41 protein-coding genes and 1 pseudogene are annotated in these 52,903 nt (G+C 31.8%); 28 read left to right on the top strand and 14 right to left on the bottom strand.

The window, feature by feature from the left end; all coding sequences use genetic code 11:
- Positions 1-101: 101 nt before the first annotated feature.
- Complete coding sequence (locus tag KO500_RS13110) at positions 102-2,726, bottom strand: T9SS type A sorting domain-containing protein (RefSeq protein ID WP_252732505.1); 2,625 nt, start codon at positions 2,724-2,726, stop codon at positions 102-104.
- 245 nt (positions 2,727-2,971) lie between these two features.
- Here KO500_RS13110 and KO500_RS13105 point away from each other — a divergent pair, with 245 nt between their 5' ends.
- From KO500_RS13105 to KO500_RS13085, 5 genes are all read left to right on the top strand, one after another.
- Positions 2,972-4,744, top strand: coding sequence for an AMP-dependent synthetase/ligase (locus KO500_RS13105; RefSeq protein WP_215957007.1), 1,773 nt, complete (start codon positions 2,972-2,974; stop codon positions 4,742-4,744).
- 158 nt (positions 4,745-4,902) lie between these two features.
- A complete protein-coding gene (locus KO500_RS13100) occupies positions 4,903-5,343 on the top strand; it encodes a MarR family winged helix-turn-helix transcriptional regulator (RefSeq protein WP_215957006.1) in 441 nt (146 codons plus the stop codon).
- 25 nt (positions 5,344-5,368) lie between these two features.
- Complete coding sequence (locus KO500_RS13095; RefSeq protein ID WP_215957005.1) at positions 5,369-7,774, top strand: 3-hydroxyacyl-CoA dehydrogenase/enoyl-CoA hydratase family protein; 2,406 nt, start codon at positions 5,369-5,371, stop codon at positions 7,772-7,774.
- A 4-nt stretch (positions 7,775-7,778) separates the two neighbouring features.
- Complete coding sequence (locus KO500_RS13090; protein ID WP_215957004.1) at positions 7,779-8,969, top strand: acetyl-CoA C-acyltransferase; 1,191 nt, start codon at positions 7,779-7,781, stop codon at positions 8,967-8,969.
- A gap of 91 nt (positions 8,970-9,060) precedes the next feature.
- Positions 9,061-10,869 (top strand): acyl-CoA dehydrogenase family protein, encoded by a 1,809-nt coding sequence (locus KO500_RS13085; protein WP_215957003.1) that lies wholly within the window; start codon positions 9,061-9,063, stop codon positions 10,867-10,869.
- Positions 10,870-10,958: 89 nt separating this feature from the next.
- On the opposite strand, the gene KO500_RS13080 is transcribed toward KO500_RS13085, so the two are convergent.
- A complete protein-coding gene (locus KO500_RS13080; RefSeq protein WP_215957002.1) occupies positions 10,959-12,764 on the bottom strand; it encodes a glycoside hydrolase family 15 protein in 1,806 nt (601 codons plus the stop codon).
- Positions 12,765-12,868: 104 nt separating this feature from the next.
- Between KO500_RS13080 and KO500_RS13075 the strand changes: the two genes are divergently transcribed.
- The 3 genes from KO500_RS13075 to KO500_RS13065 all read left to right on the top strand — a co-directional run bounded on the left by KO500_RS13075 (position 12,869) and on the right by KO500_RS13065 (position 18,246).
- Positions 12,869-15,076, top strand: coding sequence for a bifunctional alpha,alpha-trehalose-phosphate synthase (UDP-forming)/trehalose-phosphatase (locus KO500_RS13075; RefSeq protein ID WP_215957001.1), 2,208 nt, complete (start codon positions 12,869-12,871; stop codon positions 15,074-15,076).
- 175 nt (positions 15,077-15,251) lie between these two features.
- Complete coding sequence (locus KO500_RS13070; protein ID WP_215957000.1) at positions 15,252-16,586, top strand: M28 family peptidase; 1,335 nt, start codon at positions 15,252-15,254, stop codon at positions 16,584-16,586.
- 16 nt (positions 16,587-16,602) lie between these two features.
- Entirely contained in the window at positions 16,603-18,246 is a 1,644-nt protein-coding gene (locus KO500_RS13065) for a M1 family metallopeptidase (protein ID WP_215956999.1), read from the top strand.
- An 89-nt stretch (positions 18,247-18,335) separates the two neighbouring features.
- Here the strand turns inward: KO500_RS13065 and KO500_RS13060 are convergent, their stop codons facing one another.
- Positions 18,336-19,487 (bottom strand): adenylyltransferase/cytidyltransferase family protein, encoded by a 1,152-nt coding sequence (locus KO500_RS13060; RefSeq protein ID WP_215956998.1) that lies wholly within the window; start codon positions 19,485-19,487, stop codon positions 18,336-18,338.
- A gap of 389 nt (positions 19,488-19,876) precedes the next feature.
- Here KO500_RS13060 and KO500_RS13055 point away from each other — a divergent pair, with 389 nt between their 5' ends.
- The 12 genes from KO500_RS13055 to KO500_RS13000 all read left to right on the top strand — a co-directional run bounded on the left by KO500_RS13055 (position 19,877) and on the right by KO500_RS13000 (position 33,811).
- Positions 19,877-20,926, top strand: a complete 1,050-nt coding sequence (locus tag KO500_RS13055; protein ID WP_215956997.1) for an ABC-three component system protein — start codon at positions 19,877-19,879, stop codon at positions 20,924-20,926.
- Positions 20,926-21,408, top strand: a complete 483-nt coding sequence (locus tag KO500_RS13050) for an ABC-three component system middle component 2 (protein WP_215956996.1) — start codon at positions 20,926-20,928, stop codon at positions 21,406-21,408. Before KO500_RS13055 ends, KO500_RS13050 begins: the two co-directional genes overlap by 1 nt.
- Positions 21,408-23,219, top strand: coding sequence for an AAA family ATPase (locus KO500_RS13045; RefSeq protein WP_215956995.1), 1,812 nt, complete (start codon positions 21,408-21,410; stop codon positions 23,217-23,219). Before KO500_RS13050 ends, KO500_RS13045 begins: the two co-directional genes overlap by 1 nt.
- Before the next feature lie 124 nt (positions 23,220-23,343).
- The gene (locus tag KO500_RS13040) at positions 23,344-23,931 is read left to right on the top strand and encodes an RDD family protein (RefSeq protein WP_215956994.1); all 588 of its coding nucleotides are present in this window, start codon (positions 23,344-23,346) and stop codon (positions 23,929-23,931) included.
- Positions 23,932-23,965: 34 nt separating this feature from the next.
- Positions 23,966-24,562, top strand: a complete 597-nt coding sequence (locus tag KO500_RS13035; protein WP_215956993.1) for a methyltransferase domain-containing protein — start codon at positions 23,966-23,968, stop codon at positions 24,560-24,562.
- A 102-nt stretch (positions 24,563-24,664) separates the two neighbouring features.
- The gene (locus KO500_RS13030) at positions 24,665-27,886 is read left to right on the top strand and encodes a WD40/YVTN/BNR-like repeat-containing protein (RefSeq protein ID WP_215956992.1); all 3,222 of its coding nucleotides are present in this window, start codon (positions 24,665-24,667) and stop codon (positions 27,884-27,886) included.
- A 68-nt stretch (positions 27,887-27,954) separates the two neighbouring features.
- Positions 27,955-28,632 carry a DUF2490 domain-containing protein gene (locus tag KO500_RS13025; protein WP_215956991.1) on the top strand — a complete coding sequence of 226 codons (678 nt, stop codon included), beginning with the start codon at positions 27,955-27,957 and terminating at the stop codon, positions 28,630-28,632.
- 78 nt (positions 28,633-28,710) lie between these two features.
- Positions 28,711-29,346, top strand: coding sequence for a YceI family protein (locus KO500_RS13020; protein WP_215956990.1), 636 nt, complete (start codon positions 28,711-28,713; stop codon positions 29,344-29,346).
- Between the two features lie 110 nt (positions 29,347-29,456).
- The gene (locus KO500_RS13015) at positions 29,457-30,053 is read left to right on the top strand and encodes a superoxide dismutase family protein (RefSeq protein ID WP_215956989.1); all 597 of its coding nucleotides are present in this window, start codon (positions 29,457-29,459) and stop codon (positions 30,051-30,053) included.
- A gap of 80 nt (positions 30,054-30,133) precedes the next feature.
- Positions 30,134-30,664, top strand: coding sequence for an RNA polymerase sigma factor (locus KO500_RS13010; RefSeq protein WP_215956988.1), 531 nt, complete (start codon positions 30,134-30,136; stop codon positions 30,662-30,664).
- Position 30,665: 1 nt separating this feature from the next.
- Positions 30,666-31,460, top strand: coding sequence for an anti-sigma factor (locus KO500_RS13005; protein ID WP_215956987.1), 795 nt, complete (start codon positions 30,666-30,668; stop codon positions 31,458-31,460).
- Between the two features lie 110 nt (positions 31,461-31,570).
- The gene (locus KO500_RS13000) at positions 31,571-33,811 is read left to right on the top strand and encodes an efflux RND transporter permease subunit (RefSeq protein WP_215956986.1); all 2,241 of its coding nucleotides are present in this window, start codon (positions 31,571-31,573) and stop codon (positions 33,809-33,811) included.
- An 8-nt stretch (positions 33,812-33,819) separates the two neighbouring features.
- On the opposite strand, the gene KO500_RS17505 is transcribed toward KO500_RS13000, so the two are convergent.
- The 4 genes and pseudogenes from KO500_RS17505 to KO500_RS17370 all read right to left on the bottom strand — a co-directional run bounded on the left by KO500_RS17505 (position 33,820) and on the right by KO500_RS17370 (position 39,196).
- Positions 33,820-33,945, bottom strand: coding sequence for a hypothetical protein (locus KO500_RS17505; protein ID WP_289847676.1), 126 nt, complete (start codon positions 33,943-33,945; stop codon positions 33,820-33,822).
- A 213-nt stretch (positions 33,946-34,158) separates the two neighbouring features.
- Positions 34,159-36,387, bottom strand: coding sequence for a TonB-dependent receptor (locus KO500_RS12995; protein WP_215957076.1), 2,229 nt, complete (start codon positions 36,385-36,387; stop codon positions 34,159-34,161).
- A gap of 36 nt (positions 36,388-36,423) precedes the next feature.
- Positions 36,424-37,701: a tetratricopeptide repeat protein gene (locus KO500_RS12990; protein ID WP_215956985.1), complete on the bottom strand. Its 1,278-nt coding sequence runs from the start codon at positions 37,699-37,701 to the stop codon at positions 36,424-36,426.
- 94 nt (positions 37,702-37,795) lie between these two features.
- A pseudogene (locus tag KO500_RS17370) lies at positions 37,796-39,196 on the bottom strand (DUF4331 family protein).
- 176 nt (positions 39,197-39,372) lie between these two features.
- Here KO500_RS17370 and KO500_RS12975 point away from each other — a divergent pair.
- Complete coding sequence (locus tag KO500_RS12975; protein WP_215956982.1) at positions 39,373-40,557, top strand: LETM1-related biofilm-associated protein; 1,185 nt, start codon at positions 39,373-39,375, stop codon at positions 40,555-40,557.
- A gap of 94 nt (positions 40,558-40,651) precedes the next feature.
- On the opposite strand, the gene KO500_RS12970 is transcribed toward KO500_RS12975, so the two are convergent.
- The 5 genes from KO500_RS12970 to KO500_RS12950 all read right to left on the bottom strand — a co-directional run bounded on the left by KO500_RS12970 (position 40,652) and on the right by KO500_RS12950 (position 43,841).
- On the bottom strand, positions 40,652-41,407 hold the full coding sequence (locus KO500_RS12970; RefSeq protein WP_215956981.1) for a LytR/AlgR family response regulator transcription factor: 756 nt from the start codon (positions 41,405-41,407) through the stop codon (positions 40,652-40,654).
- A gap of 20 nt (positions 41,408-41,427) precedes the next feature.
- A complete protein-coding gene (locus KO500_RS12965) occupies positions 41,428-41,751 on the bottom strand; it encodes a 2TM domain-containing protein (protein WP_215956980.1) in 324 nt (107 codons plus the stop codon).
- Positions 41,738-42,088, bottom strand: a complete 351-nt coding sequence (locus KO500_RS12960; protein WP_215956979.1) for a 2TM domain-containing protein — start codon at positions 42,086-42,088, stop codon at positions 41,738-41,740. Before KO500_RS12960 ends, KO500_RS12965 begins: the two co-directional genes overlap by 14 nt.
- Before the next feature lie 19 nt (positions 42,089-42,107).
- The gene (locus KO500_RS12955; RefSeq protein WP_215956978.1) at positions 42,108-42,410 is read right to left on the bottom strand and encodes a 2TM domain-containing protein; all 303 of its coding nucleotides are present in this window, start codon (positions 42,408-42,410) and stop codon (positions 42,108-42,110) included.
- Between the two features lie 99 nt (positions 42,411-42,509).
- Positions 42,510-43,841: a 2TM domain-containing protein gene (locus KO500_RS12950; RefSeq protein WP_215956977.1), complete on the bottom strand. Its 1,332-nt coding sequence runs from the start codon at positions 43,839-43,841 to the stop codon at positions 42,510-42,512.
- Between the two features lie 323 nt (positions 43,842-44,164).
- Here KO500_RS12950 and KO500_RS12945 point away from each other — a divergent pair, with 323 nt between their 5' ends.
- Positions 44,165-45,742: a histidine kinase dimerization/phosphoacceptor domain -containing protein gene (locus tag KO500_RS12945; RefSeq protein WP_215956976.1), complete on the top strand. Its 1,578-nt coding sequence runs from the start codon at positions 44,165-44,167 to the stop codon at positions 45,740-45,742.
- A gap of 2 nt (positions 45,743-45,744) precedes the next feature.
- On the top strand, positions 45,745-46,152 hold the full coding sequence (locus KO500_RS12940; protein WP_215956975.1) for a response regulator: 408 nt from the start codon (positions 45,745-45,747) through the stop codon (positions 46,150-46,152).
- Here KO500_RS12940 and KO500_RS12935 read toward each other — a convergent pair.
- Positions 46,147-46,608 carry an Lrp/AsnC family transcriptional regulator gene (locus KO500_RS12935; protein WP_215956974.1) on the bottom strand — a complete coding sequence of 154 codons (462 nt, stop codon included), beginning with the start codon at positions 46,606-46,608 and terminating at the stop codon, positions 46,147-46,149. The two genes, KO500_RS12940 and KO500_RS12935, sit on opposite strands and share 6 nt — an antisense overlap.
- Before the next feature lie 363 nt (positions 46,609-46,971).
- Here KO500_RS12935 and KO500_RS12930 point away from each other — a divergent pair, with 363 nt between their 5' ends.
- The 5 genes from KO500_RS12930 (at position 46,972) to KO500_RS12910 (ending at position 52,008) form a co-directional block, all read left to right on the top strand.
- Positions 46,972-48,525, top strand: coding sequence for an NAD(P)/FAD-dependent oxidoreductase (locus tag KO500_RS12930; RefSeq protein ID WP_215956973.1), 1,554 nt, complete (start codon positions 46,972-46,974; stop codon positions 48,523-48,525).
- Between the two features lie 120 nt (positions 48,526-48,645).
- A complete protein-coding gene (locus KO500_RS12925) occupies positions 48,646-49,761 on the top strand; it encodes a tyrosine-type recombinase/integrase (RefSeq protein ID WP_215956972.1) in 1,116 nt (371 codons plus the stop codon).
- A 166-nt stretch (positions 49,762-49,927) separates the two neighbouring features.
- Complete coding sequence (locus tag KO500_RS12920) at positions 49,928-50,440, top strand: YfbU family protein (RefSeq protein WP_289847675.1); 513 nt, start codon at positions 49,928-49,930, stop codon at positions 50,438-50,440.
- 2 nt (positions 50,441-50,442) lie between these two features.
- Entirely contained in the window at positions 50,443-50,937 is a 495-nt protein-coding gene (locus KO500_RS12915; RefSeq protein ID WP_215956970.1) for a hypothetical protein, read from the top strand.
- Between the two features lie 156 nt (positions 50,938-51,093).
- Complete coding sequence (locus tag KO500_RS12910) at positions 51,094-52,008, top strand: ATP-grasp domain-containing protein (protein WP_215956969.1); 915 nt, start codon at positions 51,094-51,096, stop codon at positions 52,006-52,008.
- 49 nt (positions 52,009-52,057) lie between these two features.
- Here the strand turns inward: KO500_RS12910 and KO500_RS12905 are convergent.
- Positions 52,058-52,903 (bottom strand): transposase (locus tag KO500_RS12905; RefSeq protein ID WP_252732502.1); only part of this gene is annotated, 846 nt, incomplete at its 5' end.

Genomic DNA, 52,903 nt, shown 5'->3' with positions numbered 1-52,903 from the left:
CTGTTTGCTTTTTTATAATTAAGTTCAATTACTCAAAAAAGGTAAAGGCCATAAGTATCTCCCCAAATGACCTTCCCTAATCTAACAATTAATAAATCAATCTACTTCACTATAATTTTTCCACTCCATGTTTGATTACTACTTGCTAATTTGTAAAAATAAATTCCTGAATTAAGACTCTGTCTCTGAATTGTGATTTCATTATCACCTTCAACACATTCACCTGTAATTCTATGAGCACCTTGTACAGTGCCGTTTAAACTAAATATATCAAAAGTATAACTACTTGCTTCTGTCGCTGTAAAATACAATACAGTTTCAGTAGTTAAAGGGTTTGGAGATACCAAAGCTTTTGTTTTTACTTTCTCTTCAACAATTATTTCTTCATCAACTATTGCTTCTTCTCTATTATTAAAATCAATATCTGCAATTGTCATTTCTTTTTCTTCTTCAGCTCCATTTGTAGCATGCATGTTAAATAGAACTACTTTCAAACTTGTAAAGTCAGTGGCAACTGAACTATCGTCTACAAAATCAGAAGCTTTTAAGGTATATTCTTCTTCTGTTTCAGTTAATGTTACTGTAGTTGAATAGAAAGAACCATCACCTTTAAGTAACTTAACTTCTAAATCACCTGTACCTTCTGCTTTGAAGCTTAAGTTTTCGTAAGCTGATAAATCAACTGCTTGAAAACGTGGCGTCATTGCTCTGTAAGCTCCAACATAGTCTGAAGTTGTTGCTTTTATATGAACATTACGCTCAACTCTATAACCGCTATACTCATAGTTATCATCATTTTGTAATACTTCATATGTTTCTACTGTCGTATTACCAGCCGCATCATCTAATCCCCAAGGTGCATCAGCAACAAATAAATCATCTGGAGTATCTCCTCTTTCATTCTGTATTCTGAATCCAAAATCAAATATTGCTCCCGTATCAACAGACAATGATTCTATTTTGCCTTCTAAACCAGTGGTTAAGCTAAGTTGATTTGTTCCACTTGTTTCTGTAGACTTCATTCCACCTTCCATAGAAACTGAAGTACTATAATTATTGTTAACAATATTCAAGTTTATTTTTCCACTTTCGTAACTAGCACTACGCACAAATACTGGTGGCGGTGTTGATGAAATATAGTTAGATATTGCAGCGTTTGCTTCTAATAAATTTAAAATTTCTTCACCAAGACTTAATAAATCGTCAATAGAATTAGACCAGATTTGAAAGTTGTAATATCCTGTATTTGTTTGGTAAGCATCAATATTCCAGTGTGATTCTACAACAAACTCATCACCATCATTTACACGGGCAGAAAATGTTAATGCAAATTCTTTGCTTCCGTCTGCCTGTTTTATAATCGATTTTATAAAATCTTTTTCTCTAATTTGGATAGTTGAAACTGATAATAATTCTGCCCCTAAAAAACGGTCACAAATAAATTTACTGTGCTCATAAACATTATCATCGGTTTTAATCACCATTAATGCACTAATAGTTTCTGTATCATCTAAATAATCTACAGAATAAATATCTGATGCATTTGTTAATGCTAATAAATCTGCAGGAGAAGATTCTATTGTTGATGTTTCACCTATAATACCTAAAGGGACTAAAGTACTTAAAGGAACATTTTTACTTGTATAAGCACCTTTACGCATATAAGTAGAACCTTTCTTAACTGCTTTTGCTGTTAATTTATCAAACTTATAGTTAGTACTAGCTCTATTAAAATTACGCTTATTTATTAATGATGATAAACGATCATTACTCTCTAAACCACCATCATTACCACCTGAAGTTTCAGTAATTACTGGGCATAATGCGATACCTGAACAAGCAGGATCATCACAATCAATTAATCCGTCACCATCATCATCAACACCGTTAATACAATCTTCCTGTGGTACTGGAGCAGTCGGACAACGGGCACCGTCGTTACTTGCACTTGATGGTCCGAAAGCAAAAATGTTTGATACGATACCACTTATATCAATAGTTTGAACACTATTTATTTTATAAACAGAACCCGTTTGGTTTGCTGATACGTAAAAGTTACCATCAACGTCAAAATAAACTGCACCGTATGTATAATTTAATCCCGCTAAAATCGGTACTATTCCTAAACTCTCTACAACACCTGTTTCAGCCGTAATACGATATAAAATATTAGTCGTCTTTTCAACTGTATATAATTTACCATCTACAGCATTAAAAGCCCAATCATGTATATTTATACTTTTCGTAAGTGTTTTTGTTCCAGTATATTCTAAATGAGAATTAGATTCCGGATTTAAATCTACTGAGTAGTACTTAGTACCACCTGATCTAAAATAATAAATACCATCTGTATTAATATCACCAACATACTTATTACCGCCATCTGGTAAATCTGGAATATTATAAATATCTGGTGTAAAATCTTTACCTATTCTAACAATTGATCTTGATGGAGTTGATAAATAACCCCATATATAACCATCTGCTGAATTATACGCCGCAGCATTGATACTACCTGGAGTGACATCCTCAGCAACTAAATATGAACCACCTGACGCCAAATCCAATGCATAAATATCATTGTATTGAAATAAATAGGCATTATAGTCACACTCAAAAGGTTCAGACTGCGCTTGAATAGCAGTTAGATTTAAAATAAAAGTTGTAGTCAAAAAGGATTTAAATAATGCTGATTGCATTTTTTTAAAGGTGTACTGTTTTTTCATCGATTTGGGAATTGATAATTAATTACAAAACAAATTTAAGTTAAAATAACAAGGTTTTTCTTACAATATAGTTCAATAACAATTATAACTCGTTAGTTTGCAGTTTATTGTCGATGAATGAAAAAAAGCAAAAAAACTATTTTTACAACATAAAATAAAATTCTCAAAAAACAGTTAATATTTTTATCAATATAATTATTTAATTCAGTTTTTTTGTTAATTTGCATAATAATACATAATTACATATGCCGAATATTACACGTCTTTTTGATTTCCCTTATTATCAATTAGAAAAATACAATCTAAAGAAGTCATTTGCTACAAAATATAATGACACTTGGGTAGAAACTTCTACTCAAGAATATATAGACCACGCTAATGCTATTAGTAGAGCTTTGTTACGTTTGGGTGTAAAACCAAATGATAAAATTGCAATTATCTCTACGAACAATAGAACAGAATGGAATATTATGGATATTGGTGTGCTACAGTTAGGCGCACAAAACGTTCCTATTTACCCAAATATATCTGAAGAAGATTATGCATATGTATTAAATCATTCTGAGTCAATCTACTGTTTTGTATCTGACGAAGAAGTTTTAGAAAAAGTTAGAGCTATACAAAGCCAGGTGCCAACTTTAAAAGAAGTATATTGTTTTGATAAAATTGAGGATTGTAAAAATTGGTCTGAACTTTTAACTCTTGGTGAAGACACTTCAAACCAAGATGAAGTTGAAAAAACAAAAAGCAATGTAAAGACTGATGATTTAGCAACCTTAATATATACATCTGGTACAACTGGGAGACCAAAAGGTGTAATGTTATCTCATAAAAACTTAGTTAGTAATGCTTTAGAGAGTTTTCACAGAATACCTATTGAACTTGGAAACTCGGTTGCCTTAAGTTTTTTACCAGTATGCCATGTTTACGAACGCATGCTTATATATTTATATCAATATTGTGGCGCAAGTGTGTATTACGCTCCTATAGATAAAATTAGTGAATACGCTCAAGAAGTTTCACCTGATGTAATGACGGCTGTACCTCGTTTACTTGAAAAAGTGTATGATAAAATTATTGCTAAAGGAATTGAATTAACAGGCATAAAAAAGAAATTATTTTTTTGGGCTCTTGATGTTGGTTTAGGATATGAACCATATGGTCAAAATGGTTGGTGGTATGAACAAAAATTAGCATTAGCTCGAAAACTTATATTTAGCAAGTGGAAAGATGCTTTAGGTGGCAAACTTTCTGTTATGGCTTCTGGTAGTGCCGCATTACAGCCAAGATTAGCTAGAGTTTTTAACGCTGCAGGGTTTGGCGTAATGGAAGGTTATGGCCTTACTGAAACTTCTCCTGTAATTTCTGTGAATGATATGCGTAATCACGGCTTCAAAATTGGCACTGTAGGTAAATTATTAGCAAATACCGAAGTTAAAATTGCTGAAGACGGAGAAATTTTAGTCAAAGGTCCACAGGTGATGTTAGGCTATTATAAAGATGAAGCAAAAACAACCGAAGTTATAAAAGATGGTTATTTCCATACGGGTGATATTGGTGAGATTGACAGTGAAGGTTTCTTAAAAATAACTGACCGTAAAAAAGAGATGTTCAAAACTTCTGGCGGAAAATATGTAGCTCCTCAATTATTAGAAAATAGATTTAAACAATCTCGTTTTATTGAACAAATAATGGTAATTGGTGAAGGTGAAAAAATGCCTGCTGCATTTATACAACCAGATTTTGATTTTTTAAAAAACTGGGCAAAACGTAAAAATATCGATAATATAACTAATGAAGAACTCATTAAAAATGAACAAGTAATTAATCGATTTCAAGAAGAGGTTGATTTAGCTAATGAAAGTTTTGCAAAATGGGAAAAGGTGAAACAATTTAGATTAACTGCTGATATTTGGAGTACGGAAAACGGACACCTTACTCCTACTATGAAATTAAAACGAAAAATTGTTAAAGAAAAATATATTGAGCTTTATAATGATATTTATAAGCAACAGTAATACTTATTAAAAAAGTTTACAAAAGCATTAAATATTACTTTTCTATATAATTGAACTCTAATTATTATGAAATTTAAAATATTTAATGCTTTTTTTACATTATTTTATTATGCATGCATAATAAAATTTATTATATTTGAGTTCATATACATATTAGTATGAAGGAACTTACAATAGATTATGCGTTGAGAGCAACATGGCAAGCGGTTGCCAGAATGTATAATGAAGAGGCAAAAAACTTTGAAACAACCATGGCTATTGGGTTTACACTTTTAAGTATAGATCCTAAAACAGGTACACCTTCAACTGCTCTTGGTCCAAAAATGGGTATGGAAGCCACTAGCCTATCAAGAATACTTAAAAGTATAGAAGAGAAAGGTTTAATTATTAGAAAACCAAACCCTAAAGATGGTCGTGGCGTGCTAATATATTTAACACAATACGGTCTCGAAAAAAGAAACGATTCTAAAAAAGTGGTTTTTCGTTTTAATGATGTAATTAAACAGCATGTAAGTGAAGAACATTTAAATGGCTTTTTTGAAGTAATGGATACCATTAATAAACTCGTAACAGACAAAAAAATATATACAAAAGATTAAAAACTAATTAATAGTGATGAAATCGATGAATAAGCACATAAAAAAAGTAGCAGTTATCGGCTCAGGGATAATGGGAAGTGGCATCGCATGTCATTTTGCTAATATTGGAGTTGAAGTTTTATTATTAGACATTGTTCCTAGAGAACTTAATGATAAAGAAAAAGCCAAAGGCTTGACACTTAACGATAAAATTGTTCGAAATAGATTGGTTAATGATTCACTTATGGCTTCATTAAAATCTAAACCCTCACCTATATACCATCAAGAATTTGCTGATCGCATTACGACTGGTAACTTAGAGGATGATATTGCTAAAGTAGCAAAAGTAGATTGGATTATTGAGGTTGTTGTTGAACGTTTAAACATCAAAAAAATGGTGTTTGAAAATCTTGAAAAGCATAGAACTCCTGGTACTTTAATCACTTCAAACACTTCTGGTATCCCTATCCATTTTATGAGTGAAGGCCGTAGTGAAGATTTCCAGAAGCATTTCTGTGGAACACACTTTTTTAACCCTGCACGTTACTTAAAATTATTTGAGATAATTCCGGGTCCTAAAACTTCACCTGAAGTATTAGAGTTTTTAAATAGCTACGGAGAACAATTCTTGGGTAAAACATCTGTTGTTGCTAAAGATACTCCTGCATTTATAGGTAATAGAATTGGTATTTTCAGCATCCAAAGTCTTTTTCATATGGTAAAAGAGTTAGGAATGACTGTTGAAGAGGTTGATAAGTTAACTGGTCCTGTAATTGGCCGACCAAAATCTGCAACTTTTAGAACAGTTGATGTGGTTGGCTTAGATACTTTAGTACACGTTGCAAACGGTATTGAACAAAACTGCAAAGAAGATGAAAAATTAGAGTTGTTTAAGCTACCTGCATTCATCAATACAATGATGGAAAACAAATGGTTGGGTAGTAAAACTGGACAAGGATTTTATAAAAAAACAAAAGATGCTAAAGGCAAAACTGAAATTTTGACTTTAGATTTAGATACGATGGATTATCGTTCTAAAAAAAGCGCAAAATTTGCTACACTAGAATTAACCAAAACGATTGATAAGGTTGTTGATCGTTTTAAAGTTTTAGTAAATGGTAAAGACAAAGCAGGAGAATTTTATAGAAAGAGTTTTGCTGCACTATTCGCTTATGTTTCACACCGTATTCCTGAAATAACGGATGATCTTTATAAAATTGATGATGCCATGAAAGCTGGTTTTGGTTGGGAACAAGGTCCTTTTCAAATCTGGGATGCTATAGGTGTAGAAAAAGGTTTAGAAATAATGAAAGCTGAAGGAGAAACACCTGCAGCATGGGTAAATGAAATGATTGCTAGTGGTACAAAATCATTTTATGCTGTAAAAGATGGCGCTACATATTTTTATGATATTCCTAAAAAAGCAATAGAAAAAATACCTGGACAAGATTCATTCATCATTTTAGATAACATTAGAAAGTCAAAAGAAGTTTTCAAAAACAGCGGTGTTGTTGTTGAAGATTTAGGTGATGGAATCTTAAATGTAGAATTCCAATCTAAAATGAACACTATCGGCGGTGATGTTTTAGCTGGATTAAACAAAGCTATTGATTTAGCTGAAAAAGATTTTCAAGGTTTAGTCGTTGGTAATCAAGCTCCAAATTTCTCAGTAGGTGCAAATATTGGTATGATATTTATGATGGCTGTTGAGCAAGAATACGATGAGCTTAATATGGCTATTAAAATGTTTCAAGATACCATGATGCGTATGCGTTATTCTGCAATACCAACAGTATCTGCTCCGCATGGTATGACTTTAGGTGGTGGTTGTGAACTTTCATTACATGCCGATAAAGTAGTTGCCGCAGCAGAAACATATATTGGTCTAGTAGAATTTGGTGTTGGTGTTATTCCTGGCGGTGGGGGCTCTAAAGAGTTTGCATTAAGAGCTCAAGATTTATTCCATAAAAATGATGTGGAGTTAAATGTGCTTCAAGAATACTTCTTAACAATTGGTATGGCCAAAGTATCAACATCAGCTTATGAAGCTTATGATTTAGGCATTTTACAAAAAGGAAAAGATATTGTCGTTGTAAATAAAGATAGGCAAATTGCAACTGCTAAAGCACATGCAAAATTAATGGCCGAAGCAGGTTACACACAACCTGTAAAACGTAAAGACATTAAAGTTTTAGGTAAACAAGCTTTAGGTATGTTTTTAGTAGGTACTGATGCTATGGAAGATAGTAATTACATTAGCGAACATGATAAGAAAATTGCAAATAAATTAGCTTATGTGATGGCTGGTGGTGATTTATCTGAGCCAACCAAAGTATCAGAACAATACTTATTAGATTTAGAACGTGAAGCCTTTTTATCACTTTGTACTGAGCGTAAAACCTTAGAAAGAATTCAACACATGTTAAAAACAGGGAAGCCTTTAAGAAACTAAAAAAATGAAAACAGCATATATAGTAAAAGCATATAGAACAGCAGTTGGAAAAGCACCAAAAGGGGTTTTCCGATTCAAAAGAACTGATGAGTTAGCCGCTGAAACCATTCAGCACATGATGAAAGAGCTTCCTCAATTTGATAAAAAAAGAATTGATGATGTTATTGTAGGTAATGCAATGCCAGAAGGTTCTCAAGGTTTAAACATGGCACGTTTAATTTCATTAATGGGCTTAGATGTTGTTGATGTACCTGGTGTAACTGTAAATCGTTTTTGTTCTTCAGGAATAGAAACTATTGGTATTGCCACTGCTAAAATACAAGCCGGTATGGCCGATTGTATTATTGCTGGTGGAGCCGAAAGTATGAGCTCAGTTCCTATGACAGGTAACAAACCTGAATTAAATTATGATTTAGTAAAATCTGGTCATGAAGATTATTACTGGGGAATGGGTAATACAGCTGAAGCAGTGGCAAAGCAATTTAAAGTATCTCGTGAAGACCAAGATGAGTTTGCTTACAATTCTCACATGAAAGCCTTAAAAGCGCAAGCGGAAGACCGTTTTCAAGATCAAATTGTTCCTATTGATGTTGAACAAGTATATGTAGATGAAAACGGTAAAAAAGCATCTAAAAAGTATACTGTAAATAAAGATGAAGGGCCTAGAAAAGGTACTAATAAAGAAGCTTTAGCAAAATTAAGAGCCGTTTTTGCCGCTGGTGGAAGTGTAACTGCCGGTAACTCCTCACAAATGAGTGACGGCGCTGCCTTTGTAATGGTTATGAGTGAAGATATGGTTAAGGAATTAAACATAGAACCAATCGCTCGTTTAGTAAATTATGCTGCTGCTGGTGTTGAGCCACGTATAATGGGTATTGGCCCAGTAAAAGCTATTCCTAAAGCATTAAAACAAGCTGGTTTAAAACAAGAAGATATTGAATTAATTGAATTAAATGAAGCTTTTGCTTCGCAATCATTGGCCGTAATGCGTGAATTGAATTTTAATCAAGACATCGTAAACGTTAATGGAGGCGCTATAGCACTTGGTCATCCATTGGGTTGTACCGGAGCAAAACTTTCTGTTCAATTATTTGATGAGATGCGTAAGAGAGACATGCAAGGTAAATATGGTATGGTTACCATGTGCGTTGGTACAGGACAGGGTGCCGCTGGAATTTTTGAGTTTTTAAAGTAAAACTCATTTCAAAATTTAAAACTAAGTATAACTAAAAAACATAGCCTCAGTAGAATTCTCCTCTTTAGGAGAGTTAAAGAGGATAATTATTATGGAAACATCAGAAACTAAAGAATTACTAAGAGGAGGACAGTTCCTTGTTAAAGAAACAAACTGTGAAGATGTATTTACACTTGAAGATTTATCTGAAGAGCAGAAAATGATGCGTGAAAGTACCAAAGAATTTGTTGATCGCGAACTTTGGGCACATTGGGAACGTTTTGAGAAAAAAGATTACGCTTATACTGAAGAAACTATGCGTAAAGCTGGTGAACTTGGTTTATTAAGTGTAGCGGTACCAGAATCATACGGTGGTATGGGAATGGGATTTGTTTCCACAATGCTAGTTTGTGATTATATTTCTGGAGCCACAGGTTCTTTTAGTACTGCTTTTGGTGCGCATACAGGTATTGGTACAATGCCAATTACACTTTATGGTACTGAGGAACAAAAACAAAAATACGTTCCTAAATTAGCTTCTGGTGAATGGTTTGGAGCTTATTGTTTAACAGAACCAGGTGCTGGTTCAGATGCTAATTCTGGTAAAACTAAAGCTGTTTTATCTGATGACGGGAAACATTACACTATTTCTGGTCAAAAAATGTGGATTTCAAATGCAGGTTTCTGTAGTGTTTTTATAGTTTTTGCTCGTATTGAAGATGACAAAAACATTACAGGTTTTATTGTAGAAAATGACCCAAGCAACGGAATTACATTAGGTGACGAAGAAAAGAAATTAGGTATCCACTCCTCTTCTACTCGACAAGTATTTTTTAATGAAACTAAAGTACCTGTAGAAAATATGCTTTCTACTCGTGGCAACGGATTTAAAATTGCAATGAATGCTTTAAACGTTGGACGTATTAAATTAGCTGCTGCTTGTTTAGATGCACAACGTAGGGTTATTGGTGAAGCTACAAACTATGCTAATGAGCGCATTCAATTTAAAACACCAATTATGAATTTTGGTGCTATAAAAGCTAAAATTGCTGATATGGCTACCAATGTTTATGCTGATGAATCTGCTGCATATAGAGCTGCTAAAAATATTGAAGATAGAATTGCTCTACGTGAAGCTGCAGGAAATACACACCAAGAAGCTGAACTTAAAGGTGTTGAAGAGTATGCAATAGAATGTTCTATACTTAAGGTTGCAGTTTCTGAAGATTGCCAACAAACAACTGATGAAGGTATTCAAATATTTGGTGGTATGGGCTTTAGCGCTGATACTCCAATGGAATCTGCTTGGAGAGATTCAAGAATTGCACGTATTTACGAAGGTACAAATGAGATTAACCGTATGTTAGCCGTTGGCATGCTTGTTAAAAAAGCAATGAAAGGGCATGTTGATCTTTTAGGTCCTGCAACTGCTGTAGGTGAAGAATTAATGGGGATACCATCTTTTGAAACACCTGATTTTTCTGAGTTATTTGCTGAAGAAAAAGATTTAGTTAAAAAGTTGAAAAAAGTCTTTTTAATGGTTGCAGGTTCTGCAGTTCAAAAATACGGACCTGAATTAGAAAAGCATCAACAATTAATGATGGCCGCTTCTGATATTTTAATTGAAATATATATGGCAGAGTCAACTATTTTGAGAACTGAGAAAAATGCTAAACGTTCTGGTGAAGCAACACAAGAAACTCAAATAGCAATGGCTAAATTGTATTTATATAATGCTACTGAAACCGTTATTAGAAAAGGTAAAGAAGCTATTATTTCTTTTGCTGAAGGAGATGAACAAAGAATGATGTTAATGGGGCTTAAACGCTTTACAAAATATACAAACAACCCTAATGTAGTAGCTTTACGCACACAAATTGCTGATAAAGTAGCTGCTGATAACGGGTACACCTTTGACTAATTCTAATTAAAATTAATATTTTAATTCAAGAATGAAAAACCGCTCCAATTGGAGCGGTTTTTTTATAAATACTATATTTAAAATTCTTTTTAAGCTCGCATCGAAGTTAAAACATCTTCATCTGCATCTTTTTTAGAAAAGTTAATAGCACATTCAATTAATGCTAAATGTGAATATGCTTGCGGAAAGTTTCCTAAGAGACGTTTGGTTTTAAAGTCGATATCTTCACTAAACAACCCTAAATGATTACTATAACTTAATAATTGTTCAAATTGCTTTAAAGCTTTTTCCTCTTCACCAATTTTAAATAAACTATTGATAAACCAGAACGTACAGATTGTGAATGAAGACGATGGCTCTCCAAAATCATCTACATTTTTATAACGATACATTAAACCATCATTACATAAATCTCTTTCAACCGCTAAAACTGTGCTTACAAATTTTGGATCTTTAGCATCAATAAAACCATAAGATTCCATTAATAAAACTGAAGCATCCATATGTGGTGAACCATAAGATTGTGTAAATGCTTGCTTATCTTCGTTCCAAGCATTATCCATAATATCTTTTCTAATTTCTTCTTCTAAAGGCTTCCAAAGGTCTATTTTATGTTGTTTATTCAACATTTCAGCAACTTTTATAGCTCTATCAATTGCAGTCCAACATAATACCTTAGAAAAAGTAAAGTGTTTGTCTTCCGAACGGAATTCCCAGATACCCTTATCTGCTTCTTTCCAGTGCTTTTCAACAATCCAAACAATACCCTTTGTAATTCCCCAAAGTTCCTCACCGTTTTCCATGTCAATGCTAAACTTAGCAATTAGCTCATAAATAACATCCATTAGAATACCATAAATATCATTCTGAACTTGTTCATAAGCTGCATTACCCACTCTAACTGGTTTTGAACCCTTATAACCACTTAAATGCTCAAGTGTTTCTTCGGTAAGTTTTTTCTCTTTATTAATGCCATACATGATTTGTAATTTCTCATCCTTATCAGGTATCAAATCAATAATGAATTGCAAGTAGCGTTTTGCTACATTTTTATGGCCAAGTTCAGAAACAACTTTAATAACCATTGATGCATCACGTATCCAACAGAAACGGTAATCCCAGTTTCTAACCTCTCCAATAGTTTCTGGTAATGATGTGGTTGCGGCTGCTAAAACTGCACCAGTTTTATCATAACTTAAGAGCTTTAAAGTTAAAACACTTCGCTTAATTTGAGTGTCAAATTTTCTATAAGTTGGAGTTTTCTGTGACCAGTTTAACCAATAAATTTTGGTTCTTTCTAAGTTAAGTAATGCTTTTTCAACAGTAGGTATTAAAATTTTTTCATTATAACCTAAAAGAAAAAACCCATCTTCCAAGAGCGTAATTTCATCTCCATTAACTATGCTTTCTTTAGCAAAAGAACTGTATAAGAAAACAGTATCAAATTTCACCTCGTGGGTCAAACTAGCTATAAAATCTTTTTTTATGAAAGATTCTGTTTTCCCTTGTGCAAACTCAAGTTTAGGGTCATAATTAATTTTGAATTTTGGTTCTCCAGACACATACCTTATATAACGTATTATTTCTGGTGGTGTATAGTACGTATGCTCTTCTTTCTTGTAATAACGAGGCATAAAATCATGTACTTCAAAACAATCTTCACCTGAAGTAAACTTAGTAATTAATATTGCTGTATCGTTATCATATTCCTGTTCAATCGTATAAGAATCATCAACAATAAAACCGAAGCTACCTCCAATTTCATCATCTAATAATTTTGCAAAAACTGAAGACGAATCAAACTCTGGTAAACAACACCAGTCAATTGAGCCATTCTTAGAAATTAATGCTGCACTTCTACAATTTCCTATTATTCCGTAATCTAAATTATCCATATCAATAAAATGCTAACTCAAAAAGATTAAATTATTGTTTTTGCTTTTCTTTTTCACGAAATTTAGAAAAAATAAATCTAAAAAACTCCAAAAGGAACCACATTATGGGCAAAACTATCATAATCTCAAATAGATTACCAGTTCAGTTACAAATTGATAACGGTAGCATAAAAGCAATACCAAGCGTTGGTGGCTTAGCTACAGGAATGAAATCAGTTCATTCAGGCGGTGATAGTTTATGGATTGGCTGGAGTGGACTTACAGATGAAGAAATACCTGAAGAACTTGCTGATGATATAGACGAAGCCTTAGCAAAACATGGCTCATCAAAAGTAAAATTAACTTCAGAAGAGGTTGATGGTTTTTATTACGGGTTTAGCAACAGAACAATTTGGCCTCTATTTCATTATTTTTTACAATACTCAGAATTTGAATTAGATAGCTGGGATACCTACAAAAAAGTAAATCAGAAATTTGCTGATGCTATTATTAAAAATGCTAACGAAGATGATGTAATTTGGATTCATGATTACCAATTGATGTTAGTACCACAAATGGTACGAGAAGCAATGCCAGAAGTATCAATAGGCTTCTTTTTACATATACCTTTCCCTTCCTTTGAAATATTTAGAACATTGCCTTGGCGTAAAGAAGTGTTAAGCGGCCTTTTAGGTGCTGATTTAATAGGTTTCCACACGTACGATTATGAGCGTCATTTTTTAAGCTCAGTAAGGCGTTTACTTGGTTTAGAAGTTAGTTTTAATGATATTTATTTAGAAGATAGAATTATTAAAGTTGATTCTTTCCCGATGGGAATTGATTATAAAAAGTTTAGTGATGCTGCTAAAGAGCATTTACAAAGAGAACCAAAAGATCAATCTGAATTACAACAACGATTAAACAAGCATAAAATAGCAAATCCAAAAGCTAAATTTTTACTTTCTATTGATAGACTAGATTATTCAAAAGGAATAGCAAAACGTTTGAATGCTTTTGAATATTTCTTAAATAAATACCCGCATTATAAAGAAAAGGTTCGTTTAATAATATTAGCCGTTCCTTCACGTAGTAATGTACCTCAATACCAACTTTTAAAGAAAGAAGTTGATGAGTTAGTAGGTCGTATTAATGGTGAATTTTCAACCGTGAGCTGGACACCTATTTGGTACTTTTACAGATCAATGCCTTTTGATAATTTAATTGACTTATACACCTCATCTGATATTGCTTGGTTAACACCAATACGCGACGGTATGAATTTAGTAGCTAAAGAATATATTGCTACTAGAACCGATAAAAGCGGGGTTTTAATATTAAGCGAAATGGCTGGTTCTGCTAATGAAATGAACGAATCGCTGCTTATTAATCCTAATAACTTTGAGCAAATTGCTGACACTATTGATGAAGCTATAAAAATGCCTGTAGAAGAGCAACAAGAACGTAATGGTGTTTTACAAAAACGATTAGAGCGCTATAACGTAGAAAGATGGGCGAACGATTTTATGACGTCATTATTAGAACAAAAAGAAGCTAATAACACTGAAGTTTCACGAAAATTATCTAAAAAACTATTAAGTGAAGTTGAAGAAAAATATAAAAAATCTAAGAAAAGACTATTATTTATTGATTATGACGGGACTTTAGCAGGCTTCCATAACGATCCGCAAAAAGCGAGTCCGGATGAAGAACTTTACGAATTGCTAGACAAAATATCTTCACAAGAAAATACAGATATGTATTTAATAAGTGGTAGAGATAAAGAAACGTTTACAAAATGGTTCTTACCTAAAAAATATAACATGATTGTTGAGCATGGGGTATGGATTTCTAAAAATGGAGAACCGTTTTCAATGCTAGAAAATGTTAAGAAAGACTGGATGGAAAAAATTCATCCTGTTTTAGAATCTTTTGTTGATAGAACTCCAGGTAGTTTTATTGAAGAGAAAAATTACTCTCTAGCTTGGCATTACAGAAAAACAGATCCTGATTTTGGCCAAAAAAGAGCAACGGAGTTAAACACCGTACTTACTAGTTTAATTGCTAATGATGATTTGAGTGTATTAAACGGAAATAAAGTAATGGAAATTAAGAGTAGTAACGTAAACAAAGGTAGAGCCGCAATGCGTGTATATACTGAAGCTGATTACGATTTTGCTTTTGCAATTGGTGATGATTGGACTGATGAATTTATGTTTCAAGAATTACCAGAAACTGCAGTAACTGTAAAAGTTGGTTTGCAAAAAACAGCTGCTAAATATTATGTAGATGGCACAAAAGATGTACGCTTGTTATTGAAAAGGTTTCTTGATTAACTAATAATCAAGTTTATAAGATAAAAAAGGGAAGAGCTTGTTATTAAGTTCTTCCCTTTTTTATCTTTTTAATTTTAAATAGCTCTTTAGCTACTTTGAAAGGTAATACTAGTTAACTTTTTTTTAAGACATTAACTATAATAGTTACCGTAATTTAGGAAACAAAAACTAAACTATGAGAATACTATTACTTTGTTGCTTATTTATGCTGACTAGCATTTGTATAGCGCAACAATCAGATGCAAAAATTTATGATATTATTGATGCGATTTCATCTGAACGTATAAAAAAAGATGTCACTACATTAGTTAATTTCGGGACTAGAAACACATTTAGCGATACTATTTCAAAAACTAGAGGAATTGGTGCTGCACGCCGTTGGATAAAATCTGAATTTGAAACTATCTCAAAAGATTGCAAAGATTGCTTAGATGTTTTTTATCAGAAAGATTTTGTGACTACTGATATGGGTTCTCGCATACCTAAAGATGCTTGGGTGGTAAATGTTGTTGCCATACAAAAAGGTACAAAATACCCGAATAATTATATTATTATGAGTGGTGATATTGATTCTCGTGCCAGTGACACGATGGATTTTACTACTGATGCGCCTGGGGCAAATGATAATGCTACTGGTATGGCTGGTACTATTGAAGCTGCTAGAGTACTTTCAAAACATTCTTTTGAAAATAGCATTATTTATGTAGGCTTATCTGGTGAAGAGCAAGGCCTTTTTGGTGGTGCTGGTTTGGCCAAATACGCACAAGAAAAAAAATGGAATATTATTGGTATTTTAAATAATGATATGATTGGTAACATTACGGGGGTTGATGGCGTTACGAGCAATCGTGATTTCAGAATATTTTCTGAACCTGTACCGGCTAATGAAACAGAAAAGCAACGTAAAGCACGCCGTTTTTATGGTGGTGAAGTTGATGGTATTTCGCGACAGCTAGCCCGTTACATTCATAAAAACGTAAAAAAATACATGCCGGAAATGAACCCGATGATGATTTATCGTTTAGATCGTTTTGGTCGTGGAGGTCACCACAGGCCTTTTAATGATTTAGGCTTTGCAGGAATCAGAATTATGGAAGCGCACGAAAATTATACCCAACAACACCAAGATGTAAGAACTGAAAATGGTATTAATTACGGTGATGTTTTAGAACACGTGAATTTTGAATACACTAAAAAACTTACAGCTGTAAATGCTATTAATTTAGCATCATTAGCTTGGGCTCCTCCTGCTCCTACAGAAGTTAAAATTGGAGGAATTGTTAAACCTGCTGCTAAATTTAAATGGAGTAAAGTACCAAACGCTATTGGCTATAAAATTTATTGGAGAGATACTACATCACCAACTTGGGATAATAGTAGATTTGTGGGTGACGTTACCGAATTTGTTCTTGATGGTATTGTTATTGACAACTTCTTCTTTGGAGTTTCTGCTGTTGGAGAAGATGGTTTTGAAAGTCCTGTAGTATTTCCTAACGCTATAATGCGCTAATTAATTTTTTTTTATAATGATCAGAATAGCTATTACTACAATTACATTACTAGTAACTTTTGGCTTAAATGCACAAGCGTTACTAACCAAAAAACAAACTTTTACCGAACAAGATTCTTTAAGAGGAAGCATTACGCCTGAGCGTGCTTGGTGGGATTTAAATTATTACGATTTAAACCTTGAAGTAAAACCTGAAGAGAAATTTATTTCGGGGAGCAATACCATACGTTATGAAGTATTAGAAGAAAACCAAGTGTTGCAGGTAGATTTGCAACCGCCACTAAAAATTGAAAAAGTAACGCAAGATGGGCAAGAATTAGAATTTGATTCTAACATAAACGCACATTTTATCAAATTGGTTAAACATCAGAAAAAGGGTGATTTTAACCAAGTTACTGTGTATTATTCGGGAAAACCAAAAGAAGCGGTTAAAGCACCTTGGGATGGTGGTTTCTCATGGAAAAAAGATGACAATGGCAATGATTTTGTCGCAACTTCTTGCCAAGGTTTGGGTGCCAGCGTTTGGTGGCCTAATAAAGATCATATGTATGACGAGGTAGATAGTATGGCCATACGGGTAACAGTACCTAAAGGTTTAATGGATGTTTCTAACGGAAGACTTACCTCGGTTAAAGAAAATGAAACTACCACTACGTACAATTGGTTTATTGACAATCCAATAAATAATTATGGTGTCAACGTGAATATTGCTGATTATGTTCACTTTGGTGAAAAGTACGCCGGTGAAAAAGGGGAACTTGATATGGATTATTATGTTTTAAGAGACAACTTAGCTGTCGCTAAAGAACATTTTAAAGATGCTACAAAAATGATGAAAGCTTTTGAGCATTGGTTTGGCCCTTATCCGTTTTATGAAGATGGTTATAAGTTGGTAGAAACTCCGTATTTAGGTATGGAACACCAAAGTTCTGTTACTTACGGAAATCAATATAAAAAAGGATATTTAGGTAGAGATTTATCAGGTTCTGGTTGGGGATTAAAGTTTGATTATATCATTATTCATGAATCTGGTCACGAGTGGTTTGCCAACAATATTACCTATAAAGATATTGCCGATATGTGGATTCATGAGAGTTTCACAACCTATTCTGAAAATCTATTTATTGATTATTACTACGGAAAAGAAGCTAGTGCTGATTATGTAATCGGACTGCGTAAAAACATTCATAACGATCGTCCTATTATTGGTGAATACGATGTTAATTATGGCGGTAGTAAAGACATGTACTCTAAAGGTGCAAATATTTTACACACGCTACGTCAAGTAATTAATGATGATGAAAAATGGAGAAATATCTTAAGAGGTTTAAATAAAGATTTTTACCACCAAACCGTTACTACAGCACAAATTGAAAACTACTTGAGTGAGAAATCAGGAATGGATCTAGCGCCATTTTTTGAAGAGTATTTAAGAACGGCAGACATTCCTGTTTTAGAATACAAAATTTCGAAAAAAGGTATTAGCTACAAATATGCTAACGTAGTGGCAAATTTTGCAATGCCTGTTAAAGTTTTGGTTGGTGATAAAGAAATTTGGTTAACGCCAACAACAGAATGGCAGACAGAAAAGATAAAAACAAAAGGAAAAACGTTTAAAGTAGATCGTAACTTTTATATTGAAAATAAAGCGGTAAACTAAAAAAGTACAAACCAAAAAAAATCATTTCAAGAGCAGTTTTTACATGCTTTTGAAATGATTTTTTTATTTAAGCGAATTGCTAGTAAATACTACAAGGCTTCTTTTCTTCTAATATTAATGCGCATAGTACCTTCAATTGGTTTTTCAGAAACCAAAATTAGGTAACCACCGCCACCTGCACCAGCAAGTTTCCAAGCAAGGGCCTTATCTTTAAACTTCTCAATTTCAGCATTAATTCTGTCGTTAACCATTTCAGGAAACATTTTAGTTTGCGCTTCAAATGATTTTGAAAATCCTGCAGCAAACTTTTCTAAATCGCGCTCTTTAATTGCTTCCCAAACCTCATCGGCCGCTTCGGTTAATGGCTTTACATTTTCAGTATTTATATAGGTTTCACCTAACAAATCTAAACCGGGTTCTCTTGGCCATAACATGGCCATACAAAGGTGACTCTCTAACCATTTAAGGGTTTCTTCTTTATGGATAGACTCAAATTTTAAAGGCCAATACGCATTGTCATAATAATGCCTAACCAAACCTGGCATACAAATACCAATAGCATCTTGTGCCCCAGAAATTAAGGTAGAACCTGGTGTGTTTTCAAATTTAAAAAGTATCTCGGCTAATTTTTCTGGCTTTTCTAAAGGCAAATAATACGGCCATATTTTTTTAGCTGCATTTCGTGTAGAGGTAGACATACCACAACGCTCATTATACTCAATCACCGGTTCTAATGACAAGGTAATTGCCCAACCTGGGTGGTATTTTGATACATAAGGCTGATCAATCCACGTACCGGCTAAATCAATTCTGTACGGTAACGTACAATTACCTGCAGAGCGTATTGCTGTTGTAGAACGCTCAGGAAGTCCTGCATCTGGTATGCGGCTTAATACTTTTAGCTCAATACCTAAAGCATCACAAAGTTCTTTTTTTGAAGGTGAATACCCATCTTCATTTACAACAAAAAAGTCTGGCTTTATTTGTTTAAGATCATCTTCAAAATCTAAAATACCCGATCCTGAATTTACAAAAGCCTGTTTTACATACTTAATTGCATTAATCATGTAAATACGTTCTTGCTCTGAATTTATTGTTTTTCTTCCTTTAAGCTCATCAACCGTGGCATCAGAACCAATACCCACATACAAATCGCCATAACTTGATGCTTCTTTAAAAAATGCAATATGCCCACTGTGCAACATATCATAACAACCAGATACAAATACTTTTTTACTCATTTTACTTTGTTTATCTACTTAGTTAGCGCTAAGTTATTTTTATGCAATATCTAGTATTTACGGCAGTATCACAAAAAAAGACGTGTAAAGCAAGTACATTAAAACTCAATTTTGAATTTTAGTTTCATTCTTAAAAGAGAAGCTACACTACTGCATTAGACAAATACGTAAATAACAGCATTTTAACGGACAAACAATACATTTTGTAGAAATGTGACTACAATAGCTATAATTCTTACAAAATACGTAAGCAATTTAAAGTTTTACACTTATTTTCGGAAACACAAAAAGTAAGTACTTCCCCTCCCCTGTTTACTTTTATAATTTAATGTGGATTGTAGATTATGATGACTATATATCTACATTGTACGTCAGCTAAAAAATAACGAATGACATTTTACAAAACATCACATCAAGTCAATTTTGGTAAGAGGATAATACCTCTTAAGATGATTGAGCATATGTCATTTGATGACTGGGAAGATTTTATCGAAGAGTGGGTTGACATAAAAAAGACTGAATATATAGAGGCTGAAAGATTCGGAGGTGCTGGAGATAAAGGAAGAGATGTTGTAGGCTATGTAACTGATAAAAACAAACCAAACTATACTTGGGATTGTTTTCAATGCAAACATTATGAAAATGCATTAATGCCTGCTCAAGTATATAAAGAATTTATTAAAATATTATACTATACTTTTAAATTAGAATACCCAATACCTAGAAAATATTATTTTGTTGCACCAAAAGGTTGTGGAACTTCACTTTCAAAATTACTTCAAAATCCAACCGAACTAAAAAATGCAATAGTAAATAATTGGGATAAACATTGTGAAATTGACACGACTGTAGGTGGAATAAAATTAGAAGGAGAATTTTTAAAATGGGTAAATAATTTTGACTTTTCAATTTTCTCAAAAATTCATACTAAGAATATTTTAAAAGAACATATTTCGCATCCAAATCACTTAATAAGGTTTGGTGGTGGACTACCTGAGCGTGAAAAATTAGACACCGATACTATACCAAGTTCAATCCAAAGTTCGGAAACCACATACGTTGATCAACTTTTATCTGCATACGGTTCTGAAAGCAAAGAAGATTACAAAAATGTAATAGATTTAGATTCAAAAGAACTTTATAAAAACCATTTTACAAGAGCTAGAATAAGTTTTCATCACGCAGAACAGTTAAGGAATTTCACTAGAGATAACCTACCTATTGACACCTTTGAAGATTTTCAAAATGAAATATTAGAAGGGATTATTGATATTTTGGAAGAAATCCATTCGAATAATTTTATAAAAGTAAAAGAAGTAGAAAGAGAAGCAGGAAAAGCAATAATATCTTCAAACCCACTAAAGGAGGTTAGTCTTATTTATGATAAAAAAGGAATTTGTCATCAATTGGTTAATGATAATAAAATCAAATGGACATAATGGAAACTAAAAAAAATATAAATCCATTTAATAATAGTGTTGAAGCTGGTCTTCGAATCTTAATTATATTAAATGAAGCATTCCCTAAATCTTTTGATTTACAAAACCTTGTTTATCTAGATTACCTAACTATACATTCAGCAGACATTGACAAAACAATGCAAAGTCTACATCCCGCAGTACCTTATCGATCAGGTGAAATAATGGTTAGAAGTTCTATCATTGATAAAGGATTAAATCTTTTTATCACAAAGAATTTAATAGAAAAGCAATATAATTTTAATGGTATAGAATATAAAGCAACTGAAAACGCAATGCCATTTCTTGAATCACTTGAAGAACTATACTCAATCAAACTTCAAGAAAAAGCAAATTGGGCTATTAATAAATACTCAAAACACACCAAACAAGAATTAAAAAACATTATGACTCCAAAATTATCAGAGATAGACAACGAGTTTAATATTGAAATTTTACAATAATGAAAACGGGATTCATAATAAAAGAATTAAGACTGATTGGTAAATCAGTTGAAAATGCAAATGTCGTTTTTAAAAGAGGCGTTAATATCATTACGGGACCTTCAAACGTAGGTAAATCATATATTTTCCAATGTTTCAATTATATGTTTGGTGGTTCAAAACCGCCAAAACCTATTAAAGAATCAAGAAATTATGATTTTATCTATTTAGAATTAATTGATTCAACAAACACCACATATACTTTATTAAGCGATTTAAAAGGTGGCAATTTTAAACTTTATAATTTATCTATAGATAAAATTAAAGAAACTGATGAATTCGAAATCCTTGACAGAAAACATAGTCCCTATAATGAACAAACTGTTTCCGCTTTTTTACTTAAACTAAATAATCTTACAGGTAAAAAAATTAGAACAAACCAAAAGGGAAAAACTAGACCAATTTCATATCGTGATATTGTAAAATTCTCAATGGTTAATGAATCTAAAATCACTACTGAGGAATCATTAATAGTTAGTCATTATACAAAAGCTACCGAAGAATTAAATGTTTTAAAATTAATTGTAACAGGAAATGATGATAGTAATATAATTGAATCCCTTTCTCAAAACCAAATAGCAAATAGGAAAGGAAAATTAGAAATATTAAAAGAGTTTATAAATGACAACACTAAGGATTTAAAGACTTTTAAAGTTGAACCATCATTGATGCTGAATGAGACTAATTCTTTAATTGAAAAATTAACAGAAAACCATTCTAATCTTCAGAATAAATTCAATGAAATAGAAAGTGAAAGAGTAAAAACTTTAGACATTCTTCATAAAAGACAATCACGTAAAAGAGTAATCGAAGAATTATATAAAAGAACAGACTTATTAAAATCTCATTACTATTCAGATGTATCACGCTTAAAATCGACTATTGAAACAAGCATTTTATTAAATGAAGAAAATCATTCTGAAAATGGTAATTGCCCACTTTGTAATGGCGAAATAGAAGGAAAATGTTCAATAGAAGACATTAATAAAATAATAGATTCTTGCAGTAAAGAAATACAAAAAATAGAATCATTGATTCAAGAATTACTTGAATCAGAAAAAATGTTAAAAGAAGAATTTAAGGATATCTCTATAGAAGTTTCAGATTTAGAGAAAAATATAAATAAATACACTCTAGAAATTGATAAAGGAGTTGGCTTGGAAATGAGTTTGATAATTGAACAAATCAACCAACAAAATGAAAAGAAAAGTATAGTTCTTGGTGCTTTATATAAATCTGAGCAACTTGAAAAATTTAAAGCTGAAAAAGAAAAACTAGAAAGCTCTATACCTAAATCTAGTTCTAAAGAAACATTTGAGCATATATCAACTGCATCATTAACACCACTTTCAAAAGTGATAAAATCTGTTCTTAAAGGTTATAATTATCCAAATCTAACTGATGTCAGTTATAGTGAAGAGCAAAATGATTTTGTAATTTCAGGTGAAGACAGAAATCTATCTGGGAAAGGGGTTAGAGCAATTATTTATTCCGCTTTCATTGTAGCATTACAAGAACTAATATTAAAAAAAGAATATTCAATAGGTGTACCAATAATAGATTCTCCATTAGTCTCTTATAAGAAGCCAAAAAATATTGGAGCAGAAAGGATTAGTGATGATTTAGCAATGGACTTCTATAGATATATCTGTAATCAGAGTGATTTAGAACAAATAATTGTTATTGAAAATGAAGTACCACCAACAGATATAAAAGAAAGCATAAATCATATAAAATACACAAGAGAAAATGGCTTCATACCTACGAAATAAAAAGATTTATTACTAACAAAGATGTATAATACTAAAAAGTATTAATTCTTTACGAAAATATTATAGACATATAAATATTTCTTTTATCTATATTCTTAAAAACTAGTTTTCTAAAATACTGCTCATGAAATCTTCTATTAAAACCTTCTGGAACACCTATATTTTAAAGAAGGATACGAGCAGTAGCACTGTAAAAATTTCTGATTTAAAAACTTACAAAACGGTAAACAGGCGCAATACATTTGGAGGTATTGAGCCCACACAATTTGAATTTAAATACAACCCAAATGTTGAAAAATTTAATTTAAGACTACTGTGTAAAGTCATTGATTTTCTTTTCTATTACTGGGTAACACTTATAGCTGAAAAATACTTAGGCTTAAGTACAAGCTCAATTCTAGTTTCGTTTGTATTGCTATTTGCGCTAAACCCTATTTTAGAGAGCCTAACTGGCAGAACTCTTGGAAAATTGCTTATTGGTTTTCAAGTAATTGATGACAGTTGTAAAGCGCCTTCTCTTTTAAGAGCCTACTTAAAAAATCTGCTACAACTGTTTAATATTTTGTTCTATGTGCTCTCTGAATCTATCATCTGGTTTGATACTTTTTATTTTCATAATAAACTCACAGCAACCTATACGATATGGAATAAAGACAAAAAGAAAATTTTAGCCATGCTAGAAAAGGTAAAAGTTGAAAAAAGAGAAGAATAGTTTCCGTAATTTTAAAAGGTAAATAATTACGACTATGGCTGAAAATTTAAAACAGTATTGGAGTACACGCTACCAAGAAGCGCAAACAGGTTGGGATATTGGCTACCCTTCTACCCCAATTAAAACTTATATTAACCAATTAGAAGATAAAAATAGTCACATTCTTATTCCTGGAGCTGGCAATGCGTATGAAGCCGAATATTTATACCAACAAGGCTTTAGCAATGTTCATATTCTTGATATTTCTGAAATTCCGCTAAAAGAATTCAAGAAAAGAAATCCTGATTTCCCAGAAGAGAACCTCCATAATGCCGATTTTTTTGAATTTAAAGGCGAGTTTGACCTTATCATTGAACAAACTTTTTTCTGCTCTTTTGTACCAACACCCGAAAACCGATCTACATATGCCAAACAAATGGCGTCCTTATTAAAAGAGGGCGGTAAATTGGTGGGGCTTTGGTTTAATTTCCCGTTAACTGGTGAAATGAAAAAAAGACCTTTTGGTGGTGACAAAAAAGAATACAGAAGCTATTTATCGCCTTATTTTAACCTAAAATCTTTTGAGCCTTGTTACAATTCTATTCCTCCTAGAGCTGGTAAAGAATTGTTCGGAATTTTTACAAAACGCTAAAAAATAAAATAAAGGAGCATTTTCCCCTTAACATGCTTTTAAGATTTATATTTTTTGGTTTTGGTATCTTTAAAGCGACTAATTATACCAAAACTGAATTCAATGAAAAAACTACTCCTCGTAATGACACTATTTGTGTCGTTAATTTCGTCTGCACAAGATTTTACTATGGATCTTATTCAAGATCTAAAACCACGAAACATTGGCCCTGGAGGCATGAGTGGTCGTGTTACAGCTATTGATGCTGTACATGAAAACCCAGAAATTATGTATGTAGGTACAGCTTCTGGTGGCCTTTGGAAATCTACTTCTGGAGGTATTAAATGGGAACCTATTTTTGATAAAGAAGTGACTGCATCAGTAGGTTCTGTTGCCATACAACAAAGTAACCCATCTGTTATTTGGGTTGGTACTGGTGAAGGTAACCCTAGGAATAGTTTAAATGGCGGTTACGGTATTTACAAATCGTTAGACGGTGGTAAAAGCTGGAAAGCTATGGGTTTAGAGAAAACAAGACACATACACCGTATTGTTATTGACCCTACAAACCCTGATATTGTTTATGCAGGTGCTATTGGTTCGCCTTGGGGTGAGCACCCAGAACGTGGTGTTTTTAAAACTACCGATGGTGGCGTAACCTGGAAAAAAATACTATTTACCAATAACAAATCTGGTATTGCCGATTTAGTTATGGACCCTACAAACCCAAACAAATTAATTGCTGCAATGTGGGAACACAAAAGAGATCCTTGGTTTTTTAAATCTGGTGGTGAAGGTAGTGGTTTATACATGACACATGATGGTGGTAAAAACTGGAAGAAACTTAGCGAAGAAGATGGTTTGCCTGCTGGTGAACTTGGCCGTATGGGTGTTGCTATTGCTCCAGGAAAACCAAATGTGGTATATGCGTTAATTGAAGCAAAAAAGAATGCTCTTTACAAATCTGAAGATGGTGGCTTTAAATGGAAAAAAATAAATGATAAAGACGATATTGGTAACAGACCTTTTTACTACTCTGAAATATATGTAGATCCACAGAATGAAAATCGCTTATATTCAGTTTTCACCTATATAAATGTATCTGAAGATGGTGGTAAAAGCTTTACACAGTTAATGCCTGCTTACCGTGCAGATAACGGAGTGCACCCGGATCACCATGCGTGGTGGATTCACCCAAAAAATGGGCAATTTATGATGGATGGTAATGATGGCGGTATGAACATTACTAAAGATGGTGGAAAATCATGGCGTTTTGTAGGTAATATTCCTGTAGCACAGTTTTACCATATTAATACCGATAACGAATACCCGTATAATGTGTACGGAGGAATGCAAGATAATGGCTCGTGGAGAGGTCCTGCATACGTTTGGAAAGCACAAGGAATTCGTAATAGCTACTGGCAAGAAATTGCTTTTGGCGATGGTTTTGATGTTGTACCTGATAAAGATGATTCTCGTTTTGGTTATGCTATGAGCCAACAAGGTAATGTATCAAGATACGATCATATTACAGGTAACAATTATATAGTACGCCCTACCCCACCAGATGCAGCTACTAAATTACGTTTCAATTGGAACTCTGGTATAGGTCAAGATCCGTTTGATACTAGTACCGTTTATTTTGGGAGTCAGTTTGTTCACAAAAGCACAAATAAAGGCTTAACATGGGAAGTTATTTCTCCTGATTTAACGACTAACGATCCTGAAAAACAAAAACAAAGCGAAAGTGGTGGTTTAACCATGGATGCTACTGGAGCAGAAAACCATTGTACTATTTTAGTGATTGAACCATCACCAATAGAAAAAGACATGTTGTGGGTTGCTTCTGATGATGGTCGTGTACACATTACACAAAATGGTGGTACCAGTTGGACAGAGGTTACTAAAAATATTAAAGGTTTACCTGCAGGAAGTTGGATTCCGCAAATTAAAGCCTCGAACAAAAACAAAGGAGAAGCTTTATTAATTGCTAATGACTACAGAAGGTTTAACTACACCCCTTATGCATATAGAACCAAAAACTACGGTAAAACATGGGAACGCATTGTTGATGGTAACGATGTAAAAAGCTATACTTTATCTATTATAGAAGATATTGAAAACCCTAATCTACTATTTTTAGGTACTGATGATGGACTATATGTTTCATTAAATGCAGGTGAAAAATGGCAAAAATGGACAGAAGGCTTCCCTACTGTTTCAACAAAAGATTTAGCAATACAACCAAGAGAACACGATTTGGTAATTGGTACTTTTGGTAGAGCTGCTTGGGTTTTAGATGATATTCGCCCATTAAGAGCTTTAGCTGCTGACTATACACTTTTACAACAAGACGCTAAACTTTTTACACCACCAACGGCATACCAAGCTGCATACCAACAACCAACAGGCAGCCGATTTGGTGCTGATGCTATGTTTAACGGTGAGAATAAAAAACCTGGAGCCATGATTACTTATTACCTTAAAGAAGGTAAAAAGAAAAGTGAAAAAAAACCAGCTTCAAAAGAGGATGAAAAAACAGATGACACTGATACTGGAAAGAAAGAAAAACTAACTGGTGTTCAGAAAAAAGATTCTATCCAATTTGATATTTATGACGGGACTCGTTTAATCAGAACTTTAAAATATAAAACGCCTGAAAAAGCAGGTTTCCATAGAATTTATTGGAATATGGATGAAAAAGGAGCTGACAGACCTTCACGAAAAATAAGCAAACGAAAAGGTGAACCAGGTGGTACTGATGTTAAACCAGGCACCTATACCATAAAAATGAGTTTTGGTACTATTTTAGATGAAGCGAAAATTGAAGTGAAATCTGACCCTAGAATTGAAACTTCTTTAAACTCTATTAATGAAGTGTATGCAAATTCAAAAACTTTAGAAAGCTATACACAAACTGCTGCAGATGCTGTTAAGCAGTTAGTTGAAAGTAAAAATATTGCTTCTAAATACCAGAAAGACTTAAAAGAGCTTGATAAAGAAAAGTATAAAAGTGAAATTAAAGCATCAAAAGAAATTACTAAAAAAATTGATGAAATAATGGCACTTTATTTAGGCAAAGAAGACAAAAGACAAGGGATTACTAGAAACCCAGAAATAACAGTTATGCTTCGTTTAAGAAATGCCAGTTCATATGTACGTTCAAGAAAAACAGGCATCACGCAAACTGAAAAAGACTTAATAAACTTTGCTAAAGATGAATTAAATAGTGCTTTAGAAAAAACAAACAGCTTTTTCTCTAAAGATTGGCAAGATTATAAGACTACTATAAATAAAGCTGATAGCAGTCCTTTTAAAGAAATTAAAACAATTTCAATTAATTAAATAAAGCTTTTTGAATGCTACTGAAATATTAGACAATTTCAGTAGTATTTAATTTTATGCAACATACTATGAGAAAATTTTTTACTATTATTTCAATTATTTCAATTTTAACATCTGTTCAGGCACAAGACAATGGCGAAGATGATTTAGGTGCTTGGTACATGTATTTTGGAACAAATAAAATTTCAAACAAATTAAGTATTCATACCGAAGCGCAATTTAGATATTACGAAACTGCTAGTAATTTTAATCAATTATTACTTAGAACAGGGCTTAATTATAACATTAACCCTGAAGCTATTGTAACAGCAGGTTACGGATATATTTCTACCGATGGTACTTTTGAAGAATTTGTAGGTGAAGAAAATAGTACAGAGCATAGAATTTTTGAACAATTAATTTTAAAAAATAAAGTAGGTCAATTTTATTTTGAGCACCGTTACAGGTTAGAGCAACGTTTTATTGAAGCATATGATTTTAATGAAACACAACACAGAGCGCGTTACAGGTTACAACTTACGTTACCACTTACTGATATTTTCTTTTTAAATTTTTATGACGAAATATTTGTTAACCTACAAGGTGAAACTTTTGGGCAAAATAGGTTATACGCTGCATTAGGCGTAAATGTTACCGAAAACTTAAGCGTACAAGCCGGGTATTTAAAAAATCATTTCACAAATGCCAACTATGACCGTTTGCAATTCGGAATTACATATAACCCTGATTTAAGAAAGAAAAAATAAGCGTAAAAGAATCATAGTTGAATTAGATTGTACCTCAAATAAATTGTAATTTTATAGTAACAATTAACAATAATAAAAATGAAAAAGACATTATTAATTTTATCGTTGGCGGTAGCTACATTATCGTACAGTTGTAAAGAAGAAAAAAAAGAGAAAAAGGCTGAAGAACCTGCTAAAATGGAGCATAAAAGTATGTATTCATTAGTAAGTGATTCTACCAAAGTTAGTTTCGTTGCTTACAAAACAACTGAAAAATTACCAGTTGGTGGTGAATTTAAATCTATTAAAATTACAGAATTAAGTGAAGGAGAAACACCTTTAGAGGTTTTAAATGGCAGTAAATTTAGCATTCCTGTAAGTAGCTTATTTACGAACGATGCAACAGGTACAAGAGATCCAAAAATTACAGAATTCTTTTTTGGAGCGATGAAAGATACAGAGTTGATCTCAGGTACTTTTAAAGTTGATGGTGAAAATGCTTCAATTGATGTTACTTTAAACGGTGAAACAGCTAATATTCCATTAGATGTAACTTCAAATTCTGAAAATATTTATACATTTTCTGGGGTTATGGACTTAAAAAAATGGAATGCATCTGATGCTGTAGCTTCATTAAATAAAGTTTGTGAAGCATTACACACAGGCCCTGACGGCGTTAGTAAAACTTGGGATGAAGTTGCTATAAAGGCAGATGTACTTTTCGCTAAAAATTAAGTAGTTTATTGATAGCGTTAATATTCCATTTTTATACGTTAATCATTACCGGTTTTTACTTTTAATTTAGTGCAGTTACAATTTTGTGCTAAAAATTAAAACCTAAAAAGATGAAAAAAACGATATTAACGCTATCAATTGCTTTTATAAGTCTAACATATAGTTGCAAAGAGCAAAAAAAGAAAAAACCTGAAGGAGCTCCTAAAATGGAAACTTCAGTAGAGAACGACACTGAAATGGATAATGAAATGGCTGAAAAAACTACAACCATTGCATTAGAACCAAAAAGTGATAGTAACGTAAAAGGTGAAATCACGTTTACACAAAAAGATAATGAAGTAAAAATGCTTGCTCATTTATCTGGCCTAAAAGAAGGTAAACACGCAATTCATATTCATGAAACTGCAGACTGCTCTTCTGAAGACGGAAAATCTGCGGGTGGACACTGGAATCCAACCGATGAACCACACGGTAAATGGGGCGCTGAAGAAGGATATCACAAAGGAGATATAGGAAACTTTACTGCTGATGCTGATGGTAATGCAGAAATTGAATTTAGCACTGATGAATGGTGTTTGGATTGTGATGATGACACAATGAACATTGTTGACAAAGGTGTTATTGTTCATGAAGGCGTAGATGACTTTACATCACAACCAAGTGGTGATGCTGGTACACGAGTGAGTTGTGCAGGAATTATCCAATAAACTACAAAATAATTACAGTTACCTAAAAAGCTACAGCAATGTAGCTTTTTTATATTATCTTTCATTCGTAAACACAATACATGGAATTAGAAGTATTAGTAGAAAATTTCCGAAATAAGGATAGTAAAGCTTTTGAGAAGCTTTACGAAATGTATTCGGATAATATATGTGGCGTTATAAACAGCATCGTAAAAAATTCTGATATTGCCCAAGAAATATGCCAAGATGTTTTTGTCAAAGCATGGAAAAACTCAGAAAGTTATAATGCTTCAAAAGGTAGGTTTTTTACCTGGATGTTGAATATTGCTAGAAACGCTGCAATCGATGAAGTGCGCTCTAAGTCCCACAAAAACAGCAAACAAAACCTTTCTTCAGATTTTTTCGTAAATATCCTTGAAGACAAAAATGACCTTAATAATCAAGTAGATACAATTGGAATAAAAAATCTTTTAACGAATTTAAAAGACAAATGTGTTCAAATTATACAGCTGCTTTATTTTCAAGGGTACACTCAAAAAGAGGCAGCTGAAGAACTAGCTATTCCCGTTGGAACAGTAAAAACTAGAAACAGAAGTTGTATTTCTCAAATTAGAGGTAATTTATCGATATAAAATGGATATAGAAAAATACATAACATCAGGAATTTTAGAGCTGTACGTCGCAGGCACTCTTTCTGAGCAAGAAAACCTAGAGGTTGTTGCTCTTGCCGCCGAACACCCTGAAATAAAGAAAGAAATTGAAGAGATTGAAGCTTCTATTTTAGCACTTTCAAAAGTTGCTAGTCCTAAACGATCTAGCGTTAAAGGTTTTAACGATGTACTAAATAGAATACAAGATAACACTAAAGTAATACCACTTAATGAGAAAAAATCTAATTGGTCTTCTTACTTAGGTTGGGCTGCTGCCATTGTTTTAGCTGTTGGTTTTGCTTGGATGTACAATCAAAATACAACATTACAATCTGAAATTAATGTAGCTTCACAAAACAATGAACTTCTTGAAAAACAAATCGAAGACGCTAAGACTTCGTTAGACAAATCACAAGAATTGCTAACAACCATTAGAGATAAAGATATTCAAGTAGTTGCTTTAGGTGGACAGGCTGTTTCTCCAACATCCTATGCTAAAGCATATTGGAATAAAAGAGAACAAAAAGTTTTTATTGATGCGCAAGGTTTACCGGAACCACCAGACGGAATGGTTTACCAAGTATGGTCATTAAAACTAGATCCACTTACTCCAACAAGTATGGGACTTCTAGAAGATTTTATAACGGATGATAATAAAGTTTTTGCTCTAGCTAACCCTAATGCATCAGAAGCATTTGGTATAACATTAGAGCCTGCAGGCGGTAGTGAATCGCCAAATTTAGAACAATTATATACTTTAGGAGCTGTAAGCTCTTAAGCTAAAAATAATTTTTCAATACCGTTTAATTCATTTAATCTACATAACTTTAAAAAAGTTGTTTTAGATTGTGAGTTAAACGGTTTTTTATTTATAGATTTTTCAAGTTCATGCTTAAAATATTATCCTTCAAAAAAATCATATTAGGCATATTTGTCTTCTTAGCTGTAGGATCAGGTTTTTTGCTTCCTTCTCTTAAATTTTCTTTTGATTTTAGTCAGTTTTTCCCCACTGGAGATGATGATTTATATTTTTATGAACAGTTTATTAAAGATTTTTCTACAGACGATAATTTTTTATTAGTTGGCATTGAAAACAACTCCACTGTTTTTGAAAAAGATTTTCTATTACGATGCAAAGCTTTTACTGAAGATGCTAAAACGCTACCTTTTGTTACTGGTGTAAATGCTATAACCAATCTTTCTTATCCACTAAAAACATCATTTGGCTATACCAAATTACCAGTACTTCATATAAATGACAGTACTCGTTATGAAGCTGATTGGAAAAAAATACAAGAAGACAATTTATTTATAAAATCATTTGTAGCCAAAGATGCTAAATCGTTAGCTATATTTTTAGAAACTGAAGACAATCTTGATTACAAACAATCCATACATTTATTAGATAGCACACGAAGCCTTCTTAAAAAACACCAATTAGATAAAACACATTTAATGGGAAGAACTTCGTTTTACGAAGCTATGGTTGATATGCAAAAACGAGAATTACTTGTTACCTCCGCCATTTCAATAGTTTTAGTTTTAATAGTCTTATTTATAATTTACAAAAGAACGGCTATTGTATTCATAACACTGTCTTCTATTTTTATAGCCTTATTAATTTTCTTAGGGACTTTAGCTGTATTAGGTAAAGAACTAAGTGCTTTAGCCGCCTTCTACCCTATTTTGATGCTAATTGTAGGTACATCAGATGTGATACATATTTTTGATAATTTTTTAGAAAAACTAAAAACAGGAATTGAGAAAAAAATAGCTATTGTACAATCATTAAAAGAAGTTGGCCTATCTACTTTACTAACATCAATTACTACAGCCATAGGTTTTTTATCATTATTGTTTTCTAAACTTGTTGGTATACGTGATTTTGGAGTTAACTCTGCCATTGGTGTTTTAATAGCATATATCACAGTTGTATTTTTTACTAGTGCTTTAGTTTTAACCTTTAGTAATAAGAGGCTATTACCTAAAAAAAACGAATCATTATTTTGGCAAAAAAACTTAATTAAAATTAACTCATTCACTAAAACAAAACCAAAACAAATTATAATGGTTAGTATTTTAGTTACAATACTATGTTTTTACGGCTTATCATTAGTAAATACGAATTACACCTTTAAAACCACCTTACCTAATAAAAGTAAAATAGCCGATGATTTTCAATTCTTTCAAAAAAATTATTCTGGCTTTAGAACTATTGAAATTGCCGCACTAGCTAAAGATGGTTATCTAGTGACAGATTATGAGATTGCTAAAGAGATTGAAAAAGTAAATCAACAACTACAAGCTACGGACAATATTGATAACATACGATCAGTAAATGCAATTTTTAAAACTTTTCATAAAGCTAACAATGTAAATAAGCGTGAATTTTATTCGCTACCCAAAACGGAAAGAGAATTTAATAGCTATAAAAAAGATGCTAATAGATATGCAAAACAACAATTAAGTAAATTGATTGATAGCACAAAAACTAAAGCTCGTATAATTGCCAATGTACTTGATATTGGCACCGATAGCCTTGTAAAAACCTATGCTGTTATAGATAATTATGTAGCAAGGAATATAGATACAACTAAAGTAAATTTTAGAGTTACAGGGAAAGGAATGCTAATGGATAAAAATGCGGCATACATACAAGGTAGTTTGTTACAAGGTTTATTTATGGGCTTGTTACTTGTAGGTATTATAATGGCTTTTTTGTTTAAAAGCTACAAACTCGTGTTTTTATCATTAATACCAAATATGCTACCCTTATTATTTGCTGGCGCTTTGTTAGGCTTTTTAAAAATACCCTTAGACGCTCCAACATCAATTGTATTTGCTATAGTTTTTGGTATTGCCGTAGATGATACCATTCATTTTTTAGGAAAATATAAAATAGCAACTACTAAGGGTTTAACAAAAGAAGAAGCTTTAAAAACCACTTTTTTAGAAACTGGTAGGGCATTAATTATCACCACGCTGCTTTTATTTTTTGGTTTTATGGTGCTATTATTTTCAATTCATACCCCGAGTTTAATAATAGGTCTGCTAATAAGCGCTACACTTTTAACAGCCTTATTATTTGATCTTTTACTCTTACCTGTATTAATTAGAAAGTTTATGTGATTCAACAATCAATCTTTTTGTTTGTCTTCACTTTCTATATTGATTTCTTTATTCAATTGTTTTTGAGCTCTAACAATTATAATTACAGCAAATAAGATATAACAAAAAGAGAAGCCTAATAAGTAATATTCCATTTTCAGTGGGTGTTTGGTTTTAGTTTAGTTCTCGTAAAATGACTCTAGAGTCATTTATGTGATTACCATACTTACGGAACTGACTATCAAGAGGTTTTACCCATTCAACGTATTTTACCTTCATTTAAACGAAAAAAAGCACTGTAGTTTACCATCTACAGTGCTTCAACCTAAAAAACAAAAAAAACAACCACTTGTTTTTAATTGTTAACCTTAAAAATTATATGTGATACTTCCTTTAATAAAAAATGGAGTACCTGGTGTAAAATGTATTTCTTCAACTGACTCATCTTCATCTTGTAATCTTGATTCTGTTGCGAATTGGGTTTCATTCCATTCTGTATCAAACAAGTTTTCAATAGCCATACCTAAAGTTAGATTCTTAGTAATGTTATAATTCGCATTTAAATCAGTAACAAAATACCCTTCAGCAACTATAGAGTTATCTTCATTCGCTGGTCTGTCATCAATAAATCTGTACTTTACACCACCTGAAAAACGCTTTAAATTAAGTACACTTACCCCCCCTGTCATTGTAAAATCTGGCGCTAGGGGAATATAATCTTGACCATCAGCTTCTTCTACGCTACGTGCTTTCGTATATGTAGCATCAGTATTAAAAAATAACCAATCGTTAATTTGATAACGCACTCCTAAATCAAGCCCTAAACGTCTTGTTTGTCCGCTTGGTTCTACAATACCTGCATCACCTACATAAACAAACTCTTGTTCTAAATACAAGAACCAAGCCGTTGCATTTACGAATAATTTAGAAGTTGGTTTTATAATAGTTCCTAAATCAACACCATAAGCTGCAGGTAAAATGTCTTTATCATTTTCTTCAATTACTACACGAGAATCATTAGAATGAAATCCGATTCCTGATTTTAAAAAGAATTGTAGGTCTTGACTGCTTGAGTATAACACATTAAATTTTGGAGAAACAAACACTTTAGTTTCTGCTGTATTTGTATAGGTATCTTGTAATTTATCTTCGTATTGAAATTTGAAATAGTCTAAACGAACCCCTGGTATTATTGTCCATTTGCCTTTCTTATAATCAAAACTACTATATAAGTATGAGTTTGTTTCATCAATATCACCCAACTGAATATTTTCTAAAGTCTCATAGCGGTTCACGGTATGTGATAATTCAACATCATCAATATTATCAAACCTAAAACCTGCTCCTACTTTTAAAACACCTTCTGAATCTGTAAAAGCAATTTTTTTATTTAATTCAGAATTTAAACCAAATATATTTCGCTCTTCTTTTTGTCTTATTTGATCTCCGTTTACAGGATCGTCAAGAAAAAATGTGAAATTAGAATACAATTCAAATTTATAATTTGAATAATATGCGTTAGTTTTTACAAACGTATTATCATCAATAACCTTTAGTAAACTAGCATTTAAATTTGAACGTGATGTTGTACCACCCTCAGTATCATCAATAGAACCAAAACGTGTAATTAGTCCACTATCTACCGCTCTTTGTGGCACTTGACCTGAAGCATCCCAAGTACTTGTAAAATGTGATGCCGTTAATGATAATTTACTAGCATCTTTTAAAAGTGTGGTATACTTACCAAATATATTTACACGTGAAAAGTTTTGTGGCGAATCAAAAGCACCATCAAACTGAGTTAACTCAGTTGCTATGTATGCATTATCATTATCTGAGTCTACTAAATTGAACATCCCTAAGGTTTTAATCCAATTAAAATCTCCGTATTCAAAACGCACTAAACTGTTATCAATATTATCTTTTGTATTAAAATCTACATAAGCTGCTGTAGAAAAATTACCTTTATTAGCATAATAAGGTCCTTTCCCAAAATCTATATTATCAAGTGTTTCTGGTATAACAAAATGAAGATCTGCATACCCTTGACCGTGTGCATGTGACACCATGTTTACGGGCATACCATCAACCGAAACAGCAATATCAGTACCATGATCAATATCAAAACCACGTAAAAACATTTGTTCTGCTTTACCACCACCTGCATGCTGCCCAATAATTAAACCAGGTACTTGGCGCAGTAACTCTTGTGAAGATTTTACTGGTGTTGTTTTTAAATCTATTTCAGAAATTACGTTTAAACCATTTAATTCTGGTCTAATTACCACCTCATCTAATTTAAACTGTTCTTCTTCTAAAGTTATCGTTACTCTTTTAGAAAAATCATTTTCACTTATTATGTAACTTAATTTACCAAAACCTAATGCTCCAATTTTTAAAGTATCACCTACATGGTTACCTTCAATTTTAAAGAAACCCAACTCATTACTATGTGTATGTTTTTCTGTGGAAATATTATAAATGTATGCTCCCTCAACAGAAACATTTTTTTCATTTATAAGCTTACCTTTAATATCTTGGCTCCTTATATTTTGAGCGAATAGAATTACAAAAAGAAGTGTACTCAGTCTTGCCATTGTTTGTATGTTTTTTATTTTCAAAACTAAGATTTTTTATAATGATTCAATATTAATTAACATATTTGGACCTAATTCATACACTGCTCCTGAAAGCTCGTTCTTCAATTCTTTAACCTTATTGTTATTACCCGCTACTTTATAAATTTCTGCACTTCGTAGAAGTATTGCAGGCTCAAAAGTTTTGCCTTCAATATGGTTTTCTACTATTGCTAAAGCTTTTTTATTATCGCCTAATTTTAAATGTGTATAAGCCAAAAGACTATAAGACTCAGGAGTTGGTCTGTTTTGAACTTCTCGTTTGGATAGTGCTAATGCTTTTTCAAAATCCTTAACACTAGTAGTATATAAATCTACATTGTAAGCATTATACATGTCACCATAAGCTTTATTTTTTACACGAATTAAATATTCATCTAAATTTAAAAGTTCTTGTTTTCTATTATTTTGATATGATGCTATTTCAGATTTTAACAAGTAATAATCTGGTGCATCATAATTTTTAGTGATTGAATCTAGAATTCTTAAAGCTTCTTCAGGGTTTTTCTCATAAGAAAAAACAATCCAAGCAATACCTTTTTTAGCATATGAGTTTTGAGGATCAATTGCTAAAGTCTTTAAATAATGCTCATAAGAATCTTTGATTCTGCCTGCATGACCATAATAATCTGCTAAATTGGTATATGACCAAACTTTTAAATGACTTGCTGTAGACCTATCTGCCAATTGCTTTGCTTGCTCCATATAATTAATGGTTGTTGGCAATTCACCTTTATAATCATTCCATTTTGCAGCGCGTATTAAATACCCAAAACTAGATGGATCAGTAATTTTATTTAAATATTCTTTGGCAATGTTATAGTTTCCTAATTCCATATGAACATCAAATAACAAACTGTGAGTTTCTGTAATGCCAGATCCTATCTCTTGTGCTTCTTCTGCAAGAAATAAAGCTTCTTTAAATCTATGCTGCGAAATGTAATTGCGTGCAAGTTCCCGCCTAAAACCAGCTCTTCCTGTAGCTGCAATTTCTACGGCTTTTTGTAATGACTTTTCAGCTTTTTTTAAATACTCAATGTCACCTGTAGCTTTAAAATAAGCATCATATTGACTAGCAACTATACCAAAACTTGATAATTGTGTACTATCTTCTTTAATTTTATTGTTCCAGAGTTCAAAGTATTTTGAAGTGGTATCTGGTTTTTTTGACACTAAATACTGTTCATAATCTGCAGTGTTCGTGATCCTATTTTTTTCTTCTGTATTACATGAAAACAAAAGCAATAGCGGTAATAATATGAATAATGATTTCATTTGTGGTATATTTTTAATTGTTTTTAGGCTGTATTTTAAAATATGGGAGAGCTAGTAATTACTCTCCCATAATTTTTTCATAGCAATTTAATTTCTATTCCGGACTTGATAAGTACGGGAAAGAACTTGAGATACTTGCTGTTAAAGCAACACCGTCAGAGGTAAGTCTTGGTAAATCAGACACACCATCACCGTCAGTATCTTGACCACTAAAACGATCACCTTCTTCACCACCAAATAATAAGATTAATGATACATCAATTACATCATCTTGTAATGTTCTACCTGTTAAGCCAACTTCGTCTCCGTCTGGAACCAATATTCTACCATCACCATCATTATCAGTACCTGGGTTAAAATAAGTTGTTGGTAAATTAGGAGCAATATCTAAAACATCAGCTGCCAAATAACCAGTAATTGTAGCCGCATCAAAACCTAAAATGTTAGTTTCATAATTTACATCTGCAGGGTCTGCACCTAATAAATTTGCATAAACGTCATGATATGCTTCTAATCTATCTTCAAATGAAGTAGCAAAAGTTGCCCCCATATCTGCTGGTAAAGTTGTGTTTTGACTGTCTTTTGTAGCATCATCAGCACTTAAAACAGTATTTATACCAGGTCGACCCATGTGATCTACTTGTGCATAAGTTCCCGTAAATTCAACTTCAGTATCAGACATCATATCAGTATCTTCAGTAAAGTCATCATCATTATTACAAGAGGCAAAAAAAGTGATTGCTAAAAAATAGCTAAACGCGTATATTAAATTTGATAGTTTCATAGTTCTATATATTTTATATTGAGAGAGTTATTATTGTTTTTTGTTTGTAGTTACCCAAGCCTTATAAACTTCAAGGCCTAATGCATTTGTAGCCGTTGGCGTACCTAACATTGTATTTGGTATTTCAATTGCAATTGCCATTGTATTACTACCGTCAAAAGTGTCAACAGCTTCATCAACATCTTTAAAACCTTCAGGAGCAGTACCACCAATTACTTGGTTGAATTGATTAAAATCAAAATAGAAAGCATCTTGTCTTGGTCCCGCAAATAGCTTAACACCATCAGCAGTAGTTTCAACGATTGCATCACTATCAGATATTTCAACACTGCCTAAAGGAGAATCTGTTAATACTTCACTAGTTAAACCAGTTTGTGAAGGAGCAACAGGACCAAAGAAATACATCATTCCATCTCTTGGAATTGCCTGTATAACAGTATCTTCTACTAAATCGCCATCAAGGTCAATATTAATTTCTAAAAGCACATCTTCATCAAAAGAACCATATGCTAATGATGGGTCTACATTAGATTGTAAATCAACTATTAAAACAGTATTGTCAGAACCTTCTGATGGTTCAAAAGCATAAAAGTCAGCAATATCAGCGGTGGTACCAGCAGTAGAAGGAGCATCAATATGATCGGCTGCTACTAAAACAATGCCTGTAATTGCCATAAAAGCAAGTCCTAAATAAATTTTTGTTTTTTTCATGTTATTGAGTTTTTAGATTATTAATTCAGCAACACTTACGAGATAATTGAAAGAGGGTTTGGTTTTAAATGTTAAAGTAATGTTAACACATGCTTAATGGTTTACATTTCAAAAGTTTATAAATTTAATTTCTATGTATTTTTAATATAAATTAGCACTTTATAAAAAGTAATATAATGAACCCTTCTTCATCTGGCTGGATTGATAAGTTTGGACACCTTGCTAAAGATTATCATGGCCTTTATGATAACTTTAATGAACTGTACCAGCACTTAAAAAGCACAGGGTTTATTTATGGGATAAATATTAATATTCCTGAATTTATACATCCAGAACATCCATTAACGGAAGATGAAAAAGCAAAAATTAACCTTATTACTGCGCTATATTTTACCTATAGACAAAAAGAAAAAAGCGCAGATTTCAATACTTTTCTTGACTATATTTTTAAGTTTTACACCAAATTAGGAGTCGGAAAAATATCATTTTTAAACAAAATTTTATCAGGAAACAAGACCTCATCTCAGCTAGAAAAGCTGATAGATTCAAGAATATATATTGATGATAATTTAATTAGCAAAACCTTTAATAGTGTAATTACAAACACACTTTTATTTATAGATGTGCTCACATTTAAGCATTATATTGAAGACAATAATGACATAAAAGAGCATGCCAAAAACTTAGAATATATTGCAATTAACATAACATATCACGCATTAAATTCGAAAGAAAAAAACGTAAAAGATAGAAAATTAGCACAACTTTTTTCATCATCATTGACATTTGTTGACAACTCCATTGAGCAATTTGATGGCACTTATAGAGACCTTTTTATTGGCAATTTTGACCTGTTTGAAAACTACTATTTTTTTGATATTGCATGCCTAAGTGTATGGGAAGATCAGTCATTAGAATACCAAGAATCCACCTTCTTATTTGACCTCGGAAAAGACCTCGGACTGAGCTATAAATCCATCTCAAATTCCATTGATGATATTGCATTATTTTTTGATACAAATGCTGCTAAAATTCCTCATCTAAAAGACAGTAATTTGGCTCTTCAATTTTATGCAAGCATGGCTAAAATTGTAAATAAATTAATTTTGAGAAACAGTAAAAGACTGCAAAAAGAACTATCTGAAAGTAAAGAATTAGTGAGTCTTTTATCTAAATCTACCGTTAAAGATTTAACACCTGAAGAGAAGAAAAAAGTGCAAAATCAATTGCTAGATATTTTTAAAAGTATACCTTCACTAGCTATTTTTATATTGCCAGGCGGTGCTGTATTATTGCCTATTTTTATAAAATTAATTCCTAAATTGCTACCTTCTGCTTTTGATGACAATCGTGTAGAATAAAACAAATTACTTTATACAAAAACGCACTATAGAGAAATCTTATAGTGCATTTTAAAAATTTACATTAAATTATTAATCAGATATTTATAATATTTTATTGCAACCATAACTTAAAGTCTTTTACACGCTCTCTACTCACTATAATATCTTGCTCATTAAACTTTAATAATTTAATTTGAAGTCTAGAATTGGTGTATGAAACTATATCTTTTATAAAATTAACATTCACATAAAATTTACGACTTACTCTAAAAAATATTTTAGGATCTAAGTCGTCTTCTAAATTTTCAAGGGTAGTTTCAAGTAAGTAATTTCTACCATCAGAAGTTGCAACATAGGTGCCTTTATTTTCGCTATAAAAACATTCTACCTCATCAGCATTTATAATTTTTATGTGTTGCCCTACTCTAGCTGTAAATCGTTTTTTAAACTCTCTATCAACCGGATTAATTAAGAGCTTTTTTACATCGTTAAAATCTAACGCTATTTTAGTTTTTTGATGGTTTAAATTTTGGTATTTTTTCACTGCTGTTTCCAACTCTTCATCATCGATTGGTTTTAACAAATAATCAATACTATTTAGCTTAAAAGCCTGAAGTGCGTACTCATCATACGCAGTGGTAAATATGATAGCACTTTTTACATCAATAACATCAAAAATTTCGAAAGACAAACCATCTGAAAGTTGAATGTCTAAAAATATTAAATCAGGATGTTCATTTGTTTCAAACCAATGAATTGCTTCTTCAACCGAATGCAACATTACAGACACCTCAACATTTAATTCTTCAAGTAATCTATTCAGCCTTCTTGCCGCTGGTTTTTCATCTTCAATAATTATCGTTTTCATAAAATGGTTGGTTGTAATTTTTAATCTTTGTTTAAATATTTATTCATTTGTCGTGCTTCCCAATTTGCATATAAATGAGGGATGTTTCCAAAAATATAAATTGCATGCAACCCTAAAAATAAACCCCATAAAATTGGCATGCCGTAAATATTCCAATTTACATATTTTACAATTTCAGAATTGCCAAGTATATCTCCATGGAAAAAAGTGAAAATTATTTTTTTTCCTAAAATCAATACAGCTGCATTTACGATTACATAAAACACAAGATGATCATAAAATTGCTTTAATTTCTCTAAACGTTTTTCCGCTTGTGCATATTTAACTTCTCTAATATTTTCCATTTGTTCTCTGGTTAAATTTTACAAAATCGTCTTTATCTTCTTTCATGTATTTTTCTATCTGGCGATCTTCCCAGTTTTTATTAAATAGAAAATTTATCCCAAATACTTTTTTTGCATGAAAAAACAATCCTATCCCCCAAAAGAACCATGTAGAAAAGTTTGAAAAATCAAAAATTATATCAAAAAATGAATTGCCTCTATTTAAGCCCGCTACTAGCTTAATTAAAAATATTGTGATATTCACTGCCAAATAAACTATAAAATGCACGTAAAAGCCTTTTAATTCACTTACACGCTGCTTTGCTCTTTCTTCTTTACTTTTAATTTTAGTTTCCATTTTAAAAATCTTTTATATTTTACTCCCAACGGTTTTTAATTTCATCTTCCTGCATGTACTTTTTTATTTTTCGCTCTTCCCAATTAGCTCCAAACATAGCATTGTAACCAAACAGTTTTATAGCTTTAAAAATTACACCTACTGATATACCAAACACAACCCATAAAAACCAAGGGTGTCGCCATTCATTTACATAATAATTAATTGCCGCTACGATTGTTATAGTCACTACATTTGAAACAAGTGACATGTAAAAACTCTTCACTGTATCAACACGTTCTTTTGCTTTAAAATATTTGTTTTGTCTATCTGTTGTTTCCATTTGGTTGGTTTTTTATTTGTTTATTCAAATTTCTATCAATTGAAGCTACTTTCTAAATATTGATTTCTGAATTGTATAATTTAACGACTGAATTGTATGTTAAAAATTTTCATCTTCTAAATATTCTTTCATTTTTCGTTCTTCCCAATTTTTACCAAATAAGGGGTTGTAACCAAAAGCTTTCATTCCGTGAGCCGCTAAACCGAAACCCCAACCGATTACAGGAAAAAATACCCAAAGAAAATTAGAGGTCTTAGAATTTTGGACAATTAAAAACGGTATAACAATACAATAGGCTATTAAATGCTTATAAAAACTTTTAATCTTTTCTACTTTTTCTTTTGCTTTTTCATAGCTCTTACTTTCTACGTAATCATTTTGCGCTGTATCAAATGATATTTTTTTAGTAAGTATCGGCAAGGCTACCACAAACTCTTTTTCCTTTTTTTCAATACTTACCGTTTTGTCAGAAAGTATCGCATAACGTTCTTGAATGTTTTTTAAACCTACACCACTACTCTTTTTAACTACTTGCTTTTCTTGTAAATTATTGGTCACCATTAGCAACCCGTTCTCTTCAAAAACCTTAATGCGCAAAGGTTTTGCGGTTGTAACTATATTATGTTTTACTGCGTTTTCTAATAACAGTTGTAATGACAAGGGAATTATTTTAGCATCTGGAATACTACTTTTCTCAGGTATTTCAAAAACTATACTATCTTCAAAACGCATTTTTAAAAGACGTACATAAGTTTTTGCAAAACTTAACTCTTCGTCTACCAAAACTAGATCTTTATTTTTTTGCTCTAAAACATAGCGATACACTTTTGATAGTGAAGTTGTAAATTTTTGTGCTTGGTACGGGTCTTCTTCTATTAAACTTGTTAATACATTTAAACTATTGAATAAAAAATGTGGATCTAACTGGTTTTTTAAGGCATCAAACTTGGCTGATGCTGTACCAGCAATTATTTTTTGCTCTTTTACTTTTATATTTTGAGAAATCTTATAAAAGTAAATAGCATGTGAAAGTACTGAAAAGAAAATGGTGATAATTAATGAAATTCCATAAAAAATAGGCTTTTCTCCATTTATGAATGTATTGAAGTCTTCTCCGTTAAAATACATTTCAACAGTTAACCGAATTAAAAATACTGTAAACATTGTGAGTACAACACTACCCAAAGCACCTATTAGCAATCTAAATTTTCCGTAGTTTTTCCAAACCACTTTGTTATCTAAATAATTAAAGAAAGAATAATTAACCAATGTTAGTAATATTGAATACAAAAAATAATAACTGATTTTATAACTCAAAATAGTCTGCGCACTAATTGTATTACCTGCCAAAAACTGAAAACCAATATCAATAAAAGCAACAGCAACCCCTATTAAAAAACCTATTCCTATTATTTTACCTAAATACTTCATACTTTACTTTATTAGCTACCCCAATTTACAATACAATTATTCTACACTAACAAAAATTGCATTAATACTTAATACATAAAAGGATAAACTACTCAACTGTTAATTTTAATTACTAAGCTGTATTTTACGAATAACAATTTATTAAAATAATTTTTAAAGTTTAACCACCTAATTAACAATTACTAACCGTTGACCAATTGTAAAAATGAAAGAAATATCTTATTTATTTATATTATTTGTAGTAATTTTACTACTATTAGAATAATTAACATTACTTTAATACAATACCCCCCAAGTTATATTGTATTTAATTAAAATTTTATATGAGTAAGAGGTTGGTGGTTATTTCCGTAATCGTATTTTTAATATTGAGTGTTGCCATTTGGTGCGTTTACATTCATAGGCTTGAGTCTTTCAAGCAAAATGTTTATAAAATAGAAGCTGCACAATCATATAACGATTTAGAAAGTGCCGATATTTTATTAAATAATTTATATGTAAATAGCAGAAAAACAGTGATGTTTTTATACTATTTAACTGAGCATGTTTTTAATGAAAACAACTCCGTATCAAAAACTAAAGAAAATTTCTTTTATTTTTTAAAAAGCGACCCTAACTATTTTCAAGCTAGAATTATTGACAATAATGGCTTAGAAATTATAAAAACTGAAAACGTTAACAATAACATTTCTGTTTACACAGACGATAAACTTCAGAACAAAAAAAATCGGTATTACTTTCAAGAAACTATAAATCTAAAAAAAGGGCAATTTTATGTTTCTGATTTAGACTTAAATGTAGAAAACGAACAAATAGAAAAACCTTACAGACCTACAATTCGTTTTTTTACTCCTTTTTTTGACAAGAAAAATACCCCAATAGGCGTTTTGGGCGTAAACTTAAATGCATCTTCTTGGATTAAAAAATTATCACATAGAAATACTACCATATTAAACTCTAAAGATGAGGTGTTTTTTAGTACAGATAAAAACGAAGAATTATATACTTTATCTAAAAAAGATTTAGATACTAAAGATGAGCATGGTTTCCCTATGTATTTATCAAAAACTATTTCATTAGAAGGTAACAATAGATGGACAATTTATTCAACCCTAGATGCAATAAAAATAAAAAAGAAAATAAGTGACTATAAAAATAATACCATAGTAATATCTTTATCTTTAAATATCGGAATCTTGTTTTTCCTGTATATTATTTCAAATTTATATTATAAAAACAAACGCATATCACTACTAAACACATCTGTAAGTGCAAGGCTTGAAGAACGAGATACGTTGCTAAAAGAAATACACCATAGGGTTAAAAACAACTTACAAGTAGTAACTAGCTTACTAAACCTACAATCTAGATACATTATTGACCCTGATGTTAAAAGTATGCTTCGCTATAGCCAATATCGCATACAATCAATGGCCTTATTACACGAAACATTATACAAGAGTGAAGATTTAAGTAAAATTAATTACGCTAATTATTTAAGCCAACTCGTAAACGGTTTAATTGTTTCTATGAAAGGTAGTAATAATAAAATAGGCTTAGAATTGGATATTGATGACGTGTTTTTTAATATAGACACATCAATACCGCTAGGTTTAGTTATTAATGAAATTATTACAAACTCATTAAAATACGCATTCCCAAATGATGAAGGAATAATCTCTATAGAATTAAAAAAATTGAATAATGAAAATTACCTTTTGAAAATTGGTGACAACGGTAAAGGCATACCTGAGAGTATCTCTTTTAGAACTACCAATACACTAGGCTTAAAACTAGTACACAAACTGGTGTTACAATTACAAGGTAATATTGAAAAAGATAGTACCAAGACTGGTACTAACTATATAATAATGTTTGAAGAAATTCAAGAACTCTCTTAACTATGGAATATAACATACTAGTCGTTGAAGACAATTTTATAATTCAAATGTTTATTGAAGAAATTTTAATAGGCATTGGCAACACAAAGGTTAGAACTGCAGGTAGCGGTAAAGAAGCACTAAAACGCCTGGAGGAAGAAAAACCAGACCTAATTTTTATGGATATTGGAATTGGTAAAGGTTTAGATGGAATACAAGTGACAGAGATTGTAAACGAAAAATATCGCGTTCCAGTAGTTTACTTAACTGGTAATTCTGATATATCAACCTTAGAAAGGGCCAAAAACACCAACCCAATACATGTTATTTTTAAACCTATTGATGAAGGCAAATTGCTAAATGAATTTAAAGTAATTACGCAAAAAATGGTAGATTACTACAATCAATTTGAATCTAGAAAAACATTATAATGGTACCGCATAAGTCTGCTTAATAGTACCAATTACAAACGTACTATGTGCACTACCTATATTTTTAACTGACCCAAGACTATTAATCACAAAGTCTTGATAATCTTTCATGTTTTTAACCAACACTTTCAACCTAAAATCATAATCGCCAGATATATTGTAACATTCCGTTACTTCTACAAGTGACAAAATATCTTTTACAAACCTGTTTCCTATTTCTTTAGTGTGTTGTTTTAGAGTAATATCACAAAAAACGATTAGCTCACGCCCTAGTTTTTCTGCATCAAGTATGGCTACATATTTTTGCACATAACCTTCTTTTTCCAATTTACGCAGCCGTTCATAAACTGGCGTTTGTGATAAGTTTACCAGTGCCGCTAACTCTTTAGTTGTATAATTTGAGTTCTCTTGTAAATGATTTAACAACTGTAAATCGGTAACATCTAAATTTTCCATAGATAAATTTTCTCTGTAAGTGTTTTTTCAATTACTAACTAAAACTTAATTCTTCAAAAATAATACTATATAGTAAAATACCCTTATTTATGTAAAAGTAAAAGACACATTAACTATTCAATATAAGTTAGAAAAGAAAATACATCTTTTAAAAACAATATCTTAAATAAGAGCTAACAAAATGTGGTAACCGATACATAAGTGTGGCGTTAAAAAAAAGCATAGCTGCATAATTCATTTACCATTTAGTCTTCTAAAAACGTCTTTTTGTAACTAAAAGGCGATTTATTTCTGTTTCGCAAATAATACGCCATGCATACCAAATAATTAGTGGTGTTCATTTAAAACAATTAATTTTGCACTATGGTTAGAACATTTCAACTCCGAGTATCATTAAAAGAAGAAGCAATACCAGGCATTTTACAAAAAAAAGCCGCTAAACACGTTGGTGCGCAAGAGAGCGACATTGTGGTAAAAGTATTGCGTAAATCTATTGATGCCCGCAAACCACGCATTTACATTAATTATAAGCTAGAAGTTTATATTAACGAAAAACCATCAGAAACTCCTGATTATTCGTTTACTTATAAAGATGTTTCAAAAGCCAAAGAAGTCCATATTATTGGTTTTGGTCCTGCAGGAATGTGGGCCGCTTTGCGTTGTTTAGAGTTAGGTTTTAAACCCATTGTTTTAGAACGTGGTAAGAATGTAAGAGACAGGCGAAAAGATTTAAAAGCCATAAATCAAGATCATATTGTTGGTGAAGATTCTAACTACTGTTTTGGAGAAGGTGGTGCAGGTACCTATTCTGATGGTAAATTGTATACGCGTAGCATTAAACGCGGTGATGTTCGCCGTATTTTTGAAAGTTTAGTACATCATGGTGCAACCAATCAAATATTAATTGATGCCCACCCACATATTGGAACTAACAAACTACCAAAAATTGTTCAGAATATTAGAGAAACAATTATAGCGCATGGTGGTGAAATTCATTTTGACACTCGCGTAGTTGATTTTACCATTACTAATAACAAAATAAAAGCCATACAATTACATAATGGCAACGAAATGGCTACCAACAGAGTAATATTAGCTACTGGTCATTCGGCTAGAGATATTTATTATCTGTTACACAAAAAAGAAATCGCACTTCAAGCAAAATCATTTGCAATGGGCGTTCGTGTCGAGCATCCGCAACAAATTATTGATAGTATTCAGTACCATTGTAAAAATGAGCGAAATGAACTTTTACCTGCCGCATCATACAGTTTAGTAGAGCAAGTAAAAAATCGTGGCGTATATTCATTTTGTATGTGCCCTGGTGGTTTTATTGTTCCTGCCGCTACTGCACCTGGTGAGGTAGTTGTAAACGGTATGTCGCCTTCAAAACGTAATAACCTATTTGCAAATTCAGGTATTGTCGTTGAGATTAATGCTGATGAAGATTTAAGAAAATACGAGCAACACGGCGTTTTAAAAGGATTAGAATTTCAAAAAGACTTTGAACGGTTAGCATTTACTGCTGGTGGGCGTTCACAAACTGCACCTGCACAACGATTGACGGATTTTGTAGAAGGAAAGCTATCTAATGACCTAAACCCAACATCATACCAACCAGGTCTAAAATCGGTACCCATGCACTCACTTTTACCTAAATTAATAGGTAGCAGATTGCGCGGTGGTTTTAAAGCCTTTGGCGAAAAAATGAAAGGGTATTACACTGAAGAAGCTAATATTGTTGGTGTAGAATCTAGAACATCATCACCCGTAAACATCCCAAGAAAAGATAACTTACAACATCCAGAAATTGAAGGTTTATTTCCTTGTGGTGAAGGCGGTGGTTATGCTGGTGGTATTGTTTCTGCTGCCATGGACGGTGAACGTTGCGCCGAAGCTGCTGTAGAAGGTTTGTAAATTACTTAACCTATTTTGAGGCTTATTTAATGCTAATATAATAATATGGCAGTACATTTTAATTTGAAAAATGTAGCATTCCATTATTAATTTAATATTTTAAAGCATTAAACACTACCAATGAAAGAAGTAAAACTTGTTTCGTTTACACATAAAAACGAAAAACAAATAGCCATTCACTTTAAATATGATGATGATTTAAGGGTTCATTTAAAAAAATTAGATGGTGTAAAATGGAGTAACACAAAAAAGGTTTTTTACATAAAGCACTCTTCAAACGAAATTAAAAAAGTATACAATCATTTAAGAAAAGTTAATTGCTTTGTTGATTATAGTGATATTAAAAAAGAAACATCTGAAAAAAATACAACCACTAAACTTCTAAAACTTCCTCAACTTAGCGAAATTCAAAAAAATGATTTACAAAAGTTTAAAAAATGGTTACAACAAAAAAGGCTAAGTGAAAATACCGTAAACACCTATGTTGAAGTAACTGCTTTTTTTATACGATATTCTTCTCTTAAAAACACAACCGATTATTCAAAGCGATTAATAGAGTCATTCAATTATGATTTTATCGTGAAGCCAAACAAATCAGTCTCATACCAAAATCAATGCATTAACGGAATAAAAAAATATTTAAATTATAAAGGAATAGAAGTTGAAAAACTGGCATTAACACGACCACAAAAAGAGAAAAAATTACCCGTAGTTTTAAGTATTGATGAAGTGAAACAAATTTTTGATAATATCCATAACCTGAAGCACAAAACATTATTAAGCTTAATATATTCTGCCGGATTAAGAATTGGAGAAGCCACCAATTTAAAATTGAAAGATATTGATAGCAAAAGAATGTTAATTCACATTCAAGGAGCTAAAGGAAAAAAAGATAGATACACATTATTATCAGAAATGTTTTTAGAGTTACTAAGAGTTTATTACAAACAATACAAACCAACTAATTATTTATTTGAAGGACAATATGGTGGCCAATACAGTAGCTCTAGTGCACAAAAAGTATTAAAAAATGTAGTAGATAAAGTAGGTATACGAAAAAAAATCACACTACATTCTTTGAGACATAGTTTTGCTACTCATTTATTAGAAAACGGTACAGATATTAGATATATTCAAGAGCTTTTAGGGCACAGCAGCCCTAAAACAACAATGATCTATACCCATGTAAGTGAGACTAGTATAAGAAAAATAAAAAATCCATTTGATAACTTATAAAACATACCTAAATTGCATTTAGTAGGAATTTCCATCTTTTTTTCAACGGAAGCTAAAACAAGTAAAAAACCAAAAACTTCCGCATAGCCCTCCAAAAAGGCAAGATAAAAGGATAAAACTTCCGCATATAAACAAGTTGCCACACATTTAAAAAAACTACGATACAATGAAATTAGATAAAAAAGAAAGACTGAAATTTTCATATATGCTTAAGATTCTTGAAAAACTTTATCCGGAAGAACAAGATTATTATGCAACTCATAGAAAAGCGATTGAAGAAGGTTATGAATTACATTATGAATGGTTAACTGAACATTTATACGAAGGACTAACAGAAGCTGAATGCAGAGAAGTTTTAGATATTTTAGATATGTATCGTGGAATTATATTCAGTTTTAATGCCATAAAAGAACCAAAGAAAATTACAGCTGATAATGTTGCTTTCCCTGGGTTTGACGGGAATAATGAAACGCTACAAATGACTTATGCTCAATACTTTATTCAAGATTTAGGAAGATATAAAGAAATTGAAGAGTCAAATGGAGGCTACTTTAATAGTCACTCACATACTTTAGGCAGATATCGAGCAATGTTACAAAAATGGAATTCCTTGGAGCAAGATGTGAAATACAAGATGAGTGAAGAAACGCTATTGGATTTAGTAAAAACAATAGGGTAATTATGATTTGGACTATAATAAGTGTTATTGGTTCTATTGCATCAATCTTTGGTGCTATTTATGCAATAAAATCAGAGAAAAAAGCTCGTGCATCTGCTGAACTAGCAGAAGACGCAAAAAATCAAGTTTTATCGAAAAAAAGAACTACAGATTTGGTTGAAATTTTACACGATTCTAAAAGAATACAAAAAGTTTTTGTCAAATATTCAACAGCACAAACTCAATCTATTCTCAAAGGTTCTGATTTCAATGAAGATGCTAGACTTTTAAGAGATTTTATTTCTAAAATAAATGAAAATAGAACACTAATAAAAGAAAACTCAGAAGTTGACTCGGATAGATATTACAATGATATTAGCAAACTCTTAGATAGTTATTGTGCAGACAATACAATTAAAAATAAACAAGAACAAGGGAAGTTAATTATTATAAAATTAGATGATATGATTTATAAACTCAGAAAATCTATTGATAGTAGGAATGAAAAAACCGATTAAAAACGTGTGGCAACACCGTATATAATTTATTGCTAGTTATAGCCTACTTACGAAAATCCTCGCGGATCTTATATTAGGTTTGTATTTACTAAATTAGTTGCTTAAAACACGCAACAAACCATATACAACAACGTTGTACACCATTAGAATAAACCAATGAAAATTATTTTTTGCGATAGTGTAATTGACAATAAAATAGTAGAGCCTGACTATCAATCAGAATTCAATTCTGCTAAAGAAAATGGATTTGAAACTAATATTTTTAGTTTTGAAGAATTAATTGATGGAAATATAAATAATGCGTTAAAATTTATCAAAAACAGTGAATCTATAGATTATGGAATTTATCGTGGTTGGATGATGACTCCAAAAGTTTACGAGAAATTCTACAATGGACTTTTAAAGAAAAACATTAAGTTAATCAATAATCCAACTGAATATGAACATTGCCATTATCTACCAAATTCTTATAATAAAATTGATGGAGAAACACCAAAATCAAATTGGACCAAAGATTTATCTATAGCTAATCTAATTGAACTAACCAATGAATTTGGAGATAAGCCGATAATTGTGAAAGATTTTGTGAAATCTGAAAAGCACAATTGGAATGACGCTTGTTTTATTCCAAATGCAACTGATAAAATTAAAGTAGAAAAAATAGTTGACAGATTTTTGGAATTACGAGGCGATTATCTGAATGAGGGAATTGTTTTTCGTGAGTTCGAAGAATTGGAATTTCTAACTGACCACTCAAAAAGTGGAATGCCATTAACAAAAGAATTTAGAATTGTATTCTTGAATAAAGAAGTAGTTAAAATCTATAATTATTGGGACGAAGGAAATTATGATTCTGAAAAACCAAACATTGATTTCTTCAAAAATATTGCAAAAGAAATTGAAAGTAACTTCTTCACTATGGACGTAGCAAAGAAGAAAAATGGAGATTGGATAATAATGGAATTAGGAGATGGACAAGTTGCTGGACTTCCTGATAATGCGAATAGAAGTGAATATTATGAACAAATGAAAACGGTGTACAACAATGGTAACCGTTGCACAACTCAATAATTTATAAAATAATGACCTTTATAACCGTCTTATAATGCGGTTTCATTTTTTAAATCGGTAAGTAATTGTGTATTTTCAATGTACTTATAAGAGATCTTTTAAAGTCATACCACCTCTTTTTTAGAAGAATATGTAAAGCAGACATTCCTGCTCCACTTTTTGTTCGTTTTTGAGTGAATTTTAGATATTTCTTCAAATTATAAGCAATGGCGGCTAAGTGCATAACCTTATTGGCTTGTTTTAACCCTATTGTATTTATTTTTCGCAATCCCATAAACTGAGTTAAAGTACCAAATACGGGTTCAACTGTACTTTGCCGTTTGCCTTTCATGTAGCTGCCCTGTGGACTGTGGACCCTAGCATTATTACGTTCGTATTCTGCTCTATAATAAGTAACACTAAACTTCTTTTCTTGGGCACTTCTCCCTAGACAGCTATTGCGCATTGGGCAAGCAACACAAACATGTTTTCGAGCCCTATATTCTTTCTTCTTTGTTCCTGTTCTATAATCATTAAATACTTTGGTAAAAGGGATAATCTTTCCTTGTGGACACTGATAATAATCTTCTTCCCTGTTATATATAAAACCATCAGGTCCGCCTTTATAGGTCCCATGTGGTGGAATAAAACTCCTAAGTCCTTTTTGCTCTAAATAAGCATAGTTCTCGCCACTACTGTAGCCAGTGTCTGCTACACAATTCTCCCAAAACAGACCCTGTTGCCATAAACGCCTGTGTAAGCGTTCTACTATATCTGGTAATTGTTGGTTGTCTTTACCATCGGCATGATAGGCTTGAATATCGGTAATCACATGACTAGCCGTGTCGACACTTAACTGACTCAAGTAATTTAGCTTCCGAGCCTTGCCGGGCTTTACACTAATCCGAGCGTCTGG

It is taken from the genome of Cellulophaga baltica, assembly GCF_018861125.1.
Classification (GTDB): Bacteria; Bacteroidota; Bacteroidia; order Flavobacteriales; family Flavobacteriaceae; genus Cellulophaga; species Cellulophaga baltica_A.
Note: the sequence above shows the minus strand (reverse complement) of the source record. Positions and strands in the feature narration are given on the sequence as shown.

Excerpts from the sequence above, each read along its gene's own strand:
- KO500_RS13110 (WP_252732505.1), bottom strand. The coding sequence starts at position 2,726 with ATGAAAAAACAGTACACCTTTAAAAAAATGCAATCAGCATTATTTAAA.
- KO500_RS13105 (WP_215957007.1), top strand. The coding sequence starts at position 2,972 with ATGCCGAATATTACACGTCTTTTTGATTTCCCTTATTATCAATTAGAA.
- KO500_RS13100 (WP_215957006.1), top strand. The coding sequence starts at position 4,903 with ATGAAGGAACTTACAATAGATTATGCGTTGAGAGCAACATGGCAAGCG.
- KO500_RS13095 (WP_215957005.1), top strand. The coding sequence starts at position 5,369 with ATGAATAAGCACATAAAAAAAGTAGCAGTTATCGGCTCAGGGATAATG.
- KO500_RS13090 (WP_215957004.1), top strand. The coding sequence starts at position 7,779 with ATGAAAACAGCATATATAGTAAAAGCATATAGAACAGCAGTTGGAAAA.
- KO500_RS13085 (WP_215957003.1), top strand. The coding sequence starts at position 9,061 with ATGGAAACATCAGAAACTAAAGAATTACTAAGAGGAGGACAGTTCCTT.
- KO500_RS13080 (WP_215957002.1), bottom strand. The coding sequence starts at position 12,764 with ATGGATAATTTAGATTACGGAATAATAGGAAATTGTAGAAGTGCAGCA.
- KO500_RS13075 (WP_215957001.1), top strand. The coding sequence starts at position 12,869 with ATGGGCAAAACTATCATAATCTCAAATAGATTACCAGTTCAGTTACAA.
- KO500_RS13070 (WP_215957000.1), top strand. The coding sequence starts at position 15,252 with ATGAGAATACTATTACTTTGTTGCTTATTTATGCTGACTAGCATTTGT.
- KO500_RS13065 (WP_215956999.1), top strand. The coding sequence starts at position 16,603 with ATGATCAGAATAGCTATTACTACAATTACATTACTAGTAACTTTTGGC.
- KO500_RS13060 (WP_215956998.1), bottom strand. The coding sequence starts at position 19,487 with ATGAGTAAAAAAGTATTTGTATCTGGTTGTTATGATATGTTGCACAGT.
- KO500_RS13055 (WP_215956997.1), top strand. The coding sequence starts at position 19,877 with ATGACATTTTACAAAACATCACATCAAGTCAATTTTGGTAAGAGGATA.
- KO500_RS13050 (WP_215956996.1), top strand. The coding sequence starts at position 20,926 with ATGGAAACTAAAAAAAATATAAATCCATTTAATAATAGTGTTGAAGCT.
- KO500_RS13045 (WP_215956995.1), top strand. The coding sequence starts at position 21,408 with ATGAAAACGGGATTCATAATAAAAGAATTAAGACTGATTGGTAAATCA.
- KO500_RS13040 (WP_215956994.1), top strand. The coding sequence starts at position 23,344 with ATGAAATCTTCTATTAAAACCTTCTGGAACACCTATATTTTAAAGAAG.
- KO500_RS13035 (WP_215956993.1), top strand. The coding sequence starts at position 23,966 with ATGGCTGAAAATTTAAAACAGTATTGGAGTACACGCTACCAAGAAGCG.
- KO500_RS13030 (WP_215956992.1), top strand. The coding sequence starts at position 24,665 with ATGAAAAAACTACTCCTCGTAATGACACTATTTGTGTCGTTAATTTCG.
- KO500_RS13025 (WP_215956991.1), top strand. The coding sequence starts at position 27,955 with ATGAGAAAATTTTTTACTATTATTTCAATTATTTCAATTTTAACATCT.
- KO500_RS13020 (WP_215956990.1), top strand. The coding sequence starts at position 28,711 with ATGAAAAAGACATTATTAATTTTATCGTTGGCGGTAGCTACATTATCG.
- KO500_RS13015 (WP_215956989.1), top strand. The coding sequence starts at position 29,457 with ATGAAAAAAACGATATTAACGCTATCAATTGCTTTTATAAGTCTAACA.
- KO500_RS13010 (WP_215956988.1), top strand. The coding sequence starts at position 30,134 with ATGGAATTAGAAGTATTAGTAGAAAATTTCCGAAATAAGGATAGTAAA.
- KO500_RS13005 (WP_215956987.1), top strand. The coding sequence starts at position 30,666 with ATGGATATAGAAAAATACATAACATCAGGAATTTTAGAGCTGTACGTC.
- KO500_RS13000 (WP_215956986.1), top strand. The coding sequence starts at position 31,571 with ATGCTTAAAATATTATCCTTCAAAAAAATCATATTAGGCATATTTGTC.
- KO500_RS17505 (WP_289847676.1), bottom strand. The coding sequence starts at position 33,945 with ATGGAATATTACTTATTAGGCTTCTCTTTTTGTTATATCTTATTTGCT.
- KO500_RS12995 (WP_215957076.1), bottom strand. The coding sequence starts at position 36,387 with ATGGCAAGACTGAGTACACTTCTTTTTGTAATTCTATTCGCTCAAAAT.
- KO500_RS12990 (WP_215956985.1), bottom strand. The coding sequence starts at position 37,701 with ATGAAATCATTATTCATATTATTACCGCTATTGCTTTTGTTTTCATGT.
- KO500_RS12975 (WP_215956982.1), top strand. The coding sequence starts at position 39,373 with ATGAACCCTTCTTCATCTGGCTGGATTGATAAGTTTGGACACCTTGCT.
- KO500_RS12970 (WP_215956981.1), bottom strand. The coding sequence starts at position 41,407 with ATGAAAACGATAATTATTGAAGATGAAAAACCAGCGGCAAGAAGGCTG.
- KO500_RS12965 (WP_215956980.1), bottom strand. The coding sequence starts at position 41,751 with ATGGAAAATATTAGAGAAGTTAAATATGCACAAGCGGAAAAACGTTTA.
- KO500_RS12960 (WP_215956979.1), bottom strand. The coding sequence starts at position 42,088 with ATGGAAACTAAAATTAAAAGTAAAGAAGAAAGAGCAAAGCAGCGTGTA.
- KO500_RS12955 (WP_215956978.1), bottom strand. The coding sequence starts at position 42,410 with ATGGAAACAACAGATAGACAAAACAAATATTTTAAAGCAAAAGAACGT.
- KO500_RS12950 (WP_215956977.1), bottom strand. The coding sequence starts at position 43,841 with ATGAAGTATTTAGGTAAAATAATAGGAATAGGTTTTTTAATAGGGGTT.
- KO500_RS12945 (WP_215956976.1), top strand. The coding sequence starts at position 44,165 with ATGAGTAAGAGGTTGGTGGTTATTTCCGTAATCGTATTTTTAATATTG.
- KO500_RS12940 (WP_215956975.1), top strand. The coding sequence starts at position 45,745 with ATGGAATATAACATACTAGTCGTTGAAGACAATTTTATAATTCAAATG.
- KO500_RS12935 (WP_215956974.1), bottom strand. The coding sequence starts at position 46,608 with ATGGAAAATTTAGATGTTACCGATTTACAGTTGTTAAATCATTTACAA.
- KO500_RS12930 (WP_215956973.1), top strand. The coding sequence starts at position 46,972 with ATGGTTAGAACATTTCAACTCCGAGTATCATTAAAAGAAGAAGCAATA.
- KO500_RS12925 (WP_215956972.1), top strand. The coding sequence starts at position 48,646 with ATGAAAGAAGTAAAACTTGTTTCGTTTACACATAAAAACGAAAAACAA.
- KO500_RS12920 (WP_289847675.1), top strand. The coding sequence starts at position 49,928 with ATGAAATTAGATAAAAAAGAAAGACTGAAATTTTCATATATGCTTAAG.
- KO500_RS12915 (WP_215956970.1), top strand. The coding sequence starts at position 50,443 with ATGATTTGGACTATAATAAGTGTTATTGGTTCTATTGCATCAATCTTT.
- KO500_RS12910 (WP_215956969.1), top strand. The coding sequence starts at position 51,094 with ATGAAAATTATTTTTTGCGATAGTGTAATTGACAATAAAATAGTAGAG.